At 55.1% G+C, this 57377-nt stretch carries 56 protein-coding genes (1 of these 56 only partly in view); 34 read left to right on the top strand and 22 right to left on the bottom strand.

Annotation, left to right across the window (positions count from 1 at the left end; genetic code table 11):
• The 5 genes from LG300_RS16205 to LG300_RS16185 all read left to right on the top strand — a co-directional run.
• Nucleotides 1-198, top strand: the 3' end of a protein-coding gene (locus LG300_RS16205) for a chorismate--pyruvate lyase family protein (RefSeq protein ID WP_404376311.1). It extends 375 nt beyond the left edge of the window; 198 of the gene's 573 nt are visible here — the last part of the coding sequence; the start codon falls outside the window, past its left edge; its stop codon occupies nt 196-198.
• A 38-nt stretch (nt 199-236) separates the two neighbouring features.
• A complete protein-coding gene (ubiA, locus tag LG300_RS16200) occupies nt 237-1127 on the top strand; it encodes a 4-hydroxybenzoate octaprenyltransferase (RefSeq protein ID WP_404378061.1) in 891 nt (296 codons plus the stop codon).
• Nucleotides 1128-1237: 110 nt separating this feature from the next.
• Nucleotides 1238-1927, top strand: coding sequence for a phosphate regulon transcriptional regulator PhoB (gene phoB, locus LG300_RS16195; RefSeq protein WP_159343598.1), 690 nt, complete (start codon nt 1238-1240; stop codon nt 1925-1927).
• A 2-nt stretch (nt 1928-1929) separates the two neighbouring features.
• A complete protein-coding gene (gene phoR, locus LG300_RS16190; protein WP_404376310.1) occupies nt 1930-3243 on the top strand; it encodes a phosphate regulon sensor histidine kinase PhoR in 1314 nt (437 codons plus the stop codon).
• A 306-nt stretch (nt 3244-3549) separates the two neighbouring features.
• Nucleotides 3550-3849 (top strand): hypothetical protein, encoded by a 300-nt coding sequence (locus LG300_RS16185; RefSeq protein WP_404378060.1) that lies wholly within the window; start codon nt 3550-3552, stop codon nt 3847-3849.
• A 292-nt stretch (nt 3850-4141) separates the two neighbouring features.
• Here LG300_RS16185 and cysZ read toward each other — a convergent pair whose 3' ends face one another.
• The 6 genes from cysZ to LG300_RS16155 form a co-directional block, all read right to left on the bottom strand.
• Nucleotides 4142-4876, bottom strand: a complete 735-nt coding sequence (gene cysZ, locus LG300_RS16180; protein WP_404376309.1) for a sulfate transporter CysZ — start codon at nt 4874-4876, stop codon at nt 4142-4144.
• A gap of 70 nt (nt 4877-4946) precedes the next feature.
• Nucleotides 4947-5672, bottom strand: a complete 726-nt coding sequence (phoU, locus tag LG300_RS16175) for a phosphate signaling complex protein PhoU (RefSeq protein WP_404376308.1) — start codon at nt 5670-5672, stop codon at nt 4947-4949.
• Nucleotides 5673-5702: 30 nt separating this feature from the next.
• On the bottom strand, nt 5703-6515 hold the full coding sequence (gene pstB, locus LG300_RS16170; RefSeq protein ID WP_404376307.1) for a phosphate ABC transporter ATP-binding protein PstB: 813 nt from the start codon (nt 6513-6515) through the stop codon (nt 5703-5705).
• Nucleotides 6509-7921, bottom strand: a complete 1413-nt coding sequence (gene pstA, locus LG300_RS16165) for a phosphate ABC transporter permease PstA (protein WP_404376306.1) — start codon at nt 7919-7921, stop codon at nt 6509-6511. The genes pstB and pstA overlap by 7 nt, the downstream gene beginning before the upstream one ends.
• Entirely contained in the window at nt 7921-9039 is a 1119-nt protein-coding gene (locus LG300_RS16160; RefSeq protein WP_404376305.1) for an ABC transporter permease subunit, read from the bottom strand. The genes pstA and LG300_RS16160 overlap by 1 nt, the downstream gene beginning before the upstream one ends.
• A gap of 96 nt (nt 9040-9135) precedes the next feature.
• Entirely contained in the window at nt 9136-10083 is a 948-nt protein-coding gene (locus LG300_RS16155) for a PstS family phosphate ABC transporter substrate-binding protein (RefSeq protein WP_404376304.1), read from the bottom strand.
• A gap of 166 nt (nt 10084-10249) precedes the next feature.
• Between LG300_RS16155 and LG300_RS16150 the strand changes: the two genes are divergently transcribed.
• Entirely contained in the window at nt 10250-10663 is a 414-nt protein-coding gene (locus LG300_RS16150; RefSeq protein ID WP_404376303.1) for an acyl-CoA thioesterase, read from the top strand.
• 80 nt (nt 10664-10743) lie between these two features.
• Here LG300_RS16150 and LG300_RS16145 read toward each other — a convergent pair whose 3' ends face one another.
• The 3 genes from LG300_RS16145 to hexR all read right to left on the bottom strand — a co-directional run bounded on the left by LG300_RS16145 (nt 10744) and on the right by hexR (nt 15103).
• On the bottom strand, nt 10744-11832 hold the full coding sequence (locus LG300_RS16145) for a TRAP transporter substrate-binding protein (protein WP_404376302.1): 1089 nt from the start codon (nt 11830-11832) through the stop codon (nt 10744-10746).
• A 127-nt stretch (nt 11833-11959) separates the two neighbouring features.
• Nucleotides 11960-14158 (bottom strand): DNA helicase II, encoded by a 2199-nt coding sequence (gene uvrD / locus LG300_RS16140; protein ID WP_404376301.1) that lies wholly within the window; start codon nt 14156-14158, stop codon nt 11960-11962.
• A 90-nt stretch (nt 14159-14248) separates the two neighbouring features.
• Nucleotides 14249-15103: a transcriptional regulator HexR gene (gene hexR / locus LG300_RS16135; RefSeq protein WP_404376300.1), complete on the bottom strand. Its 855-nt coding sequence runs from the start codon at nt 15101-15103 to the stop codon at nt 14249-14251.
• Nucleotides 15104-15360: 257 nt separating this feature from the next.
• Here hexR and LG300_RS16130 point away from each other — a divergent pair, with 257 nt between their 5' ends.
• Entirely contained in the window at nt 15361-15579 is a 219-nt protein-coding gene (locus LG300_RS16130) for a PA3496 family putative envelope integrity protein (RefSeq protein WP_404376299.1), read from the top strand.
• A gap of 48 nt (nt 15580-15627) precedes the next feature.
• Here LG300_RS16130 and LG300_RS16125 read toward each other — a convergent pair whose 3' ends face one another.
• Both LG300_RS16125 and LG300_RS16120 read right to left on the bottom strand, forming a co-directional pair.
• Nucleotides 15628-16971: a sodium-dependent transporter gene (locus tag LG300_RS16125; protein ID WP_404376298.1), complete on the bottom strand. Its 1344-nt coding sequence runs from the start codon at nt 16969-16971 to the stop codon at nt 15628-15630.
• A 157-nt stretch (nt 16972-17128) separates the two neighbouring features.
• Complete coding sequence (locus LG300_RS16120) at nt 17129-17998, bottom strand: DUF72 domain-containing protein (protein ID WP_404376297.1); 870 nt, start codon at nt 17996-17998, stop codon at nt 17129-17131.
• Between the two features lie 196 nt (nt 17999-18194).
• Between LG300_RS16120 and LG300_RS16115 the strand changes: the two genes are divergently transcribed.
• A complete protein-coding gene (locus LG300_RS16115) occupies nt 18195-19580 on the top strand; it encodes a VOC family protein (protein WP_404376296.1) in 1386 nt (461 codons plus the stop codon).
• On the opposite strand, the gene LG300_RS16110 is transcribed toward LG300_RS16115, so the two are convergent.
• Nucleotides 19570-20364 (bottom strand): IclR family transcriptional regulator C-terminal domain-containing protein, encoded by a 795-nt coding sequence (locus LG300_RS16110; RefSeq protein WP_404376295.1) that lies wholly within the window; start codon nt 20362-20364, stop codon nt 19570-19572. The two genes, LG300_RS16115 and LG300_RS16110, sit on opposite strands and share 11 nt — an antisense overlap.
• 155 nt (nt 20365-20519) lie before the next feature.
• Between LG300_RS16110 and aroQ the strand changes: the two genes are divergently transcribed.
• Nucleotides 20520-20972, top strand: coding sequence for a type II 3-dehydroquinate dehydratase (gene aroQ / locus LG300_RS16105; RefSeq protein WP_404376294.1), 453 nt, complete (start codon nt 20520-20522; stop codon nt 20970-20972).
• Here aroQ and LG300_RS16100 read toward each other — a convergent pair.
• The 6 genes from LG300_RS16100 to LG300_RS16075 form a co-directional block, all read right to left on the bottom strand.
• On the bottom strand, nt 20965-21924 hold the full coding sequence (locus LG300_RS16100; protein WP_404376293.1) for an AEC family transporter: 960 nt from the start codon (nt 21922-21924) through the stop codon (nt 20965-20967). The genes aroQ and LG300_RS16100 overlap by 8 nt on opposite strands.
• A 74-nt stretch (nt 21925-21998) precedes the next feature.
• Nucleotides 21999-22877, bottom strand: coding sequence for a shikimate dehydrogenase family protein (locus LG300_RS16095; RefSeq protein ID WP_404376292.1), 879 nt, complete (start codon nt 22875-22877; stop codon nt 21999-22001).
• Nucleotides 22874-24772 carry a bifunctional sugar phosphate isomerase/epimerase/4-hydroxyphenylpyruvate dioxygenase family protein gene (locus LG300_RS16090; protein WP_404376291.1) on the bottom strand — a complete coding sequence of 633 codons (1899 nt, stop codon included), beginning with the start codon at nt 24770-24772 and terminating at the stop codon, nt 22874-22876. Before LG300_RS16090 ends, LG300_RS16095 begins: the two co-directional genes overlap by 4 nt.
• 31 nt (nt 24773-24803) lie before the next feature.
• A complete protein-coding gene (locus tag LG300_RS16085; protein ID WP_404376290.1) occupies nt 24804-26069 on the bottom strand; it encodes a TRAP transporter large permease in 1266 nt (421 codons plus the stop codon).
• Nucleotides 26066-26563 (bottom strand): TRAP transporter small permease, encoded by a 498-nt coding sequence (locus LG300_RS16080; protein WP_404376289.1) that lies wholly within the window; start codon nt 26561-26563, stop codon nt 26066-26068. The genes LG300_RS16085 and LG300_RS16080 overlap by 4 nt, the downstream gene beginning before the upstream one ends.
• Before the next feature lie 86 nt (nt 26564-26649).
• Nucleotides 26650-27657, bottom strand: coding sequence for a DctP family TRAP transporter solute-binding subunit (locus LG300_RS16075; protein ID WP_404376288.1), 1008 nt, complete (start codon nt 27655-27657; stop codon nt 26650-26652).
• Nucleotides 27658-27860: 203 nt separating this feature from the next.
• Between LG300_RS16075 and LG300_RS16070 the strand changes: the two genes are divergently transcribed.
• The 13 genes from LG300_RS16070 (at nt 27861) to LG300_RS16010 (ending at nt 41365) form a co-directional block, all read left to right on the top strand.
• Nucleotides 27861-28550 carry a TetR/AcrR family transcriptional regulator gene (locus tag LG300_RS16070; protein WP_404376287.1) on the top strand — a complete coding sequence of 230 codons (690 nt, stop codon included), beginning with the start codon at nt 27861-27863 and terminating at the stop codon, nt 28548-28550.
• Nucleotides 28551-28712: 162 nt separating this feature from the next.
• Nucleotides 28713-30041, top strand: a complete 1329-nt coding sequence (locus tag LG300_RS16065; RefSeq protein ID WP_404376286.1) for an adenylosuccinate lyase family protein — start codon at nt 28713-28715, stop codon at nt 30039-30041.
• A gap of 187 nt (nt 30042-30228) precedes the next feature.
• Nucleotides 30229-31047: a CoA transferase subunit A gene (locus LG300_RS16060; protein WP_404376285.1), complete on the top strand. Its 819-nt coding sequence runs from the start codon at nt 30229-30231 to the stop codon at nt 31045-31047.
• Nucleotides 31048-31052: 5 nt separating this feature from the next.
• Nucleotides 31053-31820, top strand: coding sequence for a CoA-transferase subunit beta (locus tag LG300_RS16055; RefSeq protein ID WP_404378059.1), 768 nt, complete (start codon nt 31053-31055; stop codon nt 31818-31820).
• Between the two features lie 9 nt (nt 31821-31829).
• Entirely contained in the window at nt 31830-33032 is a 1203-nt protein-coding gene (pcaF, locus tag LG300_RS16050; protein WP_404376284.1) for a 3-oxoadipyl-CoA thiolase, read from the top strand.
• A 10-nt stretch (nt 33033-33042) separates the two neighbouring features.
• Entirely contained in the window at nt 33043-34212 is a 1170-nt protein-coding gene (locus LG300_RS16045) for an alpha/beta fold hydrolase (protein ID WP_404376283.1), read from the top strand.
• Nucleotides 34213-34278: 66 nt separating this feature from the next.
• Complete coding sequence (pcaQ, locus tag LG300_RS16040; RefSeq protein ID WP_404376282.1) at nt 34279-35211, top strand: pca operon transcription factor PcaQ; 933 nt, start codon at nt 34279-34281, stop codon at nt 35209-35211.
• An 87-nt stretch (nt 35212-35298) separates the two neighbouring features.
• Nucleotides 35299-36021, top strand: a complete 723-nt coding sequence (pcaH, locus tag LG300_RS16035; protein WP_404376281.1) for a protocatechuate 3,4-dioxygenase subunit beta — start codon at nt 35299-35301, stop codon at nt 36019-36021.
• A 13-nt stretch (nt 36022-36034) separates the two neighbouring features.
• Nucleotides 36035-36679 (top strand): protocatechuate 3,4-dioxygenase subunit alpha, encoded by a 645-nt coding sequence (pcaG, locus tag LG300_RS16030; protein WP_404376280.1) that lies wholly within the window; start codon nt 36035-36037, stop codon nt 36677-36679.
• Between the two features lie 321 nt (nt 36680-37000).
• A complete protein-coding gene (locus LG300_RS16025) occupies nt 37001-38026 on the top strand; it encodes a TRAP transporter substrate-binding protein (protein WP_404376279.1) in 1026 nt (341 codons plus the stop codon).
• A 12-nt stretch (nt 38027-38038) separates the two neighbouring features.
• Nucleotides 38039-38566: a TRAP transporter small permease gene (locus tag LG300_RS16020; protein WP_404376278.1), complete on the top strand. Its 528-nt coding sequence runs from the start codon at nt 38039-38041 to the stop codon at nt 38564-38566.
• Nucleotides 38556-39845, top strand: a complete 1290-nt coding sequence (locus tag LG300_RS16015) for a TRAP transporter large permease (RefSeq protein ID WP_404376277.1) — start codon at nt 38556-38558, stop codon at nt 39843-39845. The genes LG300_RS16020 and LG300_RS16015 overlap by 11 nt, the downstream gene beginning before the upstream one ends.
• Nucleotides 39846-39913: 68 nt before the next feature.
• Entirely contained in the window at nt 39914-41365 is a 1452-nt protein-coding gene (locus tag LG300_RS16010) for an aldehyde dehydrogenase (RefSeq protein ID WP_404376276.1), read from the top strand.
• A 30-nt stretch (nt 41366-41395) separates the two neighbouring features.
• Here the strand turns inward: LG300_RS16010 and LG300_RS16005 are convergent, their stop codons facing one another.
• Nucleotides 41396-42298, bottom strand: coding sequence for a helix-turn-helix domain-containing protein (locus LG300_RS16005; RefSeq protein ID WP_404376275.1), 903 nt, complete (start codon nt 42296-42298; stop codon nt 41396-41398).
• A 174-nt stretch (nt 42299-42472) separates the two neighbouring features.
• Here LG300_RS16005 and pobA point away from each other — a divergent pair, with 174 nt between their 5' ends.
• The 3 genes from pobA to LG300_RS15990 all read left to right on the top strand — a co-directional run bounded on the left by pobA (nt 42473) and on the right by LG300_RS15990 (nt 45090).
• Nucleotides 42473-43657, top strand: a complete 1185-nt coding sequence (gene pobA / locus LG300_RS16000; protein WP_404376274.1) for a 4-hydroxybenzoate 3-monooxygenase — start codon at nt 42473-42475, stop codon at nt 43655-43657.
• Between the two features lie 173 nt (nt 43658-43830).
• Entirely contained in the window at nt 43831-44652 is an 822-nt protein-coding gene (locus LG300_RS15995) for a 3-keto-5-aminohexanoate cleavage protein (protein ID WP_404376273.1), read from the top strand.
• A 39-nt stretch (nt 44653-44691) separates the two neighbouring features.
• The gene (locus LG300_RS15990; protein ID WP_404376272.1) at nt 44692-45090 is read left to right on the top strand and encodes a nuclear transport factor 2 family protein; all 399 of its coding nucleotides are present in this window, start codon (nt 44692-44694) and stop codon (nt 45088-45090) included.
• Between the two features lie 73 nt (nt 45091-45163).
• Here the strand turns inward: LG300_RS15990 and LG300_RS15985 are convergent, their stop codons facing one another.
• Genes LG300_RS15985 through LG300_RS15975 form a run of 3 tightly spaced genes read right to left on the bottom strand, consistent with a single transcriptional unit; the run spans nt 45164 to nt 48141 of the window.
• A complete protein-coding gene (locus tag LG300_RS15985; protein ID WP_404376271.1) occupies nt 45164-46462 on the bottom strand; it encodes an amidohydrolase in 1299 nt (432 codons plus the stop codon).
• Between the two features lie 19 nt (nt 46463-46481).
• A complete protein-coding gene (locus LG300_RS15980) occupies nt 46482-47936 on the bottom strand; it encodes a sodium:solute symporter (RefSeq protein ID WP_404376270.1) in 1455 nt (484 codons plus the stop codon).
• A complete protein-coding gene (locus LG300_RS15975; protein WP_404376269.1) occupies nt 47929-48141 on the bottom strand; it encodes a hypothetical protein in 213 nt (70 codons plus the stop codon). Before LG300_RS15975 ends, LG300_RS15980 begins: the two co-directional genes overlap by 8 nt.
• A 174-nt stretch (nt 48142-48315) precedes the next feature.
• On the opposite strand from LG300_RS15975, the gene LG300_RS15970 reads away from it, so the two are divergent.
• The 9 genes from LG300_RS15970 to LG300_RS15930 all read left to right on the top strand — a co-directional run bounded on the left by LG300_RS15970 (nt 48316) and on the right by LG300_RS15930 (nt 57243).
• Nucleotides 48316-49206, top strand: a complete 891-nt coding sequence (locus LG300_RS15970) for a LysR family transcriptional regulator (protein ID WP_404376268.1) — start codon at nt 48316-48318, stop codon at nt 49204-49206.
• Between the two features lie 370 nt (nt 49207-49576).
• Complete coding sequence (locus LG300_RS15965; RefSeq protein ID WP_404376267.1) at nt 49577-50695, top strand: muconate/chloromuconate family cycloisomerase; 1119 nt, start codon at nt 49577-49579, stop codon at nt 50693-50695.
• 64 nt (nt 50696-50759) lie between these two features.
• Nucleotides 50760-51050, top strand: coding sequence for a muconolactone Delta-isomerase (catC, locus tag LG300_RS15960; RefSeq protein WP_404376266.1), 291 nt, complete (start codon nt 50760-50762; stop codon nt 51048-51050).
• A gap of 66 nt (nt 51051-51116) precedes the next feature.
• The gene (catA, locus tag LG300_RS15955; RefSeq protein ID WP_404376261.1) at nt 51117-52091 is read left to right on the top strand and encodes a catechol 1,2-dioxygenase; all 975 of its coding nucleotides are present in this window, start codon (nt 51117-51119) and stop codon (nt 52089-52091) included.
• An 87-nt stretch (nt 52092-52178) separates the two neighbouring features.
• Nucleotides 52179-53546: a Rieske 2Fe-2S domain-containing protein gene (locus tag LG300_RS15950; RefSeq protein ID WP_404376260.1), complete on the top strand. Its 1368-nt coding sequence runs from the start codon at nt 52179-52181 to the stop codon at nt 53544-53546.
• Between the two features lie 33 nt (nt 53547-53579).
• Nucleotides 53580-54068 (top strand): benzoate 1,2-dioxygenase small subunit, encoded by a 489-nt coding sequence (gene benB / locus LG300_RS15945; RefSeq protein ID WP_404376265.1) that lies wholly within the window; start codon nt 53580-53582, stop codon nt 54066-54068.
• 24 nt (nt 54069-54092) lie between these two features.
• The gene (gene benC / locus LG300_RS15940; protein ID WP_404376264.1) at nt 54093-55118 is read left to right on the top strand and encodes a benzoate 1,2-dioxygenase electron transfer component BenC; all 1026 of its coding nucleotides are present in this window, start codon (nt 54093-54095) and stop codon (nt 55116-55118) included.
• Nucleotides 55115-55915 carry a benzoate diol dehydrogenase BenD gene (gene benD / locus LG300_RS15935; protein ID WP_404376263.1) on the top strand — a complete coding sequence of 267 codons (801 nt, stop codon included), beginning with the start codon at nt 55115-55117 and terminating at the stop codon, nt 55913-55915. Before benC ends, benD begins: the two co-directional genes overlap by 4 nt.
• 80 nt (nt 55916-55995) lie before the next feature.
• Nucleotides 55996-57243: a benzoate/H(+) symporter BenE family transporter gene (locus LG300_RS15930; RefSeq protein ID WP_404376262.1), complete on the top strand. Its 1248-nt coding sequence runs from the start codon at nt 55996-55998 to the stop codon at nt 57241-57243.
• Nucleotides 57244-57377: the final 134 nt, after the last annotated feature.

Genomic DNA, 57377 nt, shown 5'->3' with positions numbered 1-57377 from the left:
TTTCAGCAGCCGGACCTAGTGCGCGGCCCGCTGCAGGCCACCGTGCATCCGCCGCGCTTTGTAGAGGGGCAGCCCGGTTTGGCGTTTGCCAGCGTGTGGGGGCGGCGCTCGGTCTTTCAGCACGCTGGGCTTTCGTTGCTGGTGCAGGAGTACTTTTTATCCACCATGGCGGATGCGCTTGGCCTGCCGTCGCGCTAGGCTAACGCAGCGACTTTTTCGACGAGGTAAGCATGAGCATGGAGCGTTCTCTGTTGCGGCCAACCGGGTGGGCCCGGGTGGCAGACTTCTTACAGCTAATGCGCCTGGACCGGCCCATTGGCACCTGGCTATTAATGTGGCCAACCCTATGGGCGCTGTGGGTAGCGGCGGAGGGCGTGCCGGGGCGCAGCGTGTTGCTGATTTTTATTGCCGGAGTGTATGTCATGCGCGCAGCGGGCTGCGTGGTGAACGACTACGCCGACCGCCACTTTGATGGTCACGTTAAGCGCACCAAGCAGCGTCCGTTGGCCACGGGGCGAATCAGTGAAACCGAAGCGCAGCTGCTGTTTGTGGTCCTGGTAGCCGCCGCCTTTATTTTAGTGCTGCTGACCAACTGGTTTACCGTGCTGCTCTCCATTGGCGGGGTGCTGCTGGCGTTTATTTATCCGTTTATGAAGCGCTATACCCATTTCCCGCAGGTGGTATTGGGGGCAGCGTTCTCCTGGGCGATTCCGATGGCGTTTGGCGCGGTTCTGGGCCATGTGCCGCTAGAAGGTTGGCTGTTATTTAGCGCTAACCTGCTATGGACGGTGGCTTACGATACCCAGTACGCCATGGTAGATCGTGATGATGACCTGAAAATCGGTATTAAATCCACGGCGGTACTATTTGGCAGCGCCGACCGTTTGATCATTGGCCTGCTGCAGCTTGCTACGCTGGCGCTGCTTGCCTGGGTAGGGCTGCGGGTTGGGTTAGGCGGCTTTTTCTGGCTGGGCTTGGTAGGCATGGCGGCGACGTTTGCCCACCAGCAGCGGCTGATCTTTCACTGTGACCGTGACCGCTGTTTCCAGGCGTTTTTGAATAACCACTGGTCGGGGCTGCTAGTATTTGCCGGTATTGCGTTGAGCTGGTGGCCTGCGGCTGGTTAATTCCGCTGGGTGTCATAGAATTGTCATTAAGTCATGGTGTCATCGTCACAGACATGTCATTGAACTGTTTTGTATAAACGAGTTTTCATAGAACACCGTGAGGCCCTGGAATGACCGCCAAGACCGTACTGATTGTCGATGATGAGGCGCCCATTCGCGAGATGATCGCTGTGGCGCTAGAAATGGCTGACTATCGCGTGCTTGAAGCGGACAACGCCCAGGATGCCCATGCGATGGTGGTTGACCACCAGCCCGACCTGCTGCTATTGGATTGGATGATGCCAGGCACCAGCGGCATTGAGCTGGCCCGCCGCCTTAAGCGCGAAGAGGCCACCGCTGAACTGCCGATTATTATGCTAACCGCCAAAGGCGAAGAGGATAATAAGATTCAGGGCCTGGAAGCGGGTGCGGATGACTACATCACCAAACCCTTTTCGCCCCGTGAACTGGTGGCACGCCTTAAAGCTGTGCTGCGTCGGGCAACCCCGCGCGGCGTGGAAGACCCCATTGAAATCAACGGACTGCTTCTTGATCCGGTCAGCCATCGGGTGAGTGCCTATGGCAAGGCGCTGGAGATGGGCCCCACCGAGTATCGCTTGCTGCAGTTCTTTATGACCCACCAAGAGCGGGCCTACACCCGCAGCCAGCTGCTTGACCAAGTATGGGGCGGCAATGTGTATGTAGAAGAGCGCACGGTGGATGTGCATATTCGCCGGCTACGCAAAGCGTTGGGCGAAGCGCACCAAAACCTGATCCAAACAGTGCGGGGCACTGGGTATCGTTTCTCTGCCCGGGTGTAACCGTGCGCCTGTGGAGCCGTGAACTGTGGCGTATTACCTGGCTGGCTATTCTGGGGATGTGCCTGGGGTGGCTGCTGGGTTATCCCGGCTTTGGGTTAGCCGCGGGCCTGATGCTGTGCTTGGTGTATCAACTCCGCCAGCTTAGGGCGCTTTATCAGTGGCTAACGCTCAATCCCCACGATGAGCCCCCCGCCGCTGCAGGCATGTGGGGCGAGCTATTCGACCGCCTTTACCGCTACCAGAAAAGCCAACGCATTACCCAGAGCCGCCTCCGGGCAACGCTGTCCCGCATTCAGGAGTCATCCGAGGCAATGCGCGACAGCGTGGTAATGCTGGATCGTCACGGTGACTTGGAGTGGTGGAACAGCGCCGCCACCGACATGCTTGGCCTGCAAACCGCCCATGACCGTGGCCAGCATATTACCAACCTGCTGCGTGACCCGTGTTTTATCAGTTACTTTAACGCCCGCGAGTATGGCGAACCACTGACGCTCACTTCGCCTATCGATGAACGGCGCATCCTGCAGTACCAAATTACCCTGTATGGCGATGACGAACGCTTGGTGATGGCGCGGGATATCACCCGCCTGCATCGGCTTGAGCAGATGCGCCGTGACTTCGTCGCCAATGTTTCCCATGAGTTGCGCACTCCGCTTACTGTGCTTTCCGGCTATTTGGAAACCTATGGCGATCTTAAAGAGATGTTGCCACCGCGCCTTAGCAAAGGCATTGGCCAGATGGAAGAGCAGACCAAGCGTATGCAGAATCTGGTGAATGATCTCTTGCTGCTGTCTCGCCTGGAGATTGACCGAGGCGGCGAAGATCATCAGCCGCTAGAGGTAGGGCCGTTGCTCGAAAGCATTCGCCGGGATGCGCTGGCACTCTCCAACCAGCAGCATAGCGTTCAGGTGGCGCTGGAGTGCGAGGCGCGCCTAGTGGGCAGCGAGCAAGAGCTACGCAGCGCCATCTCAAACCTAGCGTTTAACGCAGTGCGCTATACGCCTGCCGGCAGCCAGATCACGCTCCGCTGGGCCGCCATTCCCAACGGCAGCGCCTGCATTGAAGTCGAGGATGACGGTGAGGGGATTGACCCAGTACATATCCCGCGCCTCACCGAGCGCTTCTACCGCGTTGATAAAGGTCGCAGTACGGCGACTGGCGGTACAGGGCTTGGCCTCGCCATTGTGAAGCATGTGCTGTTGCGCCACGACGCCCAGCTGCAAGTGGAGTCGCTCCCCGGTGAAGGGGCGCTGTTCCGCTGTGTTTTTCCCGCTAACCGTCTGGTGATTGACGAATCTATCCAGCTAAGCAAATAACCCTTCCTACCTTTTGCATAACTTATGTATAGATGTGTCATATTGGCATACAAGCATGGTCAAGCCCTGCGCATGTGCCATATATAGCCAACTGATTACCTGCCTTTCGCCCGCTTAGTGCCTCTTTCCGGTATAGAGTTTTTTCATTAAGTTTTTGTTTTTTGGTTTTTTTATTTTCATGCCGTGTAGTTGGCACACCTGCTGCAAAGTTTTTGGTAAGGAAGATTACCGCAGGAACTGGTAAGACGCTTTGTCACTCTTCCTTAAGGAAGCAGTATTTAACAGCGATCGAGGAGGCGGAATATGATGTCCAAGGAACTACTCAAGAAAGCTGGTATTTTAGGTGTAACGTTTGGTCTGGTAGCAAGCCCATTAACATTTGCTCAAGAGCCTGCTGACCCGGCAAATAATATTTCTCCTGATGAGCAGCCAGTGGATGCTCAATCACAAGATTCTGAGATGTCATCAGATTATGACAAACAGGATCTAACCCATGATGAAGGCGACAATGCTAGCGACATGGAGCCTGAATCTATGAACGATGACGAAGATGCCTCCTACGAAAGTACGGAAGAGCTGCGTGAAGAGAATAACAGCGGTATGTAACGAGTAACATTTCTTTACAAAGCTGAAAAACCTTTTATGCTTAAAGAGTGAGCAATAAAAGAGGTATGGATGCCTCGCTGCAAGGATGCTTACCGATTCAAGGAGTGAATCAAAAACGATCAATACACTGGTCAGGGTAAATTCCAAGGTTGGAGTCCCGCAAACGGATGGGAAGCCAGATGTAACTATCGTGCAGGTAAGAGTTATCCACAAAACCCCGCTTCGGCGGGGTTTTGTACGTCTAAAAGGAATGTGTTTGAAAGGGATGTGTTCTTGAGTGAAGACATGCGTTCTAGCGGCTTGCCACCACGTCCTGTGTGCCACGGTAGTGGCCATCCCACATCAGAACGGCACCTGCAACGGCACCGGGAATCAAGAAAAGATTCGCCAGCGGTATCCAGGTCACCAGCATAATCAGCCCACCATAGGTGAAGCTTTGCCACCAGCGGCGCGAGAGGCGGCTGCGCATATCGCGAAACGTCACCTTGTTGTTATCCATCGGATAATCCAAGTAGGTAATCGCCATCATCCATGCGGAAAATAGCGCCCATAGGATAGGGGCCAGCAGGTTGAGGCCAGGAATCCAGCTGATAATAAACAGCGCCGCCATGCGTGGCAGAATATATCCGAGTTTTACCAGTTCACGGCCAAGCGCGTCGATGGCCGTTTTGCCCAGCCCACGGTCATCCAACGGTTCCCGCCCGGTCGCTTGACGCTCGACTTTGGCGGCTAAAAAGCCGTAAAACGGCGCGGCAATCAGGTGGGTCACCAGGGTAAAGGTAAAAAAGATCACCACTAACAGGCTGACGAAAAAGAGCGGCCAGATAAGCCAAGAAAGCCACTCCAGCCAGCTAGGCACCATAGCCATGGCACCCTCCAACCAGCCGGAAAAACGGTTGAATACCACACTTAGCATACTGGCATATACGATGATGTTGACCAGAATCGGCAGGAAGATATAGCGCCGTAACCCTCTCTGGTACACCAAGCGGGTGCCCCGGCTAAGTGCGGTTATCGCATCGACCATGCTTACTCCTTAGAAAAAATACGCCCAGATAAGTTATCTGGGCGTATTGCAGGAGGAATTAACCGCTAGGTCAAGACTTTTTAAGCACCTTCTGATTTAAGGTTTCTGGGTCGCTGTGGCGAATATCCAGGCCTTTTACCAGGTAGACCACGTACTCCGCTAGGTTGTTGGCGTGGTCGCCAACGCGCTCCAATGCGCGCAATACCCACATGATGCTGAGTACGGAGCTGATAGAGCGGGAGTCTTCCATCATAAAAGTCATGAGGGAGCGCATGGCACTGCCATATTCGTCGTCTACCGACTCATCTTCACGCACCACCTGCATGGCAAGTTCGGTATCGAAGCGGGCAAAGGCCGTTAGCGCATCGCGCAGCATTTTACGCACGTGTTCGCTGATGTGGCGCACTTCTACCAAGCCACGAATGCCACCGCTGTTTTCACTCAGCAGCAGCGCATTACGGGCAATTTTGCTGGCTTCATCGCCAATGCGCTCAAGATCTGAGGTGGCCCGGATCACCGCGAGCACCAAGCGTAGGTCAGAGGCGGCCGGCTGGCGGCGGGCCAGTACGCGGGTACACTCGTCATCAATCTGCAGCTGTAGATCATTCACCTGACGATCGTTATCACGCACTTTTTCGGCTAGGCGGCTATCACCTTCCAGCAACGCGTAGACGGCGTCCTGTACCTGTTTCTCCACCAGACCGCCCATGGCCATCAGGTGGGTTTTCAGCTCTTCCAGCTCCTGGTTGAACTGGCGAGAGATATGCTGGCTGTGGGTATCACTCGTAATATCCATGGAGCACTCCTGACGTAACGTCGATTGGGCCTAGGTCATGCGGCCGGTAATGTAGTTTTCGGTGCGTTGTAAACGCGGGTTGGTGAATACTTGATCCGTTGGCCCGTATTCAACGAGTTCACCTTGCTGCAAAAAAGCAGTGTAGTCGGAAACCCGCGCGGCTTGTTGCATATTGTGGGTAACCAGCACCAGCGTCAGCTGGGATTTCAGGTTACGGATTAACTCTTCGATTTTAAGCGTAGAAATAGGGTCTAGTGCAGAAGCGGGCTCATCCAGCAGCAGTACATCGGGCTGTACTGCCAGCGTGCGGGCAATCACCAAGCGCTGCTGCTGCCCGCCGGATAGTTGCCACGCTGAGCGGTGCAGGCGGTCTTTCACCTCATCCCAAAGGGCCGCCGACGTTAGTGCCCACTCGATAATGTCGTCGCGTTTGCGCTTGGGCAAACGCCCCTGTAAACGCAGCCCGAATGCTACGTTTTCATAGATCGACATCGGGAACGGGTTTGGGGTTTGAAACACCATGCCAACGCGCCGGCGCAGTTCGGTGACATTCACCTGCGGGGCGTGGATGTCCTGGCCTTCTAGCTGAATATGCCCTTGATGCGTCACCGACTCATTGAGGTCATGCAGCCGGTTGATCGCGCGCAGCAGGGTAGATTTGCCACAGCCCGACGGGCCGATAAACGCGGTCACACGGTGGCGGGGTACTTCAAGCGTTAGGTCGCGCAACGCGGTTTTCCCCGCATAAGCGAGGTGGAACTGGTTGATACTCAAGCAGCAGTTGTCGGCTGAGAAGCGGGTCACCGATGCTTGAGTGGGATTGGCGGACGATAACGCTAGCATTCGCTTCCTCGTTGACGCCTTAAATAATGACGCAGAAATATGGCAGTTAGATTAAGCACCAGCACAATGAGCACAAGCAGCAGGGCGGTGGCGAACACCAATGGGATGGCAGCCTGGACATCTTCACCATGAAAGGCGGTATCAAACAAATGATAGCCGAGGTGCATAAACTTGCGCTCTAGGTGCAGATAGGGAAATTCCCCGTCGACGGGCATTTGTGGGGCCAGTTTTGCGACACCCACCAGCATCAACGGTGCCACTTCCCCCGCTGCTCGGGCCACTGCCAGAATCACGCCGGTCAGCATGGCCGGAGTTGCCATAGGTAAGACCACCCGGGTCAGCATTTCCAGGCGGGTGGCACCCAGTGCCACCGCGCCCTCCCGCTGAGCGTCAGGAATGCGGGCCAGCCCTTCTTCAGTTGCCACAATCACGACCGGCAGCGTTAGCAGCGCCAGGGTCAGCGATGCCCATAGTAGGCCGCCGGTTCCAAAGGTGGGCGAGGGTAGCGCATCCTCAAAAAACCAGCTGTCGATGGAGCCGCCGATGCCGTAAACGAAGACTCCAAGGCCAAACACCCCATAAACAATCGAGGGCACCCCCGCGAGATTGCGCACGCCGATGCGCACTAGGCGGGTTAGGCGGTTCTGGTGGGCGATCTCGTTAAGGTAAATTGCAGCCAGTACGCCAAACGGCGTCACGATGACCGACATCAGAATCACCATCAATACTGTCCCGAAGATGGCGGGCCATACGCCACCTCCGGTATTAGCGGCGCGTGGCCCTTCGCTGAGAAACTGCCAAATACGCTCACCCCAAGCGGCCACTTTCTGCCCCCAAGACATGGCGTTGGGCGCTTGAAAAAGCGTGACGCCCGCCAGCGGCTGGGTAATGGTGTGGCCATTGGCAGCGGTTAGTTGGAGCTGTGCATTAGGGCGCTGGCTGTCGGGCAGTGTCAGGGCATTGGCGACAAACGCCCAGGCGGCCTGGCCTTCCAGACGTTGGCCGGCACTCTCCACGGTGGTTAGACGACCGATAAAGTCACCCCATGGGGTGCGTTCGAGCCTCACAAGATCGTCGGGAATGGTTTGTTCCACGATGTCGTCAACGGCCACCCAGCGCCAACTTACGCCGTCTATATCCCGGTTGCCGGTAAAGTAGAGCCGCTCCATGCCCTCTGCGTTAGGTAGTGGCGCCTCGCGCACCGGCTGGCCGATAACCGTTTCGCCGGAGTGAAGGGTGAGTTCTTCTAAGGTTGCGGGCCAGAAGTGGCCCAGCCCCCGCGTGGCGAGTAACGTCAGCAGTGTGGCGAGCATCAGCAGTGACAGTGCCACGCTGCCCGCACACAGCCATGGCCACAGTAAATTGCTCGCGGCGCTGATACGGGGGAGGCGGTTTAGCCAGCGCATTAGAGGTTACCCCCCAAACGCTGATAGCGGCGGCGCAGTCGCTGGCGTACCACTTCTGCTAGCGTATTGACTAAGAACGTGAAGATAAACAGCGCCAGGGCGGCGAAAATAAGTAGGTGGTAGGTGAGTCCGCCGGGAGCGGCCTCGGGCAGCTCGATCGCAATAGAGGCGGACAGCGAGCGTAGCCCCTCAAAGGGGCTGGCGCTAAATAGAGCAGTATTGCCGCTGGCCATCAAGACAATCATGGTTTCACCCACGGCGCGACCGGCACCAATCATGACTGCTGAAAAGACCCCAGGCCCGGCCGTTGGGAGCGCTACTTTCCACAGTGCTTGCCAGCGGCTGGCCCCCAAGGCTTGGGCGCCTTCCATCAAAGTGGCGGGCACATCAGAGAGGGCATCCTCGGCCAGCGAGTAAATGCTAGGGATCACCGCAAACCCCATGGCAATGCCGACAATCAATGCGTTGCGGGTGGCGTAATCCAAGCCGTACTGCTGGTCGAGCAGGCGGCGCAGGTCGCCACCGAGCCAGTACTGCTCAATCAGCGGAGCCAACCATAAGGCGAGAGACGCCATGATGGCTAACCATGGCATGAGCCATAGGCCAGCCCAGGAGAGCGGAAACCATTGGCGCAGTCGCGCGCTGGCGAAATACCAAAGGCTGCCCGCCAGTGCCGCGCTGAGCGGTAGCCAAACAATCACTAACAGGGTGCTGGCTAAATGGCGCTCAACCCACGGTGCCAGCAGTAGCCCGGCAATAAAACCCACCACTACGCCGGGAACTGCTTCCATCAGCTCAAGAATGGGCTTTACCCGGCTGCGAAGGCGGTTCGACATAAACAGCGCCGAGTACATGGCTGCACCCAGTGCAATGGGGGTGGCAAACAGCATGGCAGCGAGTGCTGCTTTGAGGGTGCCCCAGGCAAGCGGTGAGAGGGTGCTAAGCGTCAATGCATCGCCAAACGCTAGCAGCGGCAGCGTTTCCCAAACCAGAAACACACCGATAGCAAGAATCGATAGTAAGACGCCTATGCCTCCGGCGGTAATGAGCCCGGTAGCGATACGGTCTTGAATAAGGCGCAGCGGCTGACGCGAAAGGGGTAGCCGAGGGGGAGTCATGTCGACATCATAAAGAAACGAGTGCCGTAGCAAAAAAGTACGTACATGGCCGAAGCTCACCACCCTACGGTATGTTTATGACAGTTAAGTGACAATCTAGTCTCTCGGGAGAAGAGAAGTGCGCTGTGCTTGCGGTAACGGCACAAAGCCAGCGGCTTGTACAATCTGTTGCCCCTCATTAGAGAAAATCAGCGAGAGAAATGCTTGCTCGGCAGGTGGCAATGACTCACCGGGTGGCAGGTTAACGTAAAGATAGAGATCTCGCGACAGCGGGTATGTACCCGCTTGGATGGTCGCAACGCTAGGGGCAATCGGTGTGCCCTCGCCGCTGATCAGCGGCACAGCGCGCACCATGGGGTTTAAGTGGTTATACCCCGCATAGCCCATAGCATTGGGTGATTCTCCCACGGCAGCAATGACCGCAGAGGAGCCAGGGTGCTCGCTGATATCGCGGCGAAACTGGCCGCTGCACAGCGCCCGTTCCTGAAACAGCCCGTGGGTGCCCGAGGCTAAGTTCCGGCCATGCAGAGCAATCTTGCCGTAGGGCCACTGATCAGCGGGCAGCAGTTCTTCCCAGCGGCGGATGGCGTGGGAGCCTCCGCAATTCAGCGAGGTGGAAAAGATGGCATCGACCTGCTCACGGTTCAGCGATGCCAAGGGGTTGTGGCGGTGTACCACCACTAGCAAAGCGTCGCGGGCAACGCTCAGCTCACGAGGGGGATAACCATAGCGATCAATAAACTGCTGACGCTCGCTTTCCGTCATGGGGCGCGACATAGGGCCAAAGCGTGTAGTACCTGCCACCAGGGCTGTAGGAGCGCTGGCCGAACCGCTTGCTTGAAACTGCAGTTTAATATCAGGATGGCGGGTATTTAAGGCTTCCCCCCAGCGCAACATTAAGCCAGCCATGGTATCGGAACCGACCGCCCCCAGTGTGCCTCTGATAGGGTCATTCTGCCCCCAGGCGAAAGTGCAGAAAAGCAGCAGCCCGCTTGCTAACCAGAGGCGATAGCGTTGGCTAAAACCTAAGCGGTAGCGCTGCAAAGCATTGTCCTCTAGACCATTGTCCTTTAACCCATTGCCCTTCAAACGTCACCCCTCTTATGATTAACTATCAACATCCTATTGCGATGCAGCAACCAGCGACGCAACGACCACCAGTATGGCTCTGTATCATCACAACAATAACTTTATAAAGTGACTACCTTTTATGACACCGTTGGATACCGACTTGGACGACGCACCCGCCCCTCAAGGGCAACTCACCTTAAAGTTACTGGCTTCTCGTCAAGATACCAATCTCTATGGCGACATTCCTGGCGGCTGGCTAGTGAATCAGATGGACCAAGCGGCGGAATTGGCGGCCGGTCGCGAAGCCGGTGGGCGCACCGCCACAGTGGCCATTGAGGCGATGGACTTTCTTAGCCCTGTACGAGTTGGCTCTATGGTAAGCGTCTATACCCAAGTACAGAGTATAGGCCATAGCTCAATCAAGATTGATGTAGAGGTATGGGTACGACCGCCCCATGGCCGCCATATTGAAGAGCGCCAGAAAGTTACGGAAGCACGTTTTGTTATGGTCGCGCTGGACGATAATGGCCGTATTCGCGCGGTGCATGGCTAGATATTCGTTCGTAATCAAAAGTGCTAATCAGCAAAAAGGGCGCCGAAGCGCCCTTTTTGCCGTTCATCGTGGTGATGATGTTATGCACCTACGTTGTCACGGCTCTTCAGGTAGGCGTATTCGCCCACATCGGTAAACGGACGCACCACTTTCTGGAATGCAGAGTACGACTCATACACGCGACGGGACTCTTCATCGCTTTCAACCTGGCGCTGGATCGCCTGCTTGGATGACTCATATAGCGCCGCCATTACATCATCAGGGAAGGTACGCAGCTGAACGCCGTGCTCTTGCACTAGCGTTTCCAGTGCTTGAGCATTGCGGAAGGCAAATTCGCTGATCATCGCCAGGTTAGAGGCGCGGGCTGCTTCGCGAATGACGTCCTGCAAATCTTCCGGCAGCGCATTCCAAGCGTCTAGGTTGATGGTGCCTTCTAGCACGGCGCTGGGCTCGTTCCATACGGAGGTGTAGTAGTAGTTCGCTACTTGGTGCAGGCCAAAGGCCATATCGTTGTAGGGGCCAACCCAGTCTGCGGCGTCCAGCGCGCCGGTTTGCAGCGAAGTAAAGATCTCTGAGCCTGCCATGTTGACGGTGCTCACGCCGATGCCGTTCATGGCTTCGCCAGCGAGACCCGGCAGGCGCAGCTTCAGGCCCTGCATATCGTCGAGGGAGTTGATCTCTTTTTTGAACCAGCCCGCCATCTGCGTGCCGGTGTTACCCACCGCAAAAGGTTTCAGGTTGTGGTTGGCGTAGATCTCGTCCCACAGCTCCTGACCGCCGCCGTGGTACAGCCAGGCGTTCATTTCGGTGGTGGTCATGCCGAATGGAACCGCAGTGAAGAACTGTGATGCCGCTACTTTACCGCGCCAGTAGTAAGAGGCAGAGTGCCCCATCTCGGCCGTACCTGCGGCAACGGCGTCGAAAACTTCCAGGGCCGGAACTAGCTCGCCTGCACCGTGTACGCGAATGCGCATACGGCCGTTAGAGAGCTGCTCAACCCGGCGGGCAAAGTCGTTAGCACCAGTACCCAAGGCTGGAAAGTTTTTCGGCCAAGAGGTCACCATATCCCAGGTGTAGGTTTCGTTAGCGCTGGCAGTGGAGACGAAAGGGGCGGCAGCGACACCGGCGGCACCTAGGCCAGCGGTTTTTAAAAATTGACGGCGTTGCATGGCAGGCATGACTCCGAAATTATAGGATGTTTTTTTATAAGCGCAGTGAGCGCAGTGTCCGCCTGCCAGTATGCGCTAAGCAGCTTTTATAGGGCAAGTGCCTGTCTTGTCTTGCCCTTTGCACAGTTTAAAGCGGCGTGAGTTTGGCAAACCCTAGCACTAACCACTTCACGCCTTCACCGTCAAAACTGACCTGCACCCTTGCACGTGCCCCTTCACCTTCCGTATTCAGGATGATGCCTTCACCAAACACGGGGTGCTCAACCCGCTGGCCCACGTGCAGCGCGGGCAGTTCACCATCGCTTTCAATACTGGTTTGGGCGAAGCTTGGGCGCGATGCGGTGACCGGGCGGGAGACATGCCCCCGCAGGCGCACTTCTTCCAGCAAATGGGGCGGTAGCTCCCGCAGGAAGCGCGACGGGCGTGGAAACACCTCTTTGCCGTGCAGGCGGCGGGTTTCCGCGTGGGTCAGGTAGAGCTTCTGCATCGCGCGGGTGACGCCTACATAGCAAAGCCTGCGTTCCTCTTCGAGCCGCCCTGACTCCTCCACCGACATCTTGTGGGGAAATAGCCCCTCTTCCACGCCTGCGATAAACACCACGGGGAACTCCAGCCCTTTTGCGGAGTGCAGTGTCATCAGCTGCACGCTGTCCTCGAACTCTTCGGCTTCGTGGTCACCTGCATTGAGCGCCGCTTCCGACAGAAACGCCTCCAGTGCCGCCATGCCTTCGCCCGCTTCTGGGGTTTCAAAGGCATCGCCGTGGGTAAAGGCGCGAGCGGCGGTGACCAGCTCTTCCAAGTTCTCGACCCGAGCCTGGCCTTTTTCGCCACGCTCGCTTTTATGGTGCTCAATTAACCCGGTGTGCGCGGTGACATGGTCGATGATCTCATGCAGCGGTAACCCCGCGGCGTCGTTATCGAGCTGCTCAATCAGGTTGGTAAAGGCTTGAACGGCGTTGCCTGCGCGACCTTTTAGGGTGCCGTCCTGAATAGCATCGTGCAGCGCCTGCCACAACGAAACGCCCTGTTCACGGGCGCGGTGACGAATGATTTCCACTGTGCGGGTGCCGATGCCCCGGGTGGGCACGTTAATCACCCGCTCTAGGGAGGCGTCGTCGTCCCGGTTGAGCAGCAGGCGAAGGTAGGCCAGGGCGTTCTTGATCTCCAGCCGCTCATAGAAACGATGACCGCCATAGATGCGGTAGGGCATGCCTTGGCGAATCAGCGTCTCTTCCAGCAGCCGCGACTGGGCGTTGGAGCGGTATAGGATGGCGATATCACGGCGATTGAAGCCTTCCTCGACCTTCTCTTTGATGGTATCGACGATGTAGCGGGCTTCTTCCAGGTCGTTAAACCCGGCGTATACCGAGATCGGTTCGCCCTCGATACCGTCGGTCCAGAGGTTTTTGCCCAGCCGCTCGGTGTTGTGGCTGATCAACATATTAGCGGCGTCGAGGATCGCACTGGTGGAGCGGTAGTTCTGCTCCAGGCGTACCGTGTGGGTGTTGGGAAACTCTTCCTCAAAGCGGCGGATGTTCTCCACTTTGGCGCCCCGCCAGCCGTAAATCGACTGGTCGTCATCGCCAACCGCCGTCATCGGCGTTTGCTGGCCGGTGAGCAGTTTGAGCCACGCGTACTGCAGGGTATTGGTGTCTTGAAACTCGTCCACCAGCACGTGACCGAAGCGCTCGCGATAGTGGTTCAGTAGTGGCGGGTTGTCGCGCAATAGCTCCAGGCTGCGTAGCAGCAGCTCGCCAAAATCCACCAGCCCGCCACGCTCGCAGGTGAACTGGTAGCGTTCGTACAACTCGACCATTTGCGCCAGGTAAGCATCGCCATTCACGTTCACCTGATGCGGCCGCAGGCCTTCTTCTTTGCAGCCAGAGACGAACCCCTGCACCTGGCGAGGGGGGAAGCGCTCATCGTCAATGGCGTAATCTTTGAGCAGCCGCTTAATCAGCCGGAGCTGGTCATCGGAATCGATAATTTGGAAGTGCTGGGGCAGGCGGGCGTCTTGCCAGTGGGTGCGCAGCAGCCGGTGGGCAATGGAGTGGAAGGTGCCGACCCATACATGGCGCATGGAGATTCCCAGCAGCGCTTCAAGGCGCGTGCGCATTTCCCGGGCGGCTTTATTGGTGAACGTGACTGCCAGCAGTGCGTAGGGGGAGAGCCCCTCGGCCTGCATCAACCAGGCAATGCGGTGAACCAGCACGCGGGTTTTACCGGAGCCAGCCCCAGCCAGTACCAGTAAGTTGCCCTGGGGGGCGCTAACGGCCTCCCGTTGGGCTGGGTTGAGCTGATCGAGTATCGCCGTGACGTCGTCCATATAAGCCGCTGCCGGTTAAAAAATGGGCGGCCAGTTTAGCACAGCCCACCCACTGGCTGGGTATACAGCGTATGCCTCGGTAGCTGGTGGTTACTGCTCGTCTGGGTAGCGCAGCGTGCTGAGGCTCTTTTTCACTGCCTTGAGCTGTTCCGCAAGCTTGGGGCCGCGGGTTTTGGCCACCCCTACTGCTAGCACGTCGATCAGTACCAGGTGGGCAATACGCGAGCTGAGCGGCGTGTAGATTTCGGTATCTTCGTGAACATCGATAAACAGCGGCAGGCTGACCTCATGGGCCAGCGGCGACTCGCTGGGGCACAGGCCAATGACCGTGGCACCCGCTTCGCGGGCCAAGCGCACGCTGGCGACCAGCGCCTTGGTGCGCCCGGTTTGTGAAATCGCGACCACCACATCGCCCTCTTGCAGCGTCACCGCTGACATGTTCTGCATGTGCGGGTCAGCATAGGCGGAGGTCGAGATCTGCAGGCGGAAGAACTTGTGCTGGGCATCGAATGCCACGGCACCGGAGGCGCCAAAGCCGTAAAACTCTACCCGGTTTGCCATGGCCAGGGCGTTGACCGCCCGCCCCAGGGCTTCGTTGTCGAGGCGGTCGCGCACCGACAGCAGCGTGCCAACGGTGGAGTCGAAAATGCTGTGGGAGAACTCGGCCACCGAGTCGCTATCGTTCATGGAGAACTGGGCGAACTGGCTGCCGCTGGCCAGCATCTGGGCGAGCTGGAGCTTGAAGTCCTGGAACCCGTTGCAGCCGAGTGCGCGGCAGAAGCGCACCACGGTGGGCTCGCTCACCTTGGCCTCGGTGGCCAGATCCACGATCCGCATATGGATCACTTCATCGGGGTTACGCAGCACGAACCGCGCTACCTTTTGTTCGGAGCGACGGAAATGCTCCATACGGCGTCTCATTTCATCGAACAGGGCGCGGCTCACGGTCAACTCCTTAAATTCTTTATCGTGCTTAATGCGGCCAAGGGGTCGCTACAGTATGCCTGAGTGACGCGAAGAGGGCAGCGGAGAACCTCCGAAGTGGCTGCCGTTTAAAGGGCGTTAACCCATTTCTTTAAGATGCGTCATCATTTTGTCAAGTAGGTTATAGTAAGAAGTGACGTGCCGCACTGCATCATTTAAAAATCAGTCGTCACGGATGCAGGTGGACGTAGGCAACTTCACCTGGAGGAGCGTCGATCATGAGAAACGTCGAACGAATTACCTCGGTAAAAAGCGAATTGCTCGACATATTTATGAGTATGGAGGTCGATGAGCATGCCCAACGCCGGCGCAGCGCCGCTCAGCGTAGCCTAAGAGCACGCAGAGGAATTGAGCTGCATCGGGAGTTTCAAAAGCTTTCGCGGGATATCGCTCCCCTGCCGGACGATGACGAACCGCAAGAGAGCGAACTGCACTAAAACAGCGTGTGATGATACCGCCCCGCTAGCTAGCGGGGCCGTGACGGCTTAGATCAAGCCTGTTACGAAGACAGCGATAACACCTGCGGGCGCTACATAGCGCGCGATGATATTCCACATGCTTACGCCAGTGGCTGACAGCCCAAGCTCAGCTTCCACGCTCTGGCGATCCAGGCACCAAGCAGCGAAGAGAATCGCACCCAACCCAGTTAGCGGCAGCATGATTTTGCTGGTCAGCGTATCCAGCAAATCAAACACGCCCATACCAAACATGAGCGGCTCGCTCCATACGTTGAAGGAGAGCAGCGCGGCAATACCCAGCGCCCAAGCACCCACCCCGGCAACAACGGTCGCCATCACGCGAGAAAGCGGCATGCGTTCTTCAATAAACTCAACCACGGGCTCAAGCAGCGAAATGGCCGAGGTAAGAGCTGCGAAGGTGAGCAGCAGGAAGAACATCAAGCCCAGGAGGGAGCCGCCGTCCATGTTGCCAAACGCCAGTGGCAGCGTGACGAAGATCAGCCCAGGGCCCGAGGCGAGGTCAAGGTTGTTCGCAAACACGATGGGGAAGATCGCAAGACCGGCTCCGAGAGCAATTACTGTGTCCATAATGATGACGGTGCGGGCAGTTTGGAGCAGGTTGATATCTTTGCCCAAGTAAGAGCCATACGCCATCATAATGCCCATACCCAGCGATAGGGTGAAGAAAGCGTGCCCTAAAGCGGCTAGAACTGTTTCTGCGCTTAACTTGCTCCAGTCTGGGTTAAACATATACCCCAGCGCTTCACCAAAATGGCCGGTAGACATACCATAACCAATTAGCACTACAAGCAGTAACGCAAGCACCGGCATCAAAACGCGCACAGCGCCTTCCAGGCCCTTCGTTACACCACGGGCAACAATGCCAATCACCAATAGCATAAAGGCGGAGTGGCCAATCAGAAGCAACCCAGGGTTGCTAAGCATGCCGCTAAACAGCGCCCCAATGCCGTCAGCGTCTTGGCCACTGAAGGTTCCAGTGACGGAGTTGAGGGTATAGTAGAGCGACCAGCCGCCGATCACGCTATAGAACGACAGAATTAAAAACGCCCCTACAATACCGCTAATACCCACTACGGCCCAAATGCTGGGCTTGTTGGCTTGGCGTGCCAGTTCAGCCATCGTACTGGCGGGGTTTTTCTGGCCGCGCCGCCCGATCAGCCACTCAGAGACGAGAATGGGCAAGCCAATGAGCGCGATACAGAGTAGGTAAACAAATACAAAAGCAGCCCCGCCGCTTTCGCCCACCATATAAGGGAATTTCCAGATATTCCCCAAGCCAACCGCTGAACCCGCTGCGGCTAGCACAAAGGTCATACGAGATGACCATTGTGCATGTGCAAGTTTTGCCATAAATCACCTGTTTTTCGTTCAATTGTAATGAGTCGTTATCGGCTTAATAGCGCCGATTTTCGGAAAATAGAGAAATTGCCAGCGTACTTTTCCGAAAGAACAGGCAATTTATCCGATCATGGAGGGGCTTGCCAGTCAGCTCACCCAAAAAGGCGACTTAGAACAGCTGGCTTTGCTTTTCATCGGCAAAGGGGGCGAGATGCGGGAGTGCCACCTGGTGCTGCAAGATACGATACAGGTGGCGTGCCATCTCAGGAGACTCACGGTTATCCGCAGTATGCACAAATAAGAAAGGGGTTTTCCCCTGACTTATCCACAGGCTAAGGCGTTCTATCCACGGCGCGAAATAGCGGGTATTGATAGCTTTGTCAATATGGCCAATGAAGCGAATGATGGGTTGCTCTGCCGTGGAAAGCACGTGTAACGGGAGTTTCGGTTTTTCTTGCTGGGCATGAGCAAGGCCCGCATGGCCATTAGCAGGGGTAGAGAATACCGGCCGTACATCCAGCATGACGCGGTTGGCGCCATAAGTTATCAACAATCGGTTGAGGGCCCGCTCCTCCTCTCCTTTGTGGAAAAAAATCGGGTGACGCACTTCCACCGCACAGGGTAAGTGTGCAGGCCATCCGGCCAGCAAGGCTTCCAGCTTGGGCAGTTCCGAGGGGCCAAAGTCACGGGGTAGCTGAACCATGGTCGGCCCCAGGCGGTCATGCAGTGGCTCTAGTGCAGCCAGAAAGTCCCAAGCAGACGCTAACTGGCTTAGGCGCTGGTCGTGGGTAACGCTGGCGGGCAGCTTAAAGCAGAAGCGGAACTGGGGTGGTGCCTGGCGCGCCCAAGCGGCGATGGTATCGGGTTTGGGGGCGCCACTATAAAAGGTGGTATTGCCTTCAACGCTTGAAAAAACCGCCGCATAGTCGCTTAACAGATCGGTTTTAGCTTGGCGAGGATAGAGGCTGCCCTGCCAATCCTGATTGGCCCACATGGGCAAGCCGAGATAGAGCGGTAGCGGTGCGCGTGGGGCAGTCATCTAAGCGGTGGCCTTTGTCGAAAAGGAGAAAAAGAACGTAAACAAAACCTAGTGTACCCGTAACACCATGAGCGGTGGTGGGGGCTCAAGGCGTGTTAATGAAGATAACGGCCAAAATTATGAAATTTTCCCGGCCACTGCAGCGCTACTATGGTGATCATCGCATTCTTCAAAAATTAACCGACAGGAACGCTTCATGGATGCTGCTTATGTAAGTGCCGACGATATTCGCGATCAGTTTTCCAAAGCGATGTCGGCGATGTACCAACAGGAAGTGCCGCAATATGGCACGCTGCTCTCGCTGGTGGAGAGCGTGAACCGTGACGTATTAGAACAGGATGCCGCATTAGCTGATGCGCTTGAAGAGGCTGGCGAGCTGGCGCGCCTGAATGTAGAGCGTCATGGAGCGATCCGCGTTGGTTTGCCTGAAGAGCTTTCACTGCTGCGGCGCATGTTTGCGGTGATGGGCATGCAGCCGGTAGGCTACTATGACCTCGCCGCTGCCGGGGTGCCGGTGCACTCAACGGCGTTTCGTCCGGTGGACGATGAGGCTTTGAAGCGTAACCCCTTCCGTGTCTTTACCTCCCTGCTGCGCCTTGAACTGATCGAGAATCCACAGCTACGCGAGCAGGCGCGGGAAATCCTCACCCGCCGCGACATCGTAACGCCCGAAGCCCAGGCGTTGATTGCCCGCTGTGAGGAGCAGGGTGGCTTGAACGCCACTGACGCCGACGCATTTGTGCAGGCCGCACTCAACACTTTCCGCTGGCATCACGATGCCACCGTGGACCGCGCGACCTATGACCGTTTACACCACGAACACCGCCTGATTGCCGACGTGGTGAGCTTTCGCGGCCCGCACATCAACCATCTCACCCCGCGCACCCTGGATATCGATGCGGTACAGCGGCGCATGCCAAGCGTTGGCATCGACCCCAAGGCGGTGATTGAGGGTCCGCCCCGGCGGCGCTGCCCGATTCTGCTGCGCCAAACTAGCTTTAAAGCGCTGGAAGAGACGATCACCTTTGCCGACAGCGTGGCCGGGCACCATACCGCCCGCTTTGGCGAAATTGAGCAGCGCGGCATTGCCCTGACCCAGAAAGGGCGGGCACTCTATGATCGCCTGCTGGCGCAGTCGCAGCAACTCCCCCCTGCCAAGGATAACGATGCCCATCAGGCGCAGTTGGCGGAAGTGTTTGAGGCGTTTCCAGACGATGCCGCCACGCTGCGCCGCGAAGCGCTGGCGTTCTTCCACTACCGCGCCGTAGCGGGCGTTCGCGTGTCGCTACCGGCGCAGATAGACGCGGATACCATTGAAGCGCTTATCGAACAGGGCGCGCTGACTTGCCAACCCATGATTTATGAAGACTTCTTGCCGGTCAGTGCCGCAGGTATCTTCCAGTCCAACCTGGGCGGCGAGCAGCTGGGCGGCGAGCAGCGCGACGAATACGAAAGCCACGCCAACCAGGCCCAGTTCGAGCGCGACTTGGGGGTTGCCGTGATTGATGAGATCGCGCTGTATGCAAAGCGCCAGCAGGCATCACTGGATAAGGCGCTGGCAGCGTTGGGGGTTACGCACTAATCGTAGTGCGAATGAGGCGCGCGGTTTCCTGTAATAGTGGCAAATACTCTTTGAGTAAGGTGTCCATGTCGACGCGAGCGGCGTTAGTGCTGATATTAATAGCGCCAAGCAGTTTGCCGTTTGCGTCGAAGGCAGGCACGGCCAGCGAGCGAAGCCCGGAATCCAGCTCCTGGTCGGAGATGGCATAGCCTTGCTGGCGCACTTCGTTAATACACGTTTTTAGGCTCGCTATGTCAGTGATGGTTTTGTCGGTATATCGCTGCAGTGAAAGGCGGCTTAAATAATCGTCTAGGGCAGTTTCAGGCAGCTGAGCCAATAAAACACGCCCCATTGACGTATGCGCGGCGGGCAGGCGTGTACCTACTGAGAGCGTTATTGCCATTAGACGATGACGCGCGGCTGAACGTGCAAGATAAATCACGTCATCGCCATCCAGAACGCCTAGCGAAGAGGATTCACCACATTTAAGCGTAATATCTTCTAAATATTGTTGGATAGCGCTGCGGTAATTATTGGCTGATAAGTAGGAATACCCTAGCTGGAGTACGCGCGGCGCTAATTCAAAGTAGCGTTGCTGCTTACGCACATAGCCGAGCGCATGTAGCGTGAGTAGGAAGCGCCGAGCCTTGGCACGGTTCATCCCTGTGCGAGCAGCCACCTCGCTCAGCGTCATGCGTGGGTGGGCATCATCAAACGCCATGATGACTTCCAAACCACTTGCCAAGGCAGTTACAAAGTCGCGGTCATCGGGCTTGAGCGCCTCTTCTTGGGGGAAGTCGTCCATTCTTGTCTACTCATCGTCATGGTGCATGGTCAGCCGGTAAGGTAGCACAGTGTTCGAATAGCGAACAGTTGCGCTTTATAGCTGATGGGCAGAGGAACAGCTCCCTCATTATGGTAAATTTACACTAATCGATTCATTCACAATGAGGCAGAGCAATGAGCCAACATAAAGTCACCGTGTTGCATGGGCCTAATTTGAATCTCTTGGGAACTCGTCAGCCTGAGATTTATGGCTATGAGACCTTAGAGGATGTGAATAATACGTTGCGTGAAATAGCCGTTATGTCTGGCTGGGAGATCAACTGTTTTCAGAGCAACCATGAAGGTGCGTTAATTGACGCAATTCACGCGGCGCGTTTAGACGGAACAAGTGCCATCATCATTAATCCTGCTGCCTACACGCACACGTCGGTGGCTATCCTAGATGCACTGAATGCTTTTGAAGGAAAAGTGATTGAAGTGCATATTTCCAACGTACACAAGCGGGAGAGCTTCCGACACCACTCCTATGTGTCGTTGCGTGCTGATGGCGTCATTGCGGGTCTTGGCACCTATGGCTACCAGGCGGCTTTAAATGCGGCTATCAATGATCATGCTAAATCTAAATAGCTTGTATATTAATAATATCGCTGAGTGTCATTAGCCAAATGATGGCACTTAGCGTAAAAAATGAAGTCACCGTCGCCACGAGCATGGCGGTGGCGCTAACACCTCCCAAGTTATAGCGTTGTCCAAACAGTGGATAAATGCTGATCATCGGCGAAGCTGCAAAGAGCAGTGCGCCAGCGAAGTAAATTGGATCAATGTTAGGGATCAGCAGGAAAGCTATCAAAATAGCTAAAGGGTGAATAAGCAGTTTGCCGACTACAATTTGTCCCACATCCCGCATCATTCCTTGTGCTTTAAGACCAAATAGTGACCCGCCGATGACAAACAGTGCTGCGGGCCCTGCTGCTTCTGCAAGCATATGAATGGCTTTATTAATAGGATCGGGGATGGTGAACCCGGTGAATGCGATAAATATACCCACCGATAACCCAATCAGTATCGGGTTTTTGGCTAGGCTAAGCGTCGTTTGACGCATGGTTTGCCATAAGCTTGAGCTATGTTGGTTGCCCATCTCAGCAAGAATAAGAGCAGTAGGTATAATAAGCAGGTTTTCAACGAGCATATTAAGCGCTAACAGTACCGCTGCGGGTGAGCCAATGACCATCGCAGCGACAGGGTAACCGACGAAACCGCTATTAGCTGCAGACATCCCTAATGCCTGCATTGCGCTGGCGTTAAGTGGTTGGCGCTGCAGCTTTATACAAAGCATTAAACCAGCACTCAAAACTGCGAGCGAGCCTAGCCCGTACGCAATCAAATAGTTGGGTTGAAAAATGCTCTCCAAAGGCTGCTGGGTTAACGCTCGAATAACCAGTGCTGGCAGGGCACAGTACAGTACAAAAATACCTATGCCCTGCATCTGTTCACGCTGGATAATCCCGCTCCACCGAGCAATATAGCCAATACCGATCAGCAAAAAGATGGGTGTGGTAATTGCTAGGATTGCGAGCATAGCAGCCTCTTCAGTACATAATGATCAATAGCATGGTTCGAATAGCGAATTATTGTGCGCTATCTCGAAGGCTATCATGGCACACTATCGGCTCGAGGTGAGACAAGTTGCTCAATATAGTGGGTGCGTAGCGGAATCACATGGGGATCAATCTGTTCACAGGCGATACGGCCTTTGGTGAAAAAGCGAAACGCATCCACGCCTTGAAATACGAATAGATCAACGCCCGAGAGAGTTTTAGCTCCAGCTTGGTAAGCGGCATTCAAAAGCTCGGTATGAGCAGGAATGTATACGGCGTCAAACACCCAGTGCTGAGCACCTAGACCAGCAGTATTGATTGGGCAGCCAGGGTGGTTGATATGTCCAATCGGTGAGCAGTTGACGACACCGTGCCAATTAGGCAGTTCGCGCTGCGCCTGTTCCGGTGATACGCACTGGGCTGTAATGCCCATGGCGTTCAAGTCTCGGCACAGCATGTCTGCTCGTTGGCTGTCGCGTTCAAGGATATGGATACAGCTGGCAGAAAGCTCGCCTAGCGCGCATGCCACTGCACGTCCTACACCTCCGGCGCCAATTAATAGCACATCGCCTGCAGACTGGCGGCCGAACGAGTGGCGGTAGGCGCTAATAAAGCCTGTATAGTCAGTATTTTCTGCACGTAACCCCTGTTCATCGAACAAAAGCGTATTGGCGGTGCCTACCCGACGCACGCCTTCGCCACAGATATCAGCTAACTTTGCAGCTTTCTCTTTAAAAGGAAAGGTGACATTGGTGCCCCGGTAGCCTTCGTCGCGTAGCCTTTGAATGGCGCAGGGGAAATCAAAATCCGCGATACCCAGACTATCTACTAAATCGTAGCGTACCGATACGCCGAGTGACGCTCCTAGGCGTTCATGCAAATCGGGAGATTGTGATTTAGCGATGCCTTCGCCTACGAGTCCGAGTTTGATCATGCTTGGCGCGCTCCCGTGTCCTGGCTAGCGTTTTCAGCGCCGCCGTTAGTGTCCTTGGATAAAATGTCAGCTTCTAGGCGCTGCTGCGCCGTAACGCGTACAAAAGCATTCGGTGCGCCGAGCCCTTGATAACCTTCCCGTTGTACCAGTTCGATGAAGAAGGCTTTACGGCCAGGTTGTGTGTACAACTGATGGAAGTCGCCGTGACTATCTTGGTCGTAGAGAATGTGGTGATCTTGCATCCAGCGCTGCGTTTGCGCGGGGAGATCGAATCGCGCGGCAAGGTCGCGATAGTAGTTACTAGGTATCGGCAGCACTGGCGTATCCGCCTTGTGCAATGCCGCGCTGATGTCACGCATGCAGGTAGTGCTTAGCGCAACATGATGAACCCCCGAGCCGCCATACTGACGTACAAAACGATTACTAGCGGTGTCTGGTGACGCGCTGGCATTCAGCGCTAAACGAAAACGGCCATTGCCGTTCTGTAATACTTGGCTTTGAATCAAGCCGCGTGGGTCCGTGACATCAAATGACGGAGTGACCTCCAACTGGAAGATAGCTCGGTACTGCAGCATCAGGGAGAGGTAGTCGTGGTAGGAGAGCGCAACGCTAATGTGGTCGATATCTACCAGCGACCCCTGGGGTACGGGCTTTACATCGACTGGAAACTCGCGATCCCATGTGCGGCTAAGCTGTGAGTCGTCAATGATGTAGGAGAGGCTGCCATCCACGTTGCGTAGTGCGCTCATGCGGTGGCTAGCACCGACGTCCTCAGGTTCAACAATATCGTAACCGAGCTTGTCAGCCCGCTTGAACGCCTCATAAGCGTTGCTTACCCGAAGGCCAATTGCGGTTACGGCGGTGGCATCGCGCCCAGGCACACGTCCTGTAAAACTCGACTCGGTGTTTAGAACCAAGTTAACGTCGCCTGCAGCCCAGCGTTCAGCGTTTAGTGTGTGATGGCGCCCCACGCAAGCCATGCCCAACGCGCTGAGAAGCTCGCGTAGTCGTGTCAAATCTGCAGGCTCAACGGCAATTTCTAGGAAGGCGACGGACTCAATAGGCTGCGGCGCGGGAATGTCACTTTTTTCTTGCATGCTGCGCAGCAAATTGTAGGAGCGCAAACCATCGCGGGCGGTTTGGTCACTGTGTCCCATGCGGAAAACATCGTTAAATATCTCGTGGGAGAGGGGGCCGTCATAGCGGGTTTCCTGCAGCATGGTCATGAAGCTATCCATCTGCAGCTCGCCCTGACCAGGGAAACACCGATAGTGTCGGCTCCAAGATAGGTGATCCATCGACAGGCGTGGCGCATCGGCAGTCTGTACTAAGAAAATGCGATCACCTGGAATGCGGCCGATGGTGCTAAGCTCTGTCTGGCGCGAGAAAATGTGAAAAGTATCTAGCACCAAACCGACATTCGGGTGCGAAGCTCGGCGGACCACTTCCCAGCTATCGCGGTAGTCGTGGATATGCCTGCCCCATGCCAGCGCTTCATAAGCAACGCGCAGATTACGCCGGGCAGCGCGTTCGCCCAACTCATAGAAGTCATCGGCAGCACGGCTTATACCTGGTAGAGCATCTGGGTGGACAGTACTGCAGACCATAAGAAGGTCTGTGCCGAGCTCTTCCATCAGATCAAACTTGTGTTCGGCTCGGTCGAACGCCCGCTCCCGTGCGCGCCCCTGCAAGCCTTCAAAATCACGAAACGGCTGAAGGGTAACCAGTTTAAGACCACGGGAACGAATTAGCTCCCCGGCCTCAAGCGGAGTGCCGGCAAATGCTGTTAGGTCGTTTTCAAACAGCTCAATGCCCTCAAAGCCAGCCTGTGCAATGGCGTCTACTTTTTCTTCCAGTGACCCGCTGAGGCAAACGGTAGCAATAGATGAGTACATAGCATCATGCTCCTTACATTATTAATGAAGGTCAGTAGCCAGCCAAACGCGGCAGGAAAGTAACCAATGACGGTACAAAAGTAATGAGTAGCAGCACTAAGAATTGCACGGCGAGCATCGGTATAATGCGACGGATAATAGCGCCCATCCCAACGCCAGAGACAGAATCAGCAACAAACAGGCAGAGTCCCATAGGTGGTGTGATCAGTCCCATCATCAAGTTGAAGATAACGACAATGCCGAAGTGCAGCGGATCAATGCCCAGGGCCATTGCAATGGGATGCAGGATAGGCACAAGAACTAAAATGGCTGCGATCCCTTCCAAAAATAACCCTACTACCAGTAGCAAGAGAATGACTGCGATTAGGAAGGACCACTGAGTATCAATGCTCATCAACGCCCATTCGGTCAGCATGTTGGGTACGCGCTCAAACGTTAACACCCAGTTAGCGGCGGCAACGGCGCCCATAATGACCATGATCACCGCGCTATCGCGCATCGCGCGGGCAAAGATGCCGGGTAAGTTGACTAGTTTTATATTGCGGTAGAGCACCACACCCAGAATCAGTGCATAGACCACGGCAAAGGCCGCAGCTTCAGTGGGGGTGACGATTCCTGCGAGAATTGCGCCAACGACAAACACTGGCATGAGTGCTGGTAGCAACCCGTGGAGCAGAGCATGACGGCGTGACTGCTGTTTGCCCTGCGTTTTACCGATGTCACCAGCAAAAAAGTAGACATAGATTGACAGGCCCAGTGCTAGCAAAAAACCTGGCACGATACCGGCCAAAAAGAGTCCTGGCACCGACACGCCGGAGACGGTCAGTGCATAAATAATTACCGGGATGCTTGGCGGAATAATAGGGCCTATCACCGATGAAGCGGCGGTAAGCGCTGCTGCAAAATCGCGCGGGTAGCCCTCTTTTTCCATAGATGGAATAAAGACACGCCCTAGCGCTGAAGTATCGGCAATTGCCGACCCTGAAAGCCCGGCAAAAATGACCGACGCCCAGATATTAACGTGTGCCAGCCCAGCCTTGAGTCGGCCTACAATAGCGCTCGCCAGATTAATAATACGGTGTGTGATACCCGCTTCATTCATTAGCTCGCCAGCTAAAATGAACAATGGAATCGCCAGTAACGGGAAAGACTCCATCCCACCGAAAAACTGCTGTGAGACGATGCGAATGTGGTAAGGCAAGTCTCCAGTGCTCATCAGCACCGTTAATGAGCCGAGAATGGCAAAGGCAAAGGGTACACCCAGTAAGACAAGTGCTAGAAGCAGTAAAAAGATCATGATGATGCCTCCTCGCTGGGTTGCTCGCTCAAACGCAACGCGCTCATCACCAGAGCAGAGAGGCAAAGCAAACCACCGCCTATTAACATCGAGGCTTGGAACAGCCACATTGGCATGCCGGTGCTTGATGAGGTACGTCCGCCGCGTGCGGCAATAAACTCAATCGCCGATACCATCAACCCAATACCGACCGCTAGCACAACTAAGTCGACAATGATGGCTTGCCAGCGCACCCAGTGAGGTGGCAGTAAACGGCGAAACAGGTCAAAGCCGATATGCTTATCTTGGAGATAGGCCCAAGACATGCCGAACATTAGACCGTAAATCATTAGGTAGATAGCAGTGTCTTCTCCCCAGCTAATGGAACCGCCATAGGTGTAGCGTGCAAAGGCATTGCTCGCGACCAGCAGAAAAATCAGCATCATGGCAAGCCCTGCCAAGCTGCCGTTGAACAGTATCAGGCCGCGATGTATTCGGCTGAGAAGAGCAGACATAAGAGCACCTTCAATCAATAGTCAGGCACGTAAGTTGGCGAGTAGGCCGCTAGTGGCCTACTCGCAAGCTAGCTATGAACGGTGTGTTAGAAGCGAGAGGAGGCCTCATCTACTGCAGAAGTGAGGCGGTCAATCCACTCGGCATCATCGCCTAGTTCATCACGTAGGTATGCCTGTACAGGCGGCTGAGCTGCTGAACGGAAGGCTTCCATCTGTTCAGCGGTAGGTTGGGTGATTTCCATGCCTTCTGCTTCTAGCTTGGTGATCCCCTCGGCCGAGTTAAATTGCTGGATGGCGCGGCCGGTATTACCAGCAACCACGGCGGCACGCTTCACTGCGGCTTGCTCTTCCTCGGAAAGAGACTGGAATATCTCATCGTTGATCAGAATGTGATCCACACCATATACATGGCGATCGAGCGTTAGGTAGTCCTGAAACTCGTAGAAGTTGTTGCCATAGATCACCGATATGGGGTTCTCTTGGCCGTCTACTACGCCGGTCGCAAGTGCTGTCGGTACTTCACCCCAGGCGATACCTTGAGGCTCACCACCTAGCGCGCTGACCATTTCTAAGTAAAGCGGAATGGTTTGCACGCGGAATTTTAAGCCCTGCATATCTTCCGGTGAGTTGATCGGGCGGACAGAGTTGGTGAAGTGGCGAAAGCCAGTTTCGCCATAGGCTAATGTACGCAGTCCGGTTTGTTGTAAGCAGTGTTCAGCTAGCGCGGTGCCAAAATCACCATCCATAACTTCCCAAGCTACTGGCGCTGAAGGAAATGTATAAGGAATATCCGTCACCGCGACGGCTGGGCAGAAGTTGGCATAGGCGCCAGAGACCATCGCAATGCTAATGGTGCCATCCTGTGCACCTTCAATAAGTTCGGTTTCCCCCCCTAAAGAGCCCGCCGGATAGAGCTCAACCGTCAGGTCGGTTTCGGCTTCTACTAAGTTTTTGAATACTTGGCCAGCTGCCCCCTTTTTAGAGGTTGTCCAGTCATCAGGGTCAACATGGGCAAAGCGTAAGGTTTGTGCAGAAGCATGAGCTGCAGAGAGGAGCGCCGCCGTTGTGATCGCCGCCGTGAGCGTGCGTTTCATAGGTGCTTTTTGTAATGAAATCATCGGGAATAGAGACATTATTATTGTCCTCTTATCGGGCCGTTGTCATAGGGCTTGAAAAGCCATGAGATTAGCGTGCATGGTCCTTTCACTCTGTCCAGATCAACAATGTACGAAATGGTACGTTCAGTCAAGGTATGGCATACTAGACTAAAGACGATCACGATAATAAAGGTCTATCAATGACAGCTAAATCCAAAGCTTCTTCGCCCCCTTCCACACGACGCGGGCGTAAAAACGACCCTGAGTCTGTCCAGGCCGATATTCTTGCTGTTGCTACTCGAGAATTCTCAGAAAAAGGCTTATCAGGGGCGCGAATTGATGAGATCGCTGAAAAGACGCGTGCCTCTAAGCGAATGATTTACTATTACTTTAAAGATAAAGAGACGCTCTATCTGCATACTTTAGAGGCTGCTTATAAAAAGGTGCGCTTGCAAGAGACTGAACTGCAACTAAATCACTTGGCTCCGCTGGAGGCACTCAGCCGGTTAGTGAGATTTACGTTTTGTCACCACGCCAAAAATCCTGATTTTATTCGCCTCGTCATGATTGAGAATATTCACCATGGCCGCTATCTGGCGCAATCGAAGCTGATTCAGTCGCTAAATGCGGGGGTGATTGATGCTCTTACCAACGTATACAACCGCGGTGTTGAGGAGGGGTGTTTTCGTGAAGGGCTAGATCCCCGTGAGCTTCATTGGCTCATTAGCGCGCTGTCATTTTTTAATGTCTCAAACCAACACACCTTTTCGCGTATTTTTGACTGGAAACAGGCGGCTCCAGAAACTCAGCGTAAATTGGAAGATCATGTCACGGATATGGTCATGCGTTACGTCCTACTTGGCGACTCAGCTACCGAAGCGCCCCGATAACGATGTAGATTGTCTTCCTTAATTTTTGGTTGCCTAAAATGCAGAGGCCTATTTAGCCTATAGTTCGAAGAGCGAACATAAGTACAAATTAGATGGTGAGCTCAGAACTACTGTAGCTTGGCACTTTCTTGCCAAGCCCTTGCTAACGGAGGCCTCTTCACCATGCCCGCTACCTTTATAAAAACCCCTTTTATAAGCCAACACGCGTTAGATGCATGCGATGAAAACGCCATGCTCAACGCCATGCTGGCCTTTGAGCTCGCCCTGGCCGAGGTACAGGAAGCCAGTGGGGCACTTCCCAGCGGTGCAAGCCAAAACATGCGTCGCCAGTTGGAAAACGCCACTTTTAACGTGGCCGACATTGCTGCAGGCATTGCCAGCGGAGGCAATGTGGCGATTCCTTTCGTCAAACGGGGCCGTGCGCTACTGGCTGATGATCTCAAACGCTACTGGCACCAGGGAGCGACGAGTCAGGATGTGGTCGACTCAGCGTTAATGCTGCTGTTGAAACCGCGCTTAGCGTCGCTGGATCGTTGGTTGCAACGATGCCGCTCTGCGGCGCTGGTGTTGATGGAGTCTCATGCCCAGACACCCATGGTAGGGCGCACATTAATGCAGCAAGCACTGCCGATCACCTTTGGAGTGAAGGTGTCTCATTGGGCTATCGGGCTAGAGCAGAGCCGTCGTCGCTTGCGGGCACTGGAACTGCCCGTGCAATTTGGCGGCGCGGTGGGCGTGCACTCGGGCTGGGATAACCTTGGGCTTGAATGGATGGATACCCTGGCCGCGCGGTTAGGCTTGGCAGCCCCGGTACTTCCCTGGCATACCGACCGTTACCCCATTCATGCGCTCGGCACGGCGTTGGATGCAGTGGCGGGGGCAGCTGAAAAAATTGCGCTTGATGTATCGCTACTGACGCAAACTGAAGTGGGAGAGGTGGCGGAGCCCTCGGCACCGGGAATGGGAGAATCTTCCTCAATGCCCCATAAACGTAACCCGGTACGCAGCGCCATGATTCGGAGTGCAGCACGGCAAGTGCATGGCCATACCAGTGTATTGATAAACGCAGCTGCGCAACCCCTTGAGCGTGGGTTGGGCGAATGGCATGCGGAGTGGGCGCCCTTAATGGAAAGCGTTCTATTGGTAGAGGGCGCTCTGGAGCAGGTTGCAGTACTGCTTGAAGGGCTTGAAGTCTACCCTGCGAATATGTGGCGTAATCTGGCGGCCACAGGTGGCGGCATTATGGCCGAACCGGTAGCCCGATTACTGGCTCCCACTTTAGGCACGGATAAAGCCAAAGCGGTGAGTGCCGAAGCCGCGGAAACTGCTCGCCTGGAAGCTCGCGCTTACGCAGAGGTGCTTATCAACCATCCTAACGTACAAGGTGTTATCGAGGTGGGTGCGCTACGTGATGCCTGTAACCCCGCTTTATACCTTGGTAGCAGCGAAAAGCAGGTACAACGTGCTCAGGCGTGGCTGGTTTCTGAGTAAGTGATTGTTATTAAATGTATTTTTGGGTGTGGCAATCACTAGACGTGGACTTGCGTGGGGTGCCGCTGGTCTGTCGCCATTTGACCCAATCGGGTTTCAGCAGTAACTTGTTCGTATTAAGAATCTATGTTCGTTTAGCGAACAATTCCTGACCAGTATGGCAACGACCAGTAAAGAGGCACCCATCATGGCCGAGTTTCTCAGCTTGCATGACGCGGTAGCGCGCTACGTTCAAGACGGCGCTACCGTGGCCATGGAAGGCTTTACCCACTTGATTCCTTTTGCGGCGGGTCATGAAGTGATCCGTCAGAAAAAGCGTGACCTCACGCTCATCCGCATGACCCCCGATATTATTTACGATCAGTTGATTGGCGCGGGCTGTGCCAAAAAAGTGATCTTCTCTTGGGGCGGCAATCCTGGCGTGGGTTCATTGCACCGCCTGCGCGACGCGGTCGAAAAAGGCTGGCCACATAAAGTGGAGATTCTTGAACACAGCCACGCGGCCATGGCCTGCGCCTTTGAGGCAGGGGCAGCGGGCCTACCGTTGGCGGTGTTCCGTGGCTATGTGGGCAGTGAGCTACCCAGCGTTAATGACCAAATCAAGTTTATCGAGTGCCCGTTTACCGGTGAACGTCTTGCCGCAGTACCGTCGGTTCGCCCTGATGTATCGATCATTCACGCCCAGCGTGCCGACCGCCAAGGCAATGTGTTGGTAGAAGGGATTGTTGGTGTTCAAAAAGAGGCAGTGTTGGCGGCCAAGCACAGCATCGTGACAGTGGAAGAGATCGTCGATGACCTAAATGCGCACCCCAACGCCTGTGTGATTCCTGGCTGGGCGATTAGCGCTATCGCGGTGGCTGAAAAGGGCGCGTTGCCCTCTTACACCCACGGCTATTACGGTCGCAGCAACCGTTTCTACAAAGAGTGGGATGCCATTGCTCGGGATCGTGACACCTTTACCCAGTGGTTGGATGAACATGTCTACAGCGCAGAGGAGCGTGCCTGATGAGCTTGGAATATACCGCTTCTGAAATGATGACAGTGACCGCCGCGCGGGCACTGGAAAATGGCACTACCTGCTTTGTGGGCATCGGGCTACCTTCGGAAGCCGCGAACCTGGCGCGCTTAACCCATGCCCCGGATGTCGTGCTGATTTACGAATCCGGCACGCTGCAAACCAAGCCTAACGTCTTGCCCCTGTCCATTGGCGATGGAGAATTAGCAGAAACCGCGCTCACGACGGTGGCCGTGCCCGAAATGTTTCGTTACTGGCTGCAGGGCGGGAAAATCGACGTAGGTTTCCTTGGTACTGCTCAAATTGACCGTTACTGCAATCTAAATACCACGCTGATTGGTGATTATCGCGAACCCAAAGTACGTCTGCCGGGCGGCGGCGGCGCGCCTGAGATTGCCACCAATGCCGGTGAAGTCTTTATCACGTTAAAACACTCCAAGCGTGCGTTTGTCGATGAGGTGGATTTCGTGACAACGCTGGGCTTTGGCCGCGATGGCAAGGGGCGTGACAACGTTCCCAATATTGGTAAAGGCCCTACTCGGGTCATCACCGACCTGTGCGTGATGAAGCCCGACCCCGACACCAAAGAGTTAGTGGTGGTATCGCTGCACCCCGGCGTGAGTCGCGAAGATGTGATCGATGCTACCGGCTGGGACATCCGTTTTGCGGAGCAGTTGGCAACCACGCCCGTGCCTAACGAGAACGAACTAACCATTCTGCGCGAGTTAAAAGCGCGCACCGAACGTGCCCATGCAGGCCAGTAGGAGTGAGTGATGAGTCATGTCTATTTATGCCACCCTCGCCGTACTGCGGTAGGCCGTTTTGGCGGTACGCTGGCCAGCGTTCGTCCTGACGATTTTGCCGCCACGATTTTTAAAGCAGTACTGGCTGAAGCGCCGGATCTTGATCCAGCCGCCATCGACGAAGTTTTTATGGGCTGCGCCAACCAAGCCGGCGAAGATAATCGTAACGTAGCGCGCATGTCGTCGCTGCTGGCGGGCATTCCCACCTCAGTACCCGGCACGACCATGAATCGCCTGTGCGGCTCGGGCATGGACGCGGTAGGCACGGCTTTTCGCGCTATCAAAGCGGGTGAGATGGAGCTGGCCCTGGCAGGCGGTGTGGAATCCATGTCCCGTGCGCCCTATGTGATGGGCAAGGCCGACAGTGCTTTCGCCCGGGGTCAAAAAATCGAAGACACCACCATTGGCTGGCGTTTTATTAACCCCGTCATGAAAAAAGCGTACGGGGTAGACTCAATGCCGGAAACGGCGGAGAACGTCGCCGAACAGTTCAACATCTCCCGGGAAGACCAGGATGCCTTCGCCCTGCGTTCGCAGCAAAAAGCCGCCGCCGCCCAAAAGGCCGGGCGCTTTGCCCAGGAGATCACCGCGATTGAGATCCCGCGCCGCAAGCAGGAGCCGCTGATCTTTGACCAGGACGAGCACCTGCGGGAAACCACGCTGGAGAAGCTGGCGGCACTGCCTACTCCTTTCCGGGAAGGCGGTAGCGTGACGGCGGGCAACGCTTCTGGTGTCAACGATGGCGCAGCCGCCATGCTGGTGGCCAGCGACGCGGCGGTGAAGCAGCACGGCCTGAAACCGATGGCAAAAATTATCGGCATGGCCACGGCTGGCGTTGAGCCGCGCATCATGGGTTACGGGCCGGTACCCGCGGTACAGAAACTGCTCAAGCGCGCCGGTATCACCATGGACGATATCGATGTGTTTGAGTTTAACGAGGCATTTGCCGCCCAAGCGTTAGCGTGTATGCGCGACCTGGGGCTGGCTGACGACGATCCTCGCGTTAACCCCAACGGCGGTGCGATTGCGCTAGGCCATCCGCTAGGCATGTCGGGTGCCCGCCTGCTGCTGACCGCCGCTCATGAGTTGCAAAACAGCGGCAAGCGCTACGCACTATGCACCATGTGCGTAGGTGTCGGGCAGGGGATCGCCACGCTGATTGAACGCGTTTAACGGAGGTAGTATGGCCTTTCATACCATCAATGGCCGCAGCGTCGCCTACCGATTGCTCGGCTCAGAAGTGAATCCCCTTATCGTGCTGGCGCACCCGCTGGGCATGAGCCAAGCGGTATGGGACGACGTGATCCCCGCGCTGCTGCCCCGCTATCGAGTGCTTACCTGGGATCTGCCCGGCCACGGCGCCAGCCAAGCGGTCAGCGGCACACAAATAACTCCTGCCGATCTGGCCGAAGAGTTGCTAGCGTTGGTAGCGCTGGCGGGCGTGCAACGGTTTCACTTTGCCGGCACCTCGATTGGTGGTGTGGTCGGCCAGCAGCTGATTGCCGCACATCCTGACCGGCTGCTTTCCGCGACGCTGACCAATACGGGTGCAGTAATCGGCAACCCCGATTTATGGAACACCCGCGCCGGCCGTGTGCGTCAGGAAGGCTTAACGGCGATGTCGCAAGAGATTGTGCCGCGCTGGTTTGCCCCCGCGGCGTTTGAGGCAAGCCCCGCGCTGAAAGCGGGATGGTGCGTGCAGATGGGCCGTGGCGATGATGAGTCCTACGCCCAGCTGTGTGAAATGCTGGGTCGCGATACTTTTACCGGCAAGCTGTCTGGAAAGGGCGCCAAAGTGCAGCTGTTTGGCGGTAGTGAAGACATGGCCACTCCGCCCACTACCCTAGAGGCCCTGGCCGAGGAGCTTGATGATGCACCTCTGGAGGTGTTTGACGGTGTGGGCCATGTGCCTTCGGTAGAAGCTCCGGTGCTGTTCTCGCAAAAGCTGCTTGCCGTGCTGGCAACGGATCTAGGCGATGTGGCCAGCCATGGTGTGGCGTATGCCACCGGCCTGGAAACCCGCAAGCAGGTATTGGGAGAAGAGCATGTCGCGCGCTCTACTGCCAACGCCAACAGCCTGGATGCGCCTTTCCAGCAGATGATTACCCGCCTAGCCTGGGGGGAGCTGTGGAGCAACGATGACTTGACCCGCCGCGAGCGCAGCATGATTACTACCGGGATTCTCGCCGCGCTAGGGCGTGAAGAGCTAACGCTGCACTTAAAAACTGCCAAGCGCGTTGGCCTGAGTGAAGCCGAGTTGCGCCAAGTGCTGATGCATGTGGCGATTTACGGCGGCGTTCCGGCGGCCAATCACGCCTTCGCGCTTGCTAAAGAGCTGGGCTGGGGGGAGTAGAAATCCGTTCGCAGTGTTTGTGCTGACAGAGTATCCTCATAACCAAAAGGTTATTGAGGAGATATAATGCTAAACGCACGTATTAAACTCCGGCATTTACAGGCGTTTCTCGAAGTGGCACGGCAACGAAGTTTTGCACGTGCCGCAGAGCGCCTGTCTATTACCCAGCCGGGGATTTCTAAAACTATTCGTGAGTTAGAAGATACCCTCGCTGTTTCACTATTCGAGCGCACGCCAAAAGGGGTTTCCCTTACCCAAGCCGGGCTGACGCTGCTTCGCCACGCAGGCCCGGCGGTGCGTACCCTTGAGGAAGGTGTCAATGCCCTACAAGCGGTGCAGGAGGGGTCGCACTGGCTGCGTATAGGAGTTTTATCCACCGCAGAAAGCTATTTATTGCCCGAAGCGCTGCGACGTTGGCAAGTTGATACCACCATCGAAAGAGGTGCCCAGGTAGTAACGGGGACCAGCGCTTTCTTGCTATCGCGTTTGCGGCGCGGAGAGCTGGATGTCGTAGTTGGACGTATGACAGAAGCGCGGGAGATTCATGATTTAAGCTTTGAGCATCTCTACTATGAACGTCTCCAACTGGTAGTGCGCGCAGGCCATCCATTGCTGGCCGAGCAGGTGTTAACAGCCGATAAGCTGTGTGCCTACCCCTGGATTGTGCCACCGCCGCAGACCACTCTACGCCAACAAGTCGATAGCTTTTTTGTACGCCATGGCCTTTCGTTGCCTACCCAGCGTATCGAGACGTTATCGCTAGCGCTTGGCTTACACTATACGCTGATTGGCGAGGCTATTTGGGTAGCCCCAGAGGAAGCGGTGCGTTCTGCCCAGCAGCGCGAAGAACTGTGCGAATTAACGCTGCCCTTGGAACTCAACGGTGGCTCCGTTGGCTTGTGTATCAATCGTTCGTTACACCCCACGCTTGCCACTGAGGCATTTTGCGAAGTATTAAGGGAAGTGGCCTCAGATGTAGTGAAAAGTCATAACTCATAGGTTATGGAGGCTGTGTAAGTTATTAATTGGCAGGCCGGATACTAATCACGACACTAATACTGTCTGTTCAATTATTGAGATAACTGTATGCAAAACGATAACAAACGCTTTGTGACGCGTGATCGCAACTGGCATCCGCCTGCCTACGCGCCGGGCTATAAAACCTCGGTGGCACGCTCGCCCCAGCAAGCGCTGGTGAGTCTGCAACAGCCAACGCTCTCTGAATTGACTGGTCCTGATTTTAGCCACCTACGCATGGGGCCGCACGATAACGATCTGTTACTTAATTTTAGCCACGGCCAAGGATTACCGCAGGGCGAGCGGATTATTATGTTTGGCCGAGTGGTCGACCAGTTCGGCAAGCCTGTTCCCCATACGCTGGTGGAAATGTGGCAAGCCAATGCCGGTGGGCGCTACCGTCACAAAAACGATAAGTATTTAGCACCGTTGGACCCTCACTTCGGTGGCGTGGGACGCTGCCTGACCGATGAGCAGGGCTTTTATCGTTTTCGCACTATTAAGCCCGGCCCCTACCCATGGCCAAATGACGTCAATAGCTGGCGGCCTGCCCATATTCATGTCTCCGTCACTGGACCTGCGATATCCACTCGGTTAATCACCCAAATGTATTTTGAGGGTGACCCGCTGATCCCGCTTTGCCCGATTGTGCACACGCTAAAAGACCCAGAGGCGGTTGAAACGATGATCGGAAGGTTGGATATGTCCCACAGTAAGCCGATGGACTGCTTAGCCTATCGCTTTGACATCGTGGTGCGTGGCGAGCTGCAAACCTACTTTGAAAACCAATAAGGGCGGAGAGATCATGAAACAGCCTTCTATTCAGCCCAACAGTCAGCCGACCAGCGAGCTGTTACTGCGTGAAACGGCCTCGCAGACCGCAGGCCCCTACGTGCATATAGGTCTTGCTCTTGCCGCTGCGGGCAACCCAGTGCGCGATGAAGAGATCTGGAACGAGATGGCCAAGCCTGATGCTGAGGGCGAACACATCGAAGTGGTAGGTACTGTTATTGATGGCAATGGCGATTTAGTGCGCGATGCCTTTATTGAAGCCTGGCAAGCCGATGCTAACGGTGATTATCAGACCGATTACGATCTTAAAAAGCCTTTCAATAGCTTTGGGCGCACTGCCACTACGTTTGATCATGGCAGTGAGTGGACGTTAACGACTATCAAGCCCGGAGCGGTGAAGCACCCTAGCGGCCAGCCAATGGCACCGCACATTAATCTGACGCTGTTTGCCCGGGGTGTGAATATTCACTTGCAAACGCGGCTCTATTTTGATGACGAAGCGGAAGCGAATGCCCAGTGCCCGGTGTTATCCCGCATCGAGTCTCCGGCTCGCCGTCAAACACTGATTGCCAAGCGTGAAGAAGTTAATGGCAAGGTACGCTATCGCCTGGATATTCGCTTACAGGGTAAAGGTGAAACGGTCTTCTTTGACTTCTAACTCTGTTAATCAACAGTACTGTTAATCGAGATAAAAAGGCGTTGCTCATATATGGGTAACGCTTTTTTGTTTTAGGTTAGACGTTGGTAGATTATTAGTCTTGTAAAAGTCCAATTTTTTCACGCCATTGTACTTTTTAGTAAAGGCATAAAAGCAGCAGCGCAGATGACTTAAGGTTAGGCGATAAAAAAGCCATGTGGCTGAGCCTGTACATAGACGAATGTCGATTAGCCCTGAGCAGAATAGTCAACTAATGTAGGTTTATAGCGAACTACTATTCGCTTTGCGAACTTATAATAATCCAAATAAGCCTGGAGCCCCATGATGAAGACATTTGCTCGGTGCGTATTAGCTGCTGCAGTTGCAGGACTCTCTCTTAGCTCGGCGCAGGCTGAAACAACACTGCGCATGGCCCACTTCTGGCCAGGTGCATCTGGTGTCAATGAGGATGTTCTACAAGCGTGGGCAGATACGATTGCTGAAGAGTCGGATGGTGCGCTGACGGTGCAGATGTTTCCATCCGGCACTCTGGCCAAGCCGGATTCCATTTATGAAGCCGCCGCCAACGGTATCACCGATATTGGTGCCACGGCGCAAGGCTATACCGCTGGCCGTTTCCCGCTGTCACAGATTGTTGAGCTGCCGGGCGTTGCAGCCACGGCAACACAGGGTGCCTGTGTACTACAGACCCTCTACGACGATGGACACTTAGATAGCGAATACGAAGACACGCGCCCGCTATTTATGTTTACCACAGGCCCTGGCGGCATTCATACCATTGATACTGACGTACAGACCCCAGCTGATCTTGAAGGGCTGCGCATTCGCCGCCCAACGGCGGTAGCAGGTGAAATGCTGGAAAATATGGGGGCTAGCCCAGTCGGTATGCCCGCGCCCGATATTTATACGTCCATGCAGCGTGGCGTTATTGATGGTCTCAGCTTCCCATGGGAAGGGTTGAAAGGCTTCCGTATTAATGAATTGGTGAATTACCACACTGAGGTTCCCTTCTATACGCTGATCTTCGTTGCCACGATGAACCAGCGCACCTATGACAGCCTGACCCCAGAACAGCAGGCGGTAATTGATAACAACTCTGGCATGAAATGGGCGGAAAAGGCGGGTGAAGTCTTTGATCGGCTTGACGTGGAAGGCAAGCAAGAAGCTGCTGATGCAGGCCATACCATCCGTGAAATTGAAAATCCGCTGGAGCATCCTGATTGGAGAGAGCCGCTTGAAACAGGCATTGAAAATTACTTGACGCAGTTGGAGGAGCGCGGCTTGGACCAGGCGCGTGACGTTTACCAAGCTGCTTTGGCAGCCAGCGAGTCTTGCCGCGCCCAATAGAGATTACGTGTTATGCAGTCTACTCTTTACCGGGCCAGCCACTGGTTGGCCCTTATTTGTCGCTTCGTGGCTGGTGTTGCCCTTCTTGGCCTATTAGCAGTCACTATTGCGGATGTGAGTACTCGTTATCTTTCACGGGTAACGGAAGGCGCTATTGCACTACGGGTTGCTGGCAGCGTTGAGCTGGTCAGCTACTTAATGCTGTTTGCGCTATTGGCAGCGATGGCTGCTAATGTTGAAAAAAGCCAGGTAGTGGTGGAGGCATTTTCTCACCGCTTACCTCAAGGAATAAAAAATCGCTTACAGGGCTTCTTTTTGCTTGGTTTCATGGCCCTAGGGCTAATTCTTTTTGTGGGCCTGCTGGATTCGGCAGCGGCTGCTACCCAGTATGGAGAGGTGACTCAAGACCTCCGTTTGCCTATGGGGCCGATTTATCAGTTGGCAGCGTTACTTAGTTTACTGCTTGGGTTGCGAAGCCTGATCCATGCCTTGTTAGGCATTTTTTATGCCACGGAGGAGGGGACGACTCATGGGGAGTGAAGCGATTGGTGCCATTGGTTTAGGGCTATTACTGGTACTGATGATTCTGCGCGTACCAGTCGCTCTCACGATGCTAATTGTGGGCGTAGTGGGGTTTGCTCAGATTATTAGCTGGGATGCGGCGGTCGCTCAGTTAAAAACAGTCCCGGTAGAAGTGCTCTCCAACTACAGCTTCAGTGCTGTACCTATGTTTATTTTAATGGGCGTATTAGCCGCCCATTCGGGTATGGCCGGTAAGCTGTTTGAATCGACTCGCATCATCTGCGGTGGCTGGAGGGGAGGCTTGGCCATCGCAGCCGTAGGCTCCTGCGGTATCTTCTCCGCTATTTCAGGTTCTTCGTTGGCGACGGCGAGTACCATGACGCGGGTGGCGTTACCGGAAATGGAGCGCTATGGCTACAACCGTGGCTTGGCCACCGGAGCCTTGGCCGCTGGCGGTACGCTGGGGATTATGATCCCGCCCAGCATTGCGCTGCTTATCTACGCGATTCTCACCGAACAGTCTGTGGGCGATATGTTCATGGCTGGGCTGATTCCCGGTCTGCTGGGGCTAGTCATGTACTCACTCACCATTACCGTGGTGATGTATCTACGCCCTTCTATGGCGGTGGCTGGTGAGCCTACGCCCTGGAAAGAGAAATTGCTCTCGCTGACCGGCTTGGTGCCCTTCTTTGGCGTTTTCATGGTGATGATTTTAGGCATCTATTTTGGTGCCTTTACGCCAACAGAAGGGGCCAGCGTAGGGGCATTTGCCACGCTGATCTATGCCTTAGTGAAAGGTATGCGTGGCGCGCAGCTATGGCACAGCGTCCAAGAGACATTGGCGCTCTCTGCGGTAGTGTTCTTTATGCTAGTGGGGGCCGAAACGCTGGGTTACTTCATCTCGGTATCGCGTATTTCGTTCTCCATCACAGACGTGCTGTACGGCATGGATTTGACGCCACTCGTCGTGGTGCTCTGTATCCTGGCGCTTTACTTTGTGTTGGGCATGTTTATGGATTCTATCGCCATGCTGGTGATTACCGTGCCGGTGGTATATCCGATTATTCAGGCGATGGGTATCGACCCGGTATGGTTCGGTATTTTGACCGTACTGACCGTTGAACTGGGACTCATGACCCCGCCGGTGGGGATGAACGTGTTTGTGATCAAGGCCATGGCGCCCCATGTCGGACTAGGGGAGATTTTCAAAGGGGTGGCACCCTTTGTCGTCTCCGACTTGATAAGGCTGTCGCTGTTAATTGCCTTCCCCATTTTAAGCACGCTGTTTCTCCTCTAGGTAGAGGTACGCTTGTCGCTACCCATCAAGCCAGCACGATTGCAGTCACAATAATAGGAGCTTATGCCATGTTCTCCACGCAGCTATTGTCAGCTGGGCAATCAATCCCAGCGGAACACACAGCCACGTTTACGCGCGCTAACCCATTAAGCGGTAATGTCGTCACCACTGCCGCAGCGGCGAGCGTGGGGGATGCGAAGGCGGCCGCCAATGCCGCCGATAAGGCGTTCGCTGTGTGGTCACAAACCGGACCAGGAGAGCGGCGCGCCAAGCTGCTGAAAGCCGCCGAGCTCATGGAGCAGCGCCAGGCTGACTTCATTGACCGAATGGTAGAAGAGACCGGCGCTACGCTTGGCTGGGCAGGCTTTAATGTGAAGGTGGCGGCCGATGTGTTGCGCGAGGCGGCGGCATTAACTACCCAGATCCAGGGCGATATCATCCCTTCCAACGTGCCTGACAGCATGGCGATGGGGGTTCGCGTTCCCTGTGGCGTTGTGGTGGGCATCGCGCCTTGGAATGCACCGATTATTCTAGGCACGCGGGCTATTGCAACGCCTTTGGCGTGCGGTAATACCGTCATTCTGAAGGCGTCTGAGCAGTGCCCGGCAACACACCACTTAATTGGTGAGGTGTTACAGGCAGCGGGATTGGGGGATGGCGTCGTCAACGTGATTACCAACGCACCAGACGATGCGGCCGAGGTGGTCAGCGCTTTGGTTGCCCACCCTGCTGTGCGGCGAATCAACTTCACTGGCTCCACAGGTGTGGGCAGAATCATTGCCGAGCAAGCCGCCAGGCATTTAAAGCCTGTGTTGCTTGAACTCGGCGGCAAGGCACCGTTTCTGGTGCTAGATGATGCAGATATTGATGCGGCGGTGGACGCAGCCATCTTTGGCGCGTTCTTTAATCAAGGCCAGATTTGTATGTCCACCGAGCGGGTGATTGTCGATCAACGTATTGCCGACGCGTTTGTTGATAAGTTTGCCGCTCGTGCCAAAGCGCTAAAGGCAGGCGACCCGCGCGATGAGCGCAATACGCTGGGCACGTTAATCAACGCAGCATCAGGGGAAAAGCTCAATGGCCTCATTGACGATGCGGTGGAAAAAGGTGCCCATATCGCTGCTGGCGGTAAAGCAGAGGGTGTCGTGATGCAGGCCACGGTCATCGATGGCGTGACCAGCGACATGCGGCTTTATAGCGAAGAGTCTTTTGGCCCGGTCGTAGCGGTGATCCGTGTGGATAGTGAGGAAGAAGCGATTCGCATTGCTAACGACAGCGAGTACGGCCTCTCATCAGCGGTGTTTAGCCGCGATAGCGCACGTGCAATGAAAGTGGCGGGGCGCCTGCAGACGGGCATCTGCCATATCAATGCGCCCACGGTACACGATGAGCCGCAGATGCCGTTTGGTGGCGTAAAATCAAGCGGTTACGGGCGCTTCGGTGGTAAAGCGGGCATCGAAGAGTTTACTGAACTGCGTTGGATGACAGTGCAACTGGGAGCACGTCACTACCCTATCTAAGACCGCGGATTGAAAGCCATGTTTGCTGGTTTAAGCAGTACCGCTAGCCGCTGTTTGGCGCAGCCGAAATTCCCGTGGTGAAAGCGCGGTATTGCGCTTGAAGAAGCGTGTGAAGTAGGCGGGTTCGGAGAAGCCTAGGCTATCAGAGACCTGACCAATGGTCATATTGGTGTAGGTGAGCTGGCGCTTGGCTTCCAATAGCAAACGCTCGTGCAGTAGCTGCAGAGCGCTGCGCCCGGCAAGTTGGCGACAAAGCATATTCAAGTGCGCACTGCTGACGCCTACCTGCCCAGCGAACCACTCAATGCTGGGCTGCTCGCGATAGTATGCGTCAATCAGAGTTTGGAAGTGCTCTACATGCTGCCGCCCCCGGTCACTTTGACGAGGGGCATAGCGTTTCGACGTACTTCTTGGTTCACTAGCAAGACGCGAAAGCTCAACGATAAGTGCCTGGATCAGTGCTTCGAGTAGCTGGTTTCGTCCGGGGGCAGGCTGGCGGTACTCCTGATCAATGTGTGCCACTAAGGTGGCAACACGCTCTTGCTCGCGGGAAGGTGATAGTCGAAAGAAGTCTGCCTTTTTAAGAGCACTGCTCTCTCCCATCAGAGCATGTAGATGATCCGCCAGTGGCTTGGCCAGCGTAATAATATGGCCTTGAATGTCCGGCGAAAAACGAAATCCATGAATCGCCATGGCGGGCACAACAATGGTGACAGCGCCTTGCAACTCATGACGTGTTCCCTCTAATTCCACGACCACGCTGCCCTGACTAATCAACAGAATATGAACCAGATCGGCATGGCGATGGGGTCGAATATGCCAGTCATGCAGCCGGCTGCGCTCTGGGATAGATTCGCAGTGGAGTAAATCCGGCGTAGGCCAGTGCTGTGTTTCGCCATATAGCTTGAAAACGGGCACGGGGTGCACTGCCATCACTTAACTCCCTTTTTAACTCTCTTTTTAGCTACGACTTTAACTACGACTAAGGTGGTGCGTAAAGGCTGGAAAAGTCCAAATAATCATTCTTATCATGCCTTATATAGGGGGGAGTTTCATTGAAAAATACAAGTACCATATTTTTATAACGATAATGCTGAGACATCCCCTATGAAAACGCAGGTCGCTATTATTGGTGCAGGGCCTTCTGGCTTGCTGCTTGGGCAGCTTTTGCATCGCCAAGGTATTGATAACGTGATTGTTGAGCGCCGCAGCGGCGAGTATGTATTGAGCCGTATCCGTGCCGGTGTTTTAGAACAAGGTATGGTGGATCTCTTGCGCGAGGCAGGAGTCGACCAGCGTATGAAGCAAGAAGGCTTGCCCCACGATGGCTTTGAGCTTGCCTTCAATAACCGACGCGTGCGTATCCCTCTGGATGAGCTGACCGGTGGTAGCAAGGTAATGGTATACGGACAAACAGAGGTTACGCGGGATTTGATGCAGGCCCGCGAAGCAGTCGGCGCCACAACGCTCTATGAAGCAGACAACGTTCAGCCGCATGATCTGGAGAGTGACAACCCCTACCTGACGTTTGAGCACAATGGAGAAACGGTCAGGCTCGATTGCGATTATATCGCCGGTTGTGACGGCTACCATGGGGTCTCCCGCCAAGCGATTCCTCACGACCGCATCAAAGAGTTTGAGAAGGTGTATCCGTTTGGCTGGCTCGGTGTGCTCTCTGATACACCGCCTGTCTCTGATGAGTTGATTTACGCACGCCACGAACGTGGCTTTAGCCTTTGCAGCATGCGCTCTGCTACTCGAAGCCGCTACTACCTTCAGGTGCCGTTAGATGAAAAAGTGGAGCACTGGTCTGACGAGCGCTTTTGGGAAGAGCTGAAGCGCCGCCTGCCTGACGAGGTGGCCGCCAAACTTGTCACCGGGCCATCCATCGAGAAGAGCATCGCGCCACTGCGTAGCTATGTGGTCGAACCCATGCAGTACGGGCGATTGTTCCTGGTCGGCGATGCGGCGCATATCGTACCACCCACCGGTGCCAAGGGGCTGAATCTGGCCGCCAGCGATGTGAATACGCTCTATCGGCTAATGGTGAAGGTCTACCAAGAGGGGCGGACGGATTTAATCGAGCGCTACTCGCAAACGTGCCTGAAGCGTATCTGGAAAGCGGAGCGCTTCTCCTGGTGGATGACTTCTATGCTGCATAATTTTTCTGATGAGGAAGATTTCAATAGCCGCATGCAGCTGGCCGAATTGGACTACGTGACCAGCTCAAAAGCAGGGCTGACTACCATCGCGGAAAACTATGTCGGCTTGCCTTACGAATCGCTTGAATAATTCTGCAGCACTCCAGTAATACCCAAAAAGCCCAGGCCCCTACTTGGGCTTTTGTTTTCAAAAGTAGTGGGCAATTAAGCAGTGAGGATAGGTTTGACGCTGGCAACTATTTAGCCTATTTTGTTCGTATTGCAAATTATAATACGCATCACGAACAAAAAGGTCAGGTTCTTATGTCCCAGCCCTGTATTATCTGCGTCGCCATTACCGGTAGCCTGCCCCGCAAAGAGAACAATCCTGCTGTGCCCATTACGGTTGATGAGCAAATCGAAAGTACCCAAGCGGCGTTTGAGGCGGGGGCGACGATTGCTCATTGCCATGTGCGTAACGATGACCAAACCCCCTCCTCAGACCCAGAGAAGTTTGGCCGTTTGATGGAAGGGCTAAACAAACACTGCCCTGGCATGATTATTCAGCTCTCCACTGGTGGCCGTTCCGGCGCTGGGGAGGCGCGGGGCGGCATGCTGTCGCTGAAACCGGATATGGCCAGCCTCTCAGTGGGCTCCAACAACTTCCCTAACCGTGTTTATGAAAACCCACCGCACCTGGTGGAGTGGCTCGCTGATGAGATGCTGACGTATAACGTGAAGCCTGAAATTGAAGCCTTTGACTTGTCGCACATCCATCAAGCGGTTGCGCTTTCTAAGCAGGGTAAATTGAAAGCACCGCTTTACGTGCAGTTTGTGATGGGCGTTAAGAATTCCATGCCAGCGGATAAGCCAACGTTTGATTTCTATATCGAGACGCTAAAGCGGCTGGCACCGGATGCACAGTGGTGCGGGGCAGGCATTGGTGCCAATCAATATGTACTCAACGAGTGGTCGATTGCGGCAGGTGGCCATACCCGCACAGGGCTTGAAGATAACATGCGCCTAGACAGTAATACGCTAGCACCCTCCAACGCGGCGCTGGTCGAGCGCACCGTAGCCCTATGTGAAAAGTACCAGCGCCCTGTAGCTACTTGGCAGCAGGCGCGAGCAATGCTGGGGTTATAAAAACAAAACCAACAATTCATTGGCAGGAGTTAAGAAATAATGGATATCACTATCGTAGGTGATGCACCTGAGATTGGCGAAATTAAGCGTGTGGTGCAGCTATACGTTGATGGCTTTCAAGGTAGGAGGGACAAGCTAGAAGAGGCATTTCATAAAGAGGCATGGATTTTTGCGCTAGACGCTGATGGCGTGTTGGTGACTGATCTGATCAGCGACCGTTTCGAGCGCTGGGCGAACAGTCAGCGAACGGTAAAGAGCCGTTTTATTGCCGTGACCCAAGCCGGAGAAGTGGCTAGCGTGCTGTTAGGCTTTGATAACAGCGAAAACTCTGAGGATTCCTGGGTTGACGTGATCACTCTCATCAAACGTGAAGGTGCTTGGAAAATCACTAATAAGACGGCTGCTCACAGCAGCCGCGCTGCCTGGGCTAAGCCTTAAGCGATACATAAGACGAGCGGTGTAAAATAAAACGGCAATGTTAATAACACTGCCGTTTAAGTTTTTGGAGTGGCTAGTTTAGATATGCCAAAGCGCCTACCGTCATGGCTTCGATACCTGTGCGCAATGTTACGTCGTTGCCGGGGAAATAGTAGGGCGAATGCGGCATTTCAAGATGGCGCATTTTTTGTGAAACGCTCGTTCCTGGGATTTCTGCCCAGCGTTCAGCGGGGGTTGCGCCAATAAACCAGTAAACGGAGGGAATATCGTCTCCGCCAAAACCACCTGCTTCAGCATTGCCAAAAAATGGGAAATCCTCGCTTCCGTTAAGGCGTGGCATGGCGTAGAGATGGGTGTCGCCAAAGTACTCGGCGTGTGCAAGACGAACGTGGTCAACGGCCATAGGGTCGTTGTGCAGGGCAATGGTTTCGTTTAGGACTTGGAAAGATGGCGGCTTGGGGGCACGGCCGGCGTCGCACTCAGCGCGGATAATTCGTTCGATCGAGGCTACGACTTGGCGGTGCAGCGCGTTATCAAAGCTACGGATATTAATTTCAAGTTCGGCGGAGTGGGGGATGATATTGGCCTGAGTACCCGCATGCAGCTTGCCCACGGTGACCACGACGGTCTCCTCCGGCGGTACTTCCCGGGAAACAATGCTTTGCAGGCGGGTGACCACATGGGCCGCCATCACTACCGGATCTATGGTTTGCGCAGGCATGGAGCCGTGGCCCCCTGCACCGTGAATAGTCACCGCCAAATTAGTGCAGGCAGCCATGGTGCTGTTGGCGCGGTGGCCGATAGTACCTGCTAGCGCAGGCATATTATGCTGACCAAGAATGATGTCGGGACGTGGAAAGCGCTCATAAAGCCCATCCGCCAGCATGGCCTTAGCTCCGCCAAAAACCTCTTCTGCTGGCTGGCAAATAAGCATTAAGGTGCCTGACCACTGCGTTTTTAGTCTGGCCATGACTGCTGCTGTGCCCACGAGGCAGCTACTGTGAAGATCGTGACCGCAGGCGTGCATTAGCGGGACTTCATTGCCACTTGGGGTGGTGGCGGTTTCATTGCTGGCATACTCAAGGCCTGTCGCTTCTTTAATAGGCAGTGCATCCATATCGCCGCGCAGCATGACGGTTGGTCCTTCGCCGTTGCGCAGCAGCGCGACCACGCCTGTGCCGCCCACGTTACGAGTGACATCATAGCCAAGAGTTTCTAAGGATTCTGCGAGCCGCGCGCTGGTGTTGTACTCCTGAAAGGGGAGTTCGGGCATTTGGTGCAGCTGTTGATAGAGTGTCTTCACGTCTGCAAAGACGGCGTTAACCTGGGCGCTCACGGCGCCCTTGATATTCACACGTTCAGAGGTGTGCATAGTGCTCTCCGTAGGCAACTTAGCGGTGGGTAGGCGAGGGTTTAGCAAAGGCGGGTTTGATGAGCCATTGGCAGGCTGCCACCACGCCGATGTTGAGCAGCATTGCCCAGGTACCTGCGTGCCAGTTGAGCGGTGAACTCCAGATAAACTCCATCATCAGGTAGGCAAAGCTGCCGACCAGCGCTCCAGCCATCACGCTGGCGCGCCTAAGCTGCGGCATAAACAGCGCGCCAATCACCATTGGGAACAGCTGCACAATAAGCCCATATGCACCCAGTAACAGCAGCACTAGCGAGGCGGGGTTAGCCAGCGCACACAAGTAAGCAACCAGTGATAGTCCTAATACGCTCCAGCGGGTTGCGCTAACCACGGCTTTCTCGCTGGCGCTTTTCATTAAGGTGGGGCCTACCACATCGCGAACTAATACCACGGCGGCGGTATGGGCCAAGTTGGCACCGGTGGACATAGCAGCGGCCAGCGCGCCGGAAAGCATCAAGCCGATGACCCAAGGCGAGAAATTGGCCACCTCCATCACCATGCGCAGCAGCACCGTATCCGAGCGTTCTAAGGGAGTGTCGGCAAAGGCGATAATACCGGCAAAGCCAATAAACAGCAGCGGTACCAGCAGGTAGGCGTAAAGGGGGTAGAAAACGCTGACTTTACGCAGCGTTTTGCCACTATCAGCGGAGTAGAACTTCATAAACAGGTGTGGCCACATGGCACCGCCAAAAGCGCTGACCAATACCGCAGTGCTGAAGTAGCCCCAGTTCATTCCGTTAGCGCCGGGCATGGTTAAATACTCGGGCATGGTCAGTTGGATTTGGCTAAACATCTCGCCTACGCCACCGTAAAGGCGCTCGGAAATAGAGAGCCCCAAGAACCAAGCGATGGCAATCATCATGATGCCCTGAACTAAGTTGGTCCAGCCGATGCCGTTAAGGCCGCTGCAAAAAACGTACGCAGCCACCACTAGAAAGGCCAGCAGCGCGCCAAGCCAAAAGGGGATTAGCCCATCGGTGGCAGCCTGAAACAGTAGCCCGGCACCCGCAATTTGGATGGTTAGGTAGGGTACCAGCGCCAATACACCGATCACCCCGGCCAGCAAACCCAGCGACTTGCTTTGGTAGTGGTCAGCAATCATATCGCCTTGAGTGAGATAGCCTCGCTCGCGGCCTAACTTGGCCACACGCGGCCCCATAGCCCATATAGTAATGGGGACCAGCGATAGATAAGCGAGAATGTAGAAGGCTGGCGCACCGTGCTGATAGCTCCACCCCGGCGCACCCAGGAATGCAAAGGCCGAAAAGATTTCAGCACCGAGGATGAAGAACAAAATCACTACGCCTACGTGACGACCGCCCGCGACATAGCCTTCCAAACTGGAATTTTCCTGACCACGAGCGCGAAGCCCCACCCACAAAACCAAGGCGAGGTAGGCCAGGGTAATGCCGACAACAATGAATGAATCATTCATGGCGGTCACCTCCATGGCGTACGACAAAGGCGACCCACATGCCGACAAATAGAATCAGCATCCAGAGGATGTACCAAAAAAATAGAAAGGGTAGGCCAAGCACAATGGGCTCAATACGGTTAGCGATTAACGCGCCGGGCCAGATCATTGCCAGAGTGCACAGCGTAAAGTGCAGCCCTGTTAAGAGGTGATAGGTCTTGTTCATCAGGTGTCCTGCTCGTTTGCAAGTTTTGTTATGGGTTGTTTATGCACTATGAAACAAGCGAGCAGATACCAGAAATATAGATTTTAGATGCTTTCCATATCATATTGGCATGGGTGTCACTCGATAAAACCAGACTTGTTGCCACTTTGAGAAACAATGCAAGGGAATTAGCCCATGGAATTTCGCCAACTGGAGTACTTCATTGCCGTAGTGGAAACTGGCTCAATCTCGGCGGCTAGCCGGCGGGTGCATGTTGCTCAACCCGCGCTAACGCGCCAGATGCGCTTGTTGGAAGACAATGTAGGCACACAACTGTTGGATCGCCACGCCCGGGGTATTCGCTTAACCGTGGCGGGCCGAGCACTTTACAGTGAAGCCACTCGGCTGTTGGACGAACGGGCGGATATCAAAGCGCGGCTATTAGCGCTGGGCAGTGGGCAAACCGGCAAACTGAGTTTAGGGGTCACGGTCACCCATTTATGGCTGCCGGAGGTCGCCAAGTTAATGGGCGGCTATCGTGGCCGCTATCCGCAGGTGGCTTTAGATGTGTTTCCGCTGCTTTCCGGCCCCCAGTTGGAGAGACTACAGCAGGGCGGGCTTGATGCCGGTATTCTCTACTTGGATGAGTATACCCCCCAAGGCATTGAGGCACGCCTGCTGCAGCGCGACCACCTGCTCCTCGCGGTGCCCGACACATCGCGTTGGGCCTGCTCGCCGCCCACCTGCCTAGCTGCGTTGGCTGAGGCTGAGTTTGTGTGGGGGTATCGCAGTATTTCGCCGGTTTATTACGACCGCGTGGTGGCGCACTTTTCACGGCTAAACTTTGAACCCCGCGTGGTGCAGTATGGCGCGGATAACCTCACCATTTTGAGTATGGTCGCTGCAGGCTTAGGGGTAGCTATTGTGCCTGCCGCAAGCCGCTGCCACCCAATGCCGGGAATCTGCTTTATCGAGCTAGAGGAGTTAACCACCTGCGATATGCCGCTATGGCTGGCGTGGCGCGAGGGGGAGGGGTCGCCCGTGTTGGATAATTTTATTCAAATGGCCGTAGAGATATTCCGATAGGTCCAGCATCCCTGTAGCGCTTGGATGGTTAGTCACGCTATTTTTGATTTTCACCCTTCAGGATTATCCTTTTGTCGCAAATACGGTCATGGCCTAATGACAACAAAATCTGAGCCTAAGATTGTTTTTTATATTTTAATCAATTGATTTGATTGATTTTTTTGGATATTTAGGGCGCAGGGTGTTTTTCTGTGCGTTGAAACAAAAAATATGTGGTAGCAACAGCCAAGCAATGTAGTAACACGCAAGGGCTGTTATGTGTGGCTGATACCTCTTCGGTATGACTAGGCACCTAAACAATATTGGTTCCAGCTTCTAACGCCAATCAAACTGATACCCAGTCAAATGATTGCCAGAAGCCGGAGCTGCCATGTCAACCGTCATCCAACAGATTGAGACGATACTGGTCGATTTACCGACCATCCGTCCCCACAAACTTTCCATGACCACCATGGCTTGCCAGACCATGGTGATCGTTCGCATGCGTCACTCTGATGGCATCGAAGGACTTGGCGAAGGCACCACCATTGGCGGTCTTGCTTACGGGCCGGAAAGCCCGGAAAGCATCAAGCGTAATATTGATACCTATCTGGCTCCCCTCTTGATTGGCCAGCCCTCTCACAATGTCCACCAACTACGCTCCCGGCTTCATCGCCATGCCCGTGGCAACATGATTGCCAAATCTGCGCTTGAGACCGCGCTATTAGATGCCCAGGGCAAACGCTTGGGGTTGAGTGTGGCCGAGCTGCTTGGTGGCGCACGCCAGGAACACTTGCCCGTGCTATGGACGTTGGCCAGTGGTGATACGGCTAAGGATATCGATGAGGCTATGCTGCGTTTAGAGCAGCGTCGGCACTGCGACTTCAAATTAAAAATCGGTGCCAACCCGGTAGAACAAGACGTACACCATGTGGCAGCGATTAAGGAAGCATTGGGCGACCGGGCCAGCATTCGCGTTGATGTTAACCAGGCGTGGGATGAATCCACGGCGGTACGAGGCATCCAGGCGTTGCAGGATGCTGGTATTGAGCTCATTGAGCAGCCCATTCCCGCCCGTGAGTACGCCGGGCTCGTTCGCTTAGCGAACCGTTTCAATGTGTCCATGCTCGCCGATGAAGCCGTGCAAGATGCTCGTGATGGGTTGGATCTCATCTGCAGCGGCTTTAGTGGTGCTTTTGCTCTGAAAATTGCTAAATCCGGCGGTATCCATGGTGCACTGGAACTGGCGCATCTTGCCCAAGCAGGAGGCGTTGGCCTTTATGGTGGCACCCTTTTGGAAGGCACCATTGGAACAGCCGCCTCCCTACACGCCTGGGCAACCCTACCGGAAATGGCCTGGGGAACGGAAATGTTCGGCCCACTTCTGCTGACAGATGACATTGTCGTTGAGCCACTTCATTACACCGAATTTGGGGTCGCCCTGCCGCAAGGTCCTGGGCTGGGGATCTCCTTAGATGAAGATAAATTGACGCACTACGCACGTAAATAAACGACGCACGCGAATAACGACATGCCACTGCCTGCGTTTGTCCGTGATGCAAGAGGAGAGCTATATGCTATTTCAAGTAGAGATGACCGTTAAATTACCGCCCGATATGCCAGCCGAGCAAGCGGCCAAGATCAAAGCGACCGAAAAGGCATATTCTCAAGAGCTTCAGCACCAGGGCAAATGGCGCCACCTGTGGCGAGTGGCGGGCAGCTACTCGAATGTCAGTATTTTTGACGTTGAAGACAACGCCGAACTGCAAGAGCTGGTCAGTAACCTGCCACTGTTCCCTTACATGGAGATCAGCGTCAAGCCCCTGTGTCGTCACCCCTCCTCAGTGCGCGATGACGACAGCTAGTCCTCCACGTAACACGCCCGTTCATATAAATAAAACAACACCCTATAACAAACAGAGGGTTTCACCATGACCGTTAAAATCTTTGATACGCCCGAAGTCCAAGACTTTCTCACTGCCATCGCAGGCCTGGATCAAGCCGGTGGTAACGACCGCGCCAAGCAGATTGTCCATCGCCTGGTCGGCGACCTGTTCAAACTGATCGACGACTTCGATGTTACCGAGGAAGAGTACTGGGCCGCCGTGAACCTGCTGAACGCGCTCGGCAGCCAGACCCAGTTCGGCCTCTTGTCCCCTGGGCTCGGGTTTGACCATTTCCTCGATATGCGTCAGGACGCCATCGACGCCGAAGCCAAGCGCACCGGCGGCACTCCGCGCACCATCGAAGGCCCGCTCTACGTGGCCGGCGCCCCCGAGGCGGAAGGCTTTGCCCGTATGGACGACGGCCAGGACAACGAGGGCGACACCATGTGGCTCACCGGCCAGGTGCGCGACGTGGACGGCACGCCGATTGCCGGCGCCAAGGTGGAAATCTGGCACGCCAACTCGAAAGGCGGCTACTCCTTCTTTGACCAGACCCAGAGCGAGTACAACCTGCGCCGCACCATTTATACCGACAGCGAGGGCCGCTACACCGCCCGCAGCATTATTCCCTCCGGCTATGGCGTGCCGGAAGGGGCACCCACGGACGTGGTGCTGAAGGCATTGGGGCGTCATGGCCAACGTCCGGCCCATATCCACTACTTTGTCTCGGCGCCAGGCCATCAGCACCTGACCACCCAGATTAACCTGGCCGGCGACCCCTATACCTTCGACGACTTCGCCTTTGCCACCCGCGAAGAGCTGGTGGTGCCCGCCGAGCGGATTGAAGACCCGGCCGAGATCGCCCAGCGCGCGCTGGAGGGCCCCTTCGCCCAGGTGGTGTTCGACGTAGAACTAACGCCCACCGAACAGCCCGAGCTGCAAGTCCGCCACGCCCGTCCCCGGGCCAAGGAAGACGAGCACGACCTGGCCAGCCAGCTGGCCGGCACCGCCAAGGTATAACCCTCACGCCTGGCGTCAAGGCGGGCCTGGCCCCTTGGCCCGTTGACGCCCTAACAGCGCGACAGAATAACGACGAGGAGAACGATCATGACCACACAGCTTGATCAACTCGAAGCCCGCGTGCGCGGTGCGGTACAAGACGACCCTGACAACGGCGTGTTCCGTTGCCACCGCAGCATGTTCACCGACCCTGCCTTTTTCGAACTGGAGATGAAACACATCTTCGAAGGCAACTGGCTATTCCTTGCGCATGAGAGCCAGGTCGCTGAACCAGGCGACTACATGACCGTCACCATGGGCCGCCAGCCGGTGATCATCACCCGCGACAAGCAAGGTCAACTGCACGGCCTGATTAACGCCTGTGCCCACCGCGGCGCCACCCTGTGCCGTCGCAAGCGCGGCAACAAAGGCACCTTCACCTGCCCGTTCCACGGCTGGACCTTTAAAAACGACGGCCAACTGCTCAAGGCCAAAAACGAAAAGACCGGCGCCTACCCAGATAGCTTTAAGCAGGACGGCTCTCACAACCTCAAACGCCTACCGCGCTTTGAAAGCTACAAAGGCTTCCTGTTCGGCAGCCTGAGCGACGACGTAAAGCCCCTCCAAGAACACCTCGGCGAAACCACCAAAGTCATCGACAACATCGTTGACCAAGCCCCCGAAGGCCTCGAGATCCTGCGCGGCACCTCATCGTACACCTACACCGGCAACTGGAAGCTACAAGCCGAAAACGGTGCCGACGGCTACCACGTCAGCTCCGTACACTGGAACTACGCCTCCACCATGGAGCGTCGCAACTACGACGCCGGCGGCACCAAAGCCGTGGACGCCGACGGCTGGTCGAAGAGCAAAGGCGGCTTCTACTCCTACGAAAACGGCCACATGATGCTGTGGACCCGGCTGCTCAACCCCGAAGTCCGCCCGGTCTACCAAGAAAAGGAGTGGATCCAAGAGCAGTTAGGGGAAGCCCGCGCCGACTCGATTGTGAATCAAACGCGCAACCTGTGCCTCTACCCCAACGTCTACCTAATGGACCAGTTCTCCACGCAAATTCGTGTGCTGCGCCCCATCGACGTCAATAAAACGGAAGTCACGATCTACTGCTTCGCCCCCAAAGGCGAGTCAGCGGAAAACCGTCGTGTGCGTATCCGCCAATACGAAGACTTCTTCAACGTCTCCGGCATGGGCACACCGGATGACCTCGAAGAGTTCCGTGCATGCCAGGAAGGCTACAACGGCGCCCTGGCCGAATGGAATGACCTCTCCCGCGGGGCCAAGCAATGGATCGAAGGCGCGGACGAAAACGCCCAGGCCATCGACATGAAACCGCTGCTCAGCGGCGCCTCTCCCGAAGACGAAGGGCTCTACGTGCTGCACCACAAACACTGGGTGACAGAAATGCTGCGCGCCATCGACAAAGAGCGCAGCCAGTTTATCGCCACCGCGTCTGCCTAAGCGCCCGATGTCTAAAGAAAGGAGAGAAAGGCCATGAGTATCAGCTATCACGACATCCAAGCCTTTTTGTACCGCGAAGCCCGTCTGCTGGACGACCGCGAGTGGGACGAATGGCTCACGCTGTATCACAAAGACGCCGAGTTCTGGATGCCGGCCTGGGACGACGACGACCAGCTCACCCGCGACCCCCATAGCGAGATCTCCCTGATCTACTACCCCAACCGCGAAGGGTTAGAAGATCGGGTGTATCGCATCAAGACCGAGCGTAGCGGCGCCAGTACGCCGGAGCCGCGCACCACGCATCAGGTAACGAACCTTGAGGTCTTGTCGCAGGAAGGAGACACGGTCGCGCTGCGGTTTAACTGGCACACGTTAAGTCACCGCTACAAAAAGACCGACAGCTTTTTTGGCACCTCGTTTTACACCCTGGACGTGTCGGGCGAGCGCCCGCTGATCACACGAAAGGTCGTGCAGTTAAATAACGACTACATCCATCAGGTTATCGATATTTACCACGTGTGACCTGATGGGAGAGGAGATTTAATCATGAGTTATACCATTGCCCTCAACTTTGAGGACGGCGTGACCCGTTTTATTGGTTGTAAAGAAGGGGAAACCGTTCTTGATGCCGCCTACCGGCAGAAAGTGAACCTTCCGATGGACTGCTCTGACGGCGTGTGTGGTACCTGCAAAGGCCACTGTGAGCAGGGCGAGTTCGATATGGGCGACGAGTACCTGGAAGAGGCGCTTTCTGACGAAGAAGCTGCAGAAGGCCAAGTGCTGACGTGCCAGATGGTGCCATCGTCGGATTGTGTGATCCAAGTGCCTGTAGCGTCCACCCTATGCAAAACACAGGTGGGCAAGGTTGAGGGCACGGTAGCGGCGGTTGAGCAGCTTTCCGAGGATAGTATTGAACTGGTGGTAGAGTTAGAGGATGAAGAGGGGTTGGCCTTTTTGCCGGGTCAGTACATCCATATTGACGTACCCGGCACTGAGCTACACCGCTCTTATTCATTCAGCTCTCTACCAGGTGATAAGCGAGCCACTTTCTTGATTCGCAATATTCCCAACGGGGTAATGAGTGGCTATTTGACCGAACGTGCCGCCGTAGGCGACAAGCTCACCCTGACAGGTCCATTAGGCAGCTTTTACCTACGTGAAGTCACGCGTCCGGTACTGATGCTGGCGGGCGGTACGGGCCTTGCGCCATTTTTGTCCATGTTAGCGCAACTGGTCGATAAGGGGTGTGACGCGCCCATCCACATGATTTACGGCGTTAATAAAGATGATCACTTGGTCAAAATCGATGCCTTGGATGCATTCGCAGATAAGCTCCCCAGCTTCAGCTACTCCACCGTGGTGGTAGATGAGGCAAGCGAACATCCACGCAAGGGGTATGTGACGCATCATATGGATGCTGCTGTCATGCATGATGGTGATGTGGATGTTTATCTGTGCGGGCCACCTCCGATGGTAGATGCGGTGCTCAAGTATTTCGACACTGAAGGCATTGAGCCGCAAAGCTTCCACTATGAGAAATTCACCCCTAACCAAGTGGGAGCGCACGAATGAGCAATCAACGGTTAGAAGTGGCACGTTTTCAAGACCGCGTCATGGTGGTCACCGGCGCTGCTCAAGGAATTGGGCGGCGAGTTGCTGAGCGAGCTGCTTCCGAAGGGGCATGCTTAATCCTCGTTGATCGCTCTGAATATATCCAAGAAGTGGTAGCTGACATCAGCCAGCAGGGTGGTAAAGCAATCGCGGTGCAAGCGGACCTGGAAACCTGGGGAGGTGCTGAGCAGGCGATGCAGGCAGCGCTCAAGCAGTTTGGGCGTATTGATATTTTGATCAATAACGTTGGCGGGGCCATCAACTTCAAGCCGTTTACTGAGTTCACTGATGTGCAAATTGCCGCTGAGATCAACCGTTCTTTAATGCCCACGCTGTGGTGCTGCCGCGCGGCACTGCCGACCATGGTAGCGCAAGGTAGCGGCGTGATTGTCAATGTCTCCTCCGTGGCGACCCGGGGCATCCACCGTATCCCTTACTCGGCGGCCAAGGGAGGCGTCAATGCGCTAACCGAATCCTTGGCCTTCGAATATGCCGAGGCTGGTATCCGCGTGGTGGCCGCTGGCATCGGTGGCACCGAAGCGCCCCCGCGTCGGATTTCTCGAGGCACGCCCGAGCCTAGCAACGAGACCGAGCGGGCTTGGTTTCAAGCACATATTGACCAAACCAAGCAAAGCTGCCTGATGAAGCGCTACGGCACGCTTGATGAGATGGCCGCACCGATCCTGTTCTTGGCATCCGATGAGGCGAGCTACATAACGGGTAGCGTTCTACCGGTCGGGGGAGGCGATCAAGGTTAGCTAAACATTTAAAAAAATAATTTTAATTAAGTTTAACTCTAACTCTAACTCTAAGCACAACATTTCCCCTGGAGCAAACCGTGAAACATATCGAAAAAGGCGTCAGCCTACGGCACGCCCCCCGAGATTTTTTGCGTGATCTTAACGCTGATAACGCTAGTACTGGCTTAGTCGCAGGCATCTTGGGGCTCAGTGTTGGGGTCGTACATATCAGTGCAGGGACATCAGCGGGCCTCGACTCATCCTTTATCATGATCTGGGTCATCAGCTATTTGATGATCAACGGCTTGTTTGGGCTTTTTATGCCTGCGTACTACCGCCTACCGCTACCGATGGCGAACTCCATTCCAGGCGCGTTGATGTTTGCTGCGGTCATTCCCGTGATAGGGCTGGAGGCGGCATTAGGAGCTGGTCTTATCGCTGGAATCATTACTCTTATTGCGGGCGTGACTGGTGTGATGGGGATTGTGATGCGGTTGATCCCAATGCCCATAGTGATGGGCATGGTGGGCGGTATGCTACTTAGCTTTGGTCTCAACATGGTAAAGCCGCTTGAAAGTGCCATCGTGCCAGCCTCCATTATGATTTTGGCCTTCTTTATTTCAGCTCGGCTTTTCCGCAAAATTCCTCCGCTCATCATCTCCATGGCGGCCGGCCTTGCCTACCTGACAGTGACAGGTGTGGATTTGTCGGGTATCGAAGCTACTATTCGTTTCCCTGAGTTCATCCTTCCAGAATTTACTCTAGAAGCGTTTCTGACCTATGGGCTTCCCCTGGCCATTATTCTGGTCGGTATGGAGACTCCTGCTGGCGTCGGCCTCGTCAAAGGAATGGGGTATAAAGATGCTCCTGCAAATGCAATAACCGCCGTCGGCGGCATTGGTACCATCGTGTCATCGTTCTTCAACTTACACAGTACTTGCATCGCTGCACCAATGACCGGCGTATGTGCTTCACCTGAGGCAGGAACGCATGACAAGCGCTGGGTAGCTGCCGTGATTGCAGGAGCTATTTTCGTGGTTGCTGCGCCTTTCTATGGTTATGTAGTGAGTCTACTAGAGGCCACGCCCCGCTACTTTATAACTATTATCGCTGGGCTGGCACTTATGCGGGTTATCACCTCTTCAATGGCAATCGCTTTTTCAGGTAAGAAGCATGAAATAGGCGCTTTGTTTGCATTTTTGATTGCCGCATCTGGTATTCAGATTCTGGGTATTGGGGCAACATTCTGGGCATTGGTTCTTGGCGTTGTGGTGTCAGCAATTTTCGAAACTAAAGATTTTGATTTCATATTCACCCGCGGGGTTGTTCAGAAGAGTAGCGGATAGCACGAAGCTTCTACATATCTACCTTCCATCCTTTGACCCGTACATGCTTAGGCAGTACGGGTCTTTTTTATACGGTTCTGCTTGTTGCTGTTTTGTTCTTTGGTCGTATTTTAAAAAATATCTGGGCAGTTGCT

This window comes from Vreelandella aquamarina (genome assembly GCF_044805175.1).
Taxonomy (GTDB): Bacteria; Pseudomonadota; Gammaproteobacteria; order Pseudomonadales; family Halomonadaceae; genus Vreelandella; species Vreelandella aquamarina_B.
The sequence above is the reverse complement of the archived record's forward strand: the minus strand, read 5'-3'. Positions and strand labels throughout refer to the sequence as shown.

Coding starts and splice junctions, on each gene's coding strand:
- pcaQ (WP_404376282.1), top strand. CDS start 34,279: ATGCTAAACGCACGTATTAAACTCCGGCATTTACAGGCGTTTCTCGAA.
- LG300_RS16085 (WP_404376290.1), bottom strand. CDS start 26,069: ATGATCTTTTTACTGCTTCTAGCACTTGTCTTACTGGGTGTACCCTTT.
- LG300_RS16115 (WP_404376296.1), top strand. CDS start 18,195: ATGGATGCTGCTTATGTAAGTGCCGACGATATTCGCGATCAGTTTTCC.
- LG300_RS16080 (WP_404376289.1), bottom strand. CDS start 26,563: ATGTCTGCTCTTCTCAGCCGAATACATCGCGGCCTGATACTGTTCAAC.
- LG300_RS15965 (WP_404376267.1), top strand. CDS start 49,577: ATGTCAACCGTCATCCAACAGATTGAGACGATACTGGTCGATTTACCG.
- LG300_RS16125 (WP_404376298.1), bottom strand. CDS start 16,971: ATGGCAAAACTTGCACATGCACAATGGTCATCTCGTATGACCTTTGTG.
- LG300_RS15970 (WP_404376268.1), top strand. CDS start 48,316: ATGGAATTTCGCCAACTGGAGTACTTCATTGCCGTAGTGGAAACTGGC.
- catA (WP_404376261.1), top strand. CDS start 51,117: ATGACCGTTAAAATCTTTGATACGCCCGAAGTCCAAGACTTTCTCACT.
- LG300_RS15985 (WP_404376271.1), bottom strand. CDS start 46,462: ATGCACACCTCTGAACGTGTGAATATCAAGGGCGCCGTGAGCGCCCAG.
- LG300_RS15950 (WP_404376260.1), top strand. CDS start 52,179: ATGACCACACAGCTTGATCAACTCGAAGCCCGCGTGCGCGGTGCGGTA.
- pstB (WP_404376307.1), bottom strand. CDS start 6,515: ATGCTAGCGTTATCGTCCGCCAATCCCACTCAAGCATCGGTGACCCGC.
- LG300_RS16120 (WP_404376297.1), bottom strand. CDS start 17,998: ATGACTGCCCCACGCGCACCGCTACCGCTCTATCTCGGCTTGCCCATG.
- LG300_RS16130 (WP_404376299.1), top strand. CDS start 15,361: ATGAGAAACGTCGAACGAATTACCTCGGTAAAAAGCGAATTGCTCGAC.
- LG300_RS16065 (WP_404376286.1), top strand. CDS start 28,713: ATGCCCGCTACCTTTATAAAAACCCCTTTTATAAGCCAACACGCGTTA.
- LG300_RS16150 (WP_404376303.1), top strand. CDS start 10,250: ATGACACCGTTGGATACCGACTTGGACGACGCACCCGCCCCTCAAGGG.
- aroQ (WP_404376294.1), top strand. CDS start 20,520: ATGAGCCAACATAAAGTCACCGTGTTGCATGGGCCTAATTTGAATCTC.
- LG300_RS16160 (WP_404376305.1), bottom strand. CDS start 9,039: ATGACTCCCCCTCGGCTACCCCTTTCGCGTCAGCCGCTGCGCCTTATT.
- pobA (WP_404376274.1), top strand. CDS start 42,473: ATGAAAACGCAGGTCGCTATTATTGGTGCAGGGCCTTCTGGCTTGCTG.
- phoB (WP_159343598.1), top strand. CDS start 1,238: ATGACCGCCAAGACCGTACTGATTGTCGATGATGAGGCGCCCATTCGC.
- LG300_RS15995 (WP_404376273.1), top strand. CDS start 43,831: ATGTCCCAGCCCTGTATTATCTGCGTCGCCATTACCGGTAGCCTGCCC.
- LG300_RS15980 (WP_404376270.1), bottom strand. CDS start 47,936: ATGAATGATTCATTCATTGTTGTCGGCATTACCCTGGCCTACCTCGCC.
- LG300_RS16010 (WP_404376276.1), top strand. CDS start 39,914: ATGTTCTCCACGCAGCTATTGTCAGCTGGGCAATCAATCCCAGCGGAA.
- pcaG (WP_404376280.1), top strand. CDS start 36,035: ATGAAACAGCCTTCTATTCAGCCCAACAGTCAGCCGACCAGCGAGCTG.
- ubiA (WP_404378061.1), top strand. CDS start 237: ATGGAGCGTTCTCTGTTGCGGCCAACCGGGTGGGCCCGGGTGGCAGAC.
- LG300_RS16075 (WP_404376288.1), bottom strand. CDS start 27,657: ATGAAACGCACGCTCACGGCGGCGATCACAACGGCGGCGCTCCTCTCT.
- catC (WP_404376266.1), top strand. CDS start 50,760: ATGCTATTTCAAGTAGAGATGACCGTTAAATTACCGCCCGATATGCCA.
- LG300_RS16110 (WP_404376295.1), bottom strand. CDS start 20,364: ATGGACGACTTCCCCCAAGAAGAGGCGCTCAAGCCCGATGACCGCGAC.
- LG300_RS16060 (WP_404376285.1), top strand. CDS start 30,229: ATGGCCGAGTTTCTCAGCTTGCATGACGCGGTAGCGCGCTACGTTCAA.
- LG300_RS16090 (WP_404376291.1), bottom strand. CDS start 24,772: ATGTACTCATCTATTGCTACCGTTTGCCTCAGCGGGTCACTGGAAGAA.
- pcaF (WP_404376284.1), top strand. CDS start 31,830: ATGAGTCATGTCTATTTATGCCACCCTCGCCGTACTGCGGTAGGCCGT.
- pcaH (WP_404376281.1), top strand. CDS start 35,299: ATGCAAAACGATAACAAACGCTTTGTGACGCGTGATCGCAACTGGCAT.
- LG300_RS16005 (WP_404376275.1), bottom strand. CDS start 42,298: ATGGCAGTGCACCCCGTGCCCGTTTTCAAGCTATATGGCGAAACACAG.
- LG300_RS16100 (WP_404376293.1), bottom strand. CDS start 21,924: ATGCTCGCAATCCTAGCAATTACCACACCCATCTTTTTGCTGATCGGT.
- LG300_RS16020 (WP_404376278.1), top strand. CDS start 38,039: ATGCAGTCTACTCTTTACCGGGCCAGCCACTGGTTGGCCCTTATTTGT.
- uvrD (WP_404376301.1), bottom strand. CDS start 14,158: ATGGACGACGTCACGGCGATACTCGATCAGCTCAACCCAGCCCAACGG.
- LG300_RS15975 (WP_404376269.1), bottom strand. CDS start 48,141: ATGAACAAGACCTATCACCTCTTAACAGGGCTGCACTTTACGCTGTGC.
- pstA (WP_404376306.1), bottom strand. CDS start 7,921: ATGCGCTGGCTAAACCGCCTCCCCCGTATCAGCGCCGCGAGCAATTTA.
- benD (WP_404376263.1), top strand. CDS start 55,115: ATGAGCAATCAACGGTTAGAAGTGGCACGTTTTCAAGACCGCGTCATG.
- LG300_RS16095 (WP_404376292.1), bottom strand. CDS start 22,877: ATGATCAAACTCGGACTCGTAGGCGAAGGCATCGCTAAATCACAATCT.
- LG300_RS16145 (WP_404376302.1), bottom strand. CDS start 11,832: ATGCAACGCCGTCAATTTTTAAAAACCGCTGGCCTAGGTGCCGCCGGT.
- LG300_RS16025 (WP_404376279.1), top strand. CDS start 37,001: ATGATGAAGACATTTGCTCGGTGCGTATTAGCTGCTGCAGTTGCAGGA.
- LG300_RS16045 (WP_404376283.1), top strand. CDS start 33,043: ATGGCCTTTCATACCATCAATGGCCGCAGCGTCGCCTACCGATTGCTC.
- LG300_RS15990 (WP_404376272.1), top strand. CDS start 44,692: ATGGATATCACTATCGTAGGTGATGCACCTGAGATTGGCGAAATTAAG.
- phoU (WP_404376308.1), bottom strand. CDS start 5,672: ATGGATATTACGAGTGATACCCACAGCCAGCATATCTCTCGCCAGTTC.
- cysZ (WP_404376309.1), bottom strand. CDS start 4,876: ATGGTCGATGCGATAACCGCACTTAGCCGGGGCACCCGCTTGGTGTAC.
- benC (WP_404376264.1), top strand. CDS start 54,093: ATGAGTTATACCATTGCCCTCAACTTTGAGGACGGCGTGACCCGTTTT.
- benB (WP_404376265.1), top strand. CDS start 53,580: ATGAGTATCAGCTATCACGACATCCAAGCCTTTTTGTACCGCGAAGCC.
- LG300_RS16015 (WP_404376277.1), top strand. CDS start 38,556: ATGGGGAGTGAAGCGATTGGTGCCATTGGTTTAGGGCTATTACTGGTA.
- LG300_RS16185 (WP_404378060.1), top strand. CDS start 3,550: ATGTCCAAGGAACTACTCAAGAAAGCTGGTATTTTAGGTGTAACGTTT.
- LG300_RS16070 (WP_404376287.1), top strand. CDS start 27,861: ATGACAGCTAAATCCAAAGCTTCTTCGCCCCCTTCCACACGACGCGGG.